Genomic DNA, 55,969 nt, shown 5'->3' on the forward strand with positions numbered 1-55,969 from the left:
GCCCCGGCGTCTGCCGCGCCAGCCACGCGGCGACCGGATAGACCTTCATCACCGCCGTGATGCGGCCCGCCGCCAGATCGACCATAGCGTCGGCGATGCGGTCGAAGGGATAGACCTTGATCGAGCCGATCTGTCCCCTCGCCTGCATGACCTTCGCGATGTCGTAGTCGGTCGTCGCAGCCTGCACGCCGACGCTGGCATTGCGAAAATCGCCGATGCCACGAATGCCCGGCGAGCGCCGGCCATCGACGACAAGGCTCAGGGTCGTGGTCATGTAGGGTGTCGACCAGGCCAGCGTTTTCTCGCGCGCCGGCGTGATGGTGATGCCGCCCACGATGCAGTCGTAGTCGCCGCGCTGCATCTCGCCGAGGATCGTCTCCCACTGCGTGTTCACGAACTCTGGCCTGAGTGAAAGACGCCGCGCGATCTCGTTCATCAGGTCGACCTCGAAGCCGACGCGTTCGCCCTTATCGATGTACTCGAAGGGTGGATTGACGAAATAGGTGCCGATGCGCAGGACGCCGGGCGCCTTCGTCAGGCTGCTCTCGGACACCTGCGCGCACGAGGCCAGGAACGGCATGAGCGGCGCGAGTGCGGACGCGGCGACGATCGCCCGCCGGGTCGGCTTCTTTTCAGGAGAAGCCACGATAGACCACCGTCGTGAACATGCCCGCCGCCATGTGATAGAGGTTGTGGCAGTGGAAGGGCCAAAGGCCCGGATTGTCGGCGTCGAAGACCACCTTCACCGTCGCCATCGGCGTCACCAGCACGCAGTCGCGCACCGCGCCCGCGATCTTCTCGCCGTCGATCTCCGTGACCTGGAAGTTGTGGCCATGGAGATGCATGGGATGAGACATCATCGTTGTGTTGCGCATCACCAGCTCGACTCTCTCGCCGCGATCGACCGTGACCGGTGCGCCGCCCATGCCATGGACCTGCAGGCCCCAGGTATAGGCCGCCATGTCGCCGATCAGGTCGACCGGCACGGAACGATCGACGCGACGTGACGACAAGGGCACCGCTGCGCGCAATGCCTTCTCGTCGGCAAGCGTCAAAGCGGGCGCCGCGGCCTCGGCCGTCTCGCTGACTTTCACCACCGCAGCGCCACGCGGCCGCAGCAGGAATCCGGTGCGCAGGGCCCGGCCCTCGCAGACCGCGAGGATTGGCAGCGCCGCCGCCGCGTCGGGCGGGATGCGTACGATGAAGTCGGCACGCTGGGCGATGGCGAGCGGAAAGCGGCGTACCGGACGCGGCGTCACCGGATTGCCATCGACAGTGACCAGCGTGCCGTCGAGCGCGCCGAGGTCGACGACGAAATTCGACGATGCCGAGCCGTTGATCAGCCGCAGCCGGACCTGCGCGCCGCGCTCGACATCGAACACCGCCGGATCGGCGAGCGTGCGATCGTTGGCGAGGAAGGCATCGAAGGTGACGTCGTTGAGGTCGGGTTTCCCCATACTCATTCCGCCACCACCCGCTCCTCTCCCCATCGGCATGACCATGGGCTTCGGCCGGCGCAGGCCCGCGAGGATTTCCTGAGGCGGCGTCCATGAGAAATCCTCGAACATGACCACGACTTCCTGCACGCCGCTGGCGATCGCCGCGGTCTCACGGATGATCAGCGGCGCGGCCAGCAGGTCCTGTTCCTGCAATCCGAAATGCGAGTGCATCCAGCGTGTGCCCGCAGGCTTCGCCGGGAAACGATAGTCGGCAGAGCCGCGCGCCGGGATCGGCGGGGCGGAAATCCACGGAACGCCGTCCTGCCGCCACGGCGGCGTGAGGCCATGCCAGTGAATGCCCGACGGAACGGAAAGCCCGTTCTCGAGCCGGACGTTGAACTCGTCGCCTTCGTCGAGGGTGAGCCCGTAGGCGCCGGAGGATTGAGCGATGCCGTAGCGCGTGGCGGCCTTGCCGTTGACGTCAATCTGCCGCGTCTGCAGGCGAAGGACGTGGCGCGCGGCCTGCGCGCCAAGCGGCAAAGGAAGAAGAGACGCAACGGCGCCCGCAACAAAGGTGCGACGGTGACTGAGCAAGATCCCCTCCCCAGGCCGCTTCTTTTACGTTTCTTGGTCGATCTGAAGGGTTGCAGCAGGCGCACAACTTGGCAAGTTGCCTGCCCCCGAGGAGTCCACCTGATCATGAGCCTGCCCCGCCAGCCCGTCGCCGTCGTCTTCGACATGGACGGCCTGCTGTTCGATACCGAGACGCTCTACCAGGAAGCCGGCGTGCTGGCGGCGCGCGACATGGCGCTTGAAATGACGCCCGAACTCTTCCGCAGCATGGTCGGCCTTCCCTGGCTCGCGACCGGTGCGATGCTGACGAAACACTTCGGTCCCTCGTTCGACGTCGACGCCTTCGCCGAGACCTGGCGCGGGCATTTCAGCGTCATTGTCGAGACGCGCCTCGCGCTGAAGCCGGGGGTGCTGGAACTCCTCGACAAGCTCGACGAGCACAAGCTGCCGCGCGCCATCGCCACTTCCTCCTCGCACAAGACGGCGCAGCATCACCTCGCGTTCCACAATCTCGCGGGACGCTTTCACCATGTCGTGGCGAGCGGCGACTATGCCGCCGGCAAGCCCGCGCCCGATCCCTATCTCATGGCGGCCGAACGGCTGGGCGTCGCGCCCGGTCTTTGCCTGGCACTGGAGGATTCCTACAACGGCGTCCGCTCCGCCTCGGCCGCCGGCATGATGACCATCATGGTGCCCGACCTGCTCGATCCCACCGACGAGATCAGGAGCCTCTGCACCCTGATCGCCCGTGACCTCCACGCGGTTCGTGACTTGCTGCCGTAGCGCTGCCGGCGCGCGTCCTTTCACCTCGGCGGTGTCGGCGTCGGCCCACGTCTCGAAGGATGGACGACGGGCACGGGTTCGTTGCCCCGGCCCGTGTCCACCCTTCGAGCGGCCCTGGACGCCCCCCAACCAAAACGCGGGCTGATGCAGAGCAGCAGGATTACGATCGCGACGCCGAAGCCGGCTTCGCGATGGTGCGCGAACCAGTCGGCAAGCAGCGGCTCGCGCACGATCATCGAATAAGCGGTCCAGCCCAGCACGGCGGCGCCCAGCAACACGACTGACGGAAAGCGGTCGACCAGCCAGATCACGAGCTGGCTGCCCCACACCACGATGGGCACGCTGATCGCCAGCCCCACGACGACCAGCACGACGCTGCCATGGGCAACGCCCGCGATCGCCAGCGCATTGTCGACGCCCATGACGGCATCGGCCACGATGATGGTGCGCAGCGCCCCGGCGAACGTCGTCGCCGACACCTCGACGGCGGGATTCTCCGGCGAGGCCGGCGCAGGCTTCACCAGCTTGCGCGCGATCCAGACGAGCGCGAGGCCGCCCGCCAGCATGAAGCCCGGCACGCCCAGGATATAGACCACCAGCACCGCCATGGCGGCACGCACCACGATGGCGCCCAAGGTGCCACACAGGATCGCCTTGCGCTGGTTCTCCTTCGGCAGGCGGCGCGCCACCAGGCCGATGATCAGCGCATTGTCGCCGGCCAGCACGAGGTCCATCAGCACGATCGCCATGAGCGACGACAGCGACTGCATCGAGAACAGGTCGTGTTCCATCAGTCGTGTCCGCTGCGGCTGCTGTAGAAGACCAGCGCCATCAGCCCGACGCCGAGCGCCAGGGTGGCGACGATGCCGATGGTCATGGCGGTGTAACCGGCGGACGTCATCGAATTCTCGGGATGATCGCCGCCCATGCCCCAGCCGACATAGAGGAAGGCCATCGAGAAGACGAGGATCACCATCAGGACGGAAATCACCATCCACATTCCGGCGCGGCTCGATTTGTAGGGCTGCTCTGCCATGGCGGCCTCCTCTCGACTTCGACAGCCAATCGGTAGCACCCGGAGAGAAGCGCGCTTTGCGTACGCGCAAAGTCGCGTGCGGCGTTATGACGGTGCCTGCATGGTGAACAGGCCGTGTTCCGTCAGTCGCGTCCGCTGCGATGACTGTAGAAAAGCAGGGCCATCAGGCCGACGCCCAGCACCACTGTGGCGATGATCCCCATGGTCATGGCGGTATAGCCCGATGCCGTTACCGCGTTGTCGGGATGGTCGCCGCCCATTCCCCAGCCGACATAGAGCATGGCCAGCGAGAACACGAGGATCACCAGCAGGGACAAAATCACGGCCCACGTCCCGATGCGGTTCGGCTTAGGCGGTTTGTCTGTCATGGCGACTCCTCTCGGTTTCGATAGCCGATCGGTAGCACCCCCGGCCAGCCACGCATTGCGCTAGCTCAAAGTGCGGGTACAGGTGTGGTCACGACGACGCAAGATAGGCCGGCCTGAACTCGCCGAGCCTCTGCAGGCCCGCCCGGTCAAGGACGGTGATCTCGTGGCCGTCGACGGCGATCAGGCCGCCGCCTTTCAGCTCGGCCAGCATGCGGTTGACGTGCGGGCCGCTCAGTCCGACCACGTCGCCAATCCCCTCCTGCGACAAGGGCATTGCGAAGGAGGTTTCCGTGGCGAGGCCGACCGCCTGCAGGCGCGTCAGCATTTCGAGGAGGAAATGTGCCAGCCGCGGCAGGGGCTCTCGCCGGCCGGCGCCGATGATGTGCTCGGCATAGATGGACGCCTCGCGCGCGGCGAACCAGACCAGCGCCGTCGCGATGTTGGCCCGCTGCAGGCAGAGCGCGGTGAAGGCGTCGAGAGGCACATGGCTGAGGCTCATCCGGTCCACCGCCGAGACCGAGAAGACGGCGTGCTCGTAGAAGCAGGCGGGAAAGCCGATGATGTCGCCGGGTAGCACCACGTTCACGATCTGCCGCTTGCCGCTGTCGAGCAGCTTGTAGCGGATGGCGATGCCCTCCTCGACGACATGCAGCGCCTTGTACTCGTAGCCCTCGACGATGATGTCCTTCGCCTTCTTGGCGACGGTGCGGTGGCCCAGCAGATGCTCGAGCGCCGCCAGGTCCTCACCATCGAGCCGGATCGACCGATCGAGCCGCGCGACGAAGGGATGGAGGCGGATGGGGTTCATGATGGCGCGGACTATAGCACCGTGCCTGGGGTCCATCCTTCGAGACGCACCGCTACGCGGCGCTCCTCAGGATGAGGGCTAAGTGTCCAACCTCATCCTGAGGAGGCGCGAAGCGCCGTCTCGAAGGATGGGCCTCAGGAAAGCCCGTCGAGCACTTCCTTAAAATTGGTACGGCAGGTGAACCCAAGGACCTTCGCCGCCTTCGACGAATCGTAGACGCGGTCGACAGTGTCGAACATCGTCCAACCACGGCTTGCGTAGCGCTTGCGATAGTCGGGGAAGTAGCGCGCGACGACCGACGGCGCGTCGGCGATCAGGGCGCGGCAGTCCTCGCGGCGGAACGGCGTCAACGCCGAGACGATGAAGGTGTCGAAGCCGATGTCCTTTGCCCTGGCCAGCGCCACGACGTGCGCTTCGGCGGCATCCTCGACCGAGAGGCGGCGGAACAGGAATTCGTTGGCCTTGGTGTTCTCGCCGGACTGCGCGATGGCGTGCGCCATGTCGTCTTCCTCGGGGAAGAAGCGCGAGGTACGCAGCACCAGCACCGGCAGCCTGTGCAGGTGGTTGAACAGCCGGCACAGTTCCTCGGCTGCGAGCTTGGTGACGCCGTAGATATTGCGGGGCTTCAGCGGCGTCATGCTCTCGTCGATCCACACCGCCTCCTTCGCCCCGCCTGCTTTGCCGTCTCGGATCTCCTGCGAGATCATGAGCGAAGTGGTCGAGGTGAAGACGAAGCGGTCCACCCTGGAACCTGGCGCCACCGCCTCCTCCAGGAGGTTTAACGTGCCCTGCACGTTCACCGCCACGAACTCCGAATTGTCGTGGGTCTCGATATGCGGCTTGTGGCGCGCCGCGGCATGGACGATCGCCTCGATGCCCTCACCCTGGATGAGGCGATGGACCAGCGTGCGATCGACGACGGAGCCCACGACCGACGTCGTCGGCCCCGCTTCGGGATCGAGCCCGATCACTCTGTGTCCGTCCGCCGCAAGCCGGGGCACCAGGGTCTGGCCGAGCCAGCCCGAGGAGCCCGTCACAAGGATGTTCACGGCAGTCCCGCTTCCTTCAGCGCCACGTCCTGACGCTCGGTCAGCGCTTCTACATCGAAGCCCTCGATCATGCCCTCGAAAAGCTGATGCCAGTTGATCGAGGCGCGGAGGTGGATGAACACCGAGCCGAGGCCGATGGCGGCGCGGTCCATGAACACGAACTCGCGCGGCGGCCGCACGCCGCCCATCTTGCGCAGCTCGCCGAACACGTTCTGCGCCATCTCGCGGCCGTAGCCCTCGGCCATGCCTTCGGTGAGGCGGCGCGGCCGGTCGTCCATCAGCGGCCCGTAGAGGAAGGCCGCCCAACGGTTCAGCACCTGGATCATCTCGCGGCTGAGGCCGGTGAAGCCCCAGTCTTCATAGGCCGCGACGGCGCGCGCCTCGTCGTCAGTCATCAGCGCGCGATAGAGCTCGATCGAGCCGCGCACGAATCGCGGCGGGAAGATGCGCACGCAGCCGAAATCCATCAGGTTCACCGACCCGTCGGGCCGCACCGAATAGTTGCCGAGATGCGGATCACCGTGGATGACGCCGTAGCAATAGAACGGCACGTACCAGGCGCGGAACATGGCGATGGCCAGCGCATCCCGCTCCTCCTGCGAACGGGTCTTCCAGTTGAGCAGCGGCTCGCCGTCGAGCCAGCCCATGGTCAGCAGCCGGTCGGTCGAATGCGAGGCGACGACATCGGGCACATGGACCCGAGATTCGTCGCGCAGCATGTAGCGGTAGAGCGCGACGTGCCGGGCCTCGCGGCGATAGTCCAGCTCCTCGCGCAGCCGCGACGTGATCTCGGCATGGATCTCGTCGGTGCGGATCGCCGGATCGAAGCGCTGGCCGACGGCAAAGACCAGCTTGAGCTGGTTGAGGTCGGCTTCGAGCGCCGAGGCCATGTCGGGATATTGAAGCTTGGCGGCGACCGGCGTGCCGTCCTTCAGGGTGGCGCGATGCACCTGGCCGAGCGAGGCGGCGAACGACGCTTCCTTGGCGAAGCTGCCGAACTTCGCCTGCCAGTCGGGACCGAGTTCGCTCGCCATGCGCCGGCGCACGAAGGCCCAGCCCATGGCCGGCGCATTGGCCTGGAGCTGCGACAGCTCGCGGGCATATTCCGGCGGCAGCGCATCGGGGATGGTGGCGAGCAGTTGCGCCGCCTTCATCAGCGGCCCCTTGAGGCCGCCCAGTGCGGCCTTCAGTTCGCCCGCATGCTTGTCGCGGTCGAGGCCGAAGCCGAGATAGCGCTGTCCCGCCAGCTTGACCGCCAGCCCGCCCACCGACGTGCCGACCTTGGCGTATCGGCCGAGCCGCCCGCCGAGGGAGTCGTTTTCGTTACTCATGCTGGGCGCGCGCCAGTCCACTGGCGCGATCCATGACCGCGCGACTGGAGTCGCGCGCCCCCGGCGTCACAACTTTTCCAGTTCATCGACGAAGCCGGAGATGACGCCCAGGCCCTTGTCCCAGAAGGCCGGGTCCGAGGCGTCGAGGCCGAAGGGCGCCAGCAGTTCCTTGTGCCGCTTCACGCCGCCTGCCTTCAGCATGTCGAGATACTTCGCCTGAAAGCCCTCGGGCTTGGCCTGGTAGGCGGCATAGAGCGAGTTCACCAGGCAGTCGCCGAAGGCGTAGGCGTAGACATAGAACGGCGAATGGATGAAGTGGCCGATGTAGGACCAGTAGTATTTGTACTCCTCGTCGTAGGTGAAGGCGGGGCCCAGGCTCTCCTTCTGCACCGCCATCCAGATCTCGCCGATCGCATCGGGCGTCAGCTCGCCCTCGCGGCGCGCCATGTGCAGGCGCGATTCGAAATCGTAGAAGGCGATCTGGCGCACCACAGTGTTCAGCATGTCCTCGACCTTGCCGGCCAGCATCGCCTTGCGCGTGGCCTTGTCGGGCGCGGTCTTGAGCAGCGACTGGAAGGTCAGCATCTCGCCGAACACCGACGCCGTCTCAGCGAGCGTCAGTGGCGTGTCGGCCATCAGCGGACCCTGCCCCGCCGCCAGCACCTGATGCACGCCATGGCCCAACTCGTGGGCCAAGGTCATCACGTCCCGCACCTTGCCCTGGTAGTTCAGCAGCAGATAGGGATGCGCCGAGGGCACGGTCGGATGGGCAAAAGCGCCCGGCGACTTGCCCGGCCGCGCCGGTGCGTCGATCCAGCCCGTGCCGAAGAACTTCTGCCCCACGTCGGCCAGTTCGGGCGAGAAGGCGCGATAGGCGTCGAGCACGATCTTCTCGGCCTCGGGCCACGGGATCGTGCGGTCGTCATGCTCGGGCAGCGGCGCGTTGCGGTCCCAATAGGGCATGGTCTCGACGCCGAACCACTTGGCCTTGAGCTTGTAGTAGCGGTGCGCGAGCTTCGGGTGGGCGGCCTTCACCGACTTGGCGAGCGCGTCCACCACCTCGTCCTCGACGACGTTGGCGAGGTTCATCGCCGACTGCGGCCGCGCATACTTGCGCCAGCGGTCGTCGATCTCCTTGTCCTTGGCGAGCGTGTTCGTCACCAGCGAGAAGATCGCGATATTGTCGCCCTGCACCTTGCCGAACGACTTGGCGGCGTCCTTGCGGATCTCGGGGTCTTTGTTCGAGAGCTTGTCGAGGATCTGCGGCTCGCTCAGCACCTCGTTGCGAAAGGGATAGCGCAGCCGCGCAATGGTCTCGTCGAACAGGCGCGACCAGGCGGCGCGGCCGACGACGTACTTTTCGTGCAGCGCCTTTTCGAGTTCGTCGGAGAGCTGGTGCGGGCGATAGACGCGCAGGTCGCGCAGCCACGGCGCATACTTGGCAAGCTCCGGCGCCTTCATCTTGGCCGCGAGGTCGGCGTCTTCGAGCTTGTTGATCTCCAGCCGGAAGAAGACGAGCTGCGAGCCGATGTCGGTCAGCTTCTCCGAAATGTTCTGCGAGAAGCGGCCGCGCTCGGGGTCGGCCATGTTCTGGGCATAATAGAGCGAGGCGTAGGAGCCGATCCGGCCCATCAGGTCGGACAGGCGCTCGAAGCGCGCAATCGCCCCACCCAGCGCCTTGCCGTCGAGTGCCGCAATCTTGCCTTCATAATCCTTGGCGAAGGCCACTGCCTCGTCCGCCGCCCGCTTCAGATCGGCGTCGAGATCGGTGCCGGTCGGGCTCGAATAGAGATCGGCGAGGTTCCAGGTCGGCAGATCGCCCAGCACAGCGTTCATTTCAGACTCCTTGATCCCCTCCGATATCGGGGTGCAATGCGGCAACGTCAAGGAACTGAGGCGTTTGACCCCTCCGTCCGCTGCGCGGACACCTCCCCATCTGAATGGGGAGGAAAAGAGCATTCGCCTCCCCATTCAGATGGGGAGGTGTCGTCGTCATACGACGACGGAGGGGTCACGCCTGAAGTCGATTGTAGCTCTTGAACCAGTCGACGAAGAGCGGGATGCCCTCTTCTACGGTCACCTTGGGGGACCAGCCGAGGTCGCGGGTGGTGGCGGTGATGTCGGCCGCCGTTTCCTGCATGTCACCCGCTTCGCCGGGCTTGAGTTCGATATTTGCCGACTTGCCCAGCGCCGCCTCGAACAGGGAGATGACGTGGCGGATGTCCACGCTGCGCGTGGCGCCGAGATTGTAGAGACGATGCCCGGCGTCTGCGGGCGGATGATCCAATGCAGCAATCGTGCCGGTCGCGATCTCGTCGATATAGGTGAAGTCGCGCTTGATCTTGCCCATGTGATAGAGCGGGATCGTCTTCCCCTCGTGGATCGCGCGGGCAAAGATGTACGGCGACATGTCGGGCCGGCCCCACGGCCCGTAGACCGTGAAGTAGCGCAGGCCGGTCGCGCGCATCCCGTATTGATGCACATAGGTCTCGACCATCAGCTCGTCCGCGCGCTTGGTGGCGGCGTAGAGCGATTCGGGATGGTTCACCGGATCCCCAGCCGAAAACGGCAGCTTGGAATTGCCGCCATAGACCGACGAGGACGAAGCATAGACGAAGTGCTTCAGCCGCTCGCCCAACCCGCGCGCCAGCTCCAGCATCACGAGCTGGCCCATCACGTTGGTCTGCACGTAGATATAGGGATCGACCTTGGAATGCCGCACGCCGGGCTGGGCCGCGAGATGCACGATGCGGTCGACCTCCGGATGCGCGCCGGCCAGCGCCTCCATGGCGTCGCGATCGGCCACGTCGGCGTCGAGGAAGGTGAAGCCCGCCGTCTCGCGCAGCGGCTTCAGCCGCGCGAACTTGAGGACCGGATCGTAGTACGGGCTGAAATTGTCGACGCCCACCACGGCCTCGCCACGCGCCAGCAAACGCTGCGCAACCTGCGAGCCGATGAAACCCGCGACACCTGTGACGAGAACGGACATGCGGGGGGACGCTTACAACATTTCGCCTAAACCTAACACCGTGAAACGGCTCGCCGCGAAAGGCGGGAGCGGCCAGCGGAAAACGTCTTTTTGACGGCTGCCTGCGATCCGGCTTGGCGGGACCAAGAAAGTTTCGTTACCGTTCGCCGACAAGAAGTCTGAGACCAAGAATTCAGGGAGGTTACCTTGCCCCAAGCGGTGACCCTGGACGACAAGTACGTTCTGGAAAGCGGTCGCGTCTATCTCACCGGCACGCAGGCACTGGTGCGCCTGCCGATGATGCAGCGACAGCGCGACCTCGCCGCCGGGCTCAACACCGCAGGTTACATCTCCGGCTATCGCGGCTCGCCGCTCGGCGCCTTCGACCAGGCGCTGTGGCAAGCCAAGAAGTTCATCAAGAAGCACCACATCGAGTTCCAGCCCGGCACCAACGAGGACCTGGCCGCGACGGCGCTGTGGGGCACGCAGCAGATCCATCTCTATCCCGGCGCGCGCTACGATGGCGTGTTCGGCATCTGGTACGGCAAGGGCCCCGGCGTCGATCGTTCGGGCGATGCGCTGAAGCACGCCAACTATGCCGGCACCTCCAAGCATGGCGGCGTCATTGCGCTGGCGGGCGACGACCATATCGCCAAGTCCTCGACGACGGCGCACCAGAGCGAGCCGGCGCTGATCGCGGCCGGCATGCCGGTGCTGCACGCGGCGTCGGTGCAGGAGTATCTCGACTTCGGCCTGCATGCCTTCGCCATGTCGCGCTACTCGGGGCTCTGGATTGGCTTCAAGGTGCTGAACGAGACGGTCGATTCCTCCGCCTCGGTCCATATCGATCCGCACCGCATCGTGACGCAGATCCCGAGCGATTTCGTGCTGCCGCCCGACGGGCTGCACATCCGCTGGCCCGACGACTGGGCTGGCCAGGAACGCCGCGTCGTCAACATCCGCCAGCCGGCGGCACTCGCCTACTGGCGCGCCAACAAACTCGACCGGCTGATGATGGGCCGGTCCGACGCGCGCTTCGGCATCATGACCGTCGGCAAATCCTATCTCGACGTGCGTCAGGCGCTCGACGAGCTGGGTATCGACGAAGCCGAAGCCGAACGCATCGGGCTCGCTGTCTACAAGGTCGGCATGGTCTGGCCGCTCGAGACCGAAGGCGCGATGGCCTTCGCCGCGGGCAAGCGCGAGATCCTGGTGATCGAGGAGAAGCAGCCGATCATCGAGCAGCAGCTCAAGAACGCGCTGTTCAATGCCCCCGCCGACCGCCGCCCCGTAGTCGTGGGCAAGGTCGACGAGCTCGGCCAAAAGCTCCTGAAGCTCGAAGGTGAACTGACGCCGTCCGAGATCGCCGCGGTCATCGTGGCACGCTTCGGCTTCGATGCCTTCAGCGGCGCCACGAAGGAACGCTTCGAGCAGTTGAAGCGCCGCGCCACCCGGCAGGTGCGCAACGAGGCGGGCCTCGCGCGCGTCCCCTACTTCTGCTCCGGCTGCCCGCACAACAGCTCGACCAAGCTGCCCGACGGCTCGATGGGCATGGCCGGCATTGGTTGCCATACGCTGGCCATCGGCATGGAGCGCAACACCAAGACCTTCACGCACATGGGCGCCGAGGGTGCGTCGTGGGTCGGTGCCAGCCACTTCACCGACATGCCGCACGTTTTCCAGAACCTGGGCGACGGCACCTATTTCCATTCCGGCTATCTCGCGCTGCGCCACGCCATCGCGACCAACACCAACATCACCTACAAGATCCTCTACAACGACGCCGTCGCAATGACCGGCGGCCAGCCGCACGACGGCGACGTGCATCCCTGGACGATCAGCCAGCAGGTCCATGCCGAGGGCGTGCGCCGCATCGCGCTGGTGAGCGACGATCCCGACAAGTATCCGCTGGGCACGAACTGGGCGCCGGGCGTGAGCTTCCATCACCGCGACCAGCTCGACGAAGTGCAGCGTGACCTGCGCGAGTGGAAGGGCGTCTCGGTCCTGATCTACGACCAGACCTGTGCCGCCGAGAAGCGCCGCCGCCGCAAGCGCGGCACCTTCCCCGATCCCAACCGCCGCGCCTTCATCAACGAAGCCGTGTGCGAGGGCTGCGGCGACTGCTCGACGCAATCGAACTGTCTTTCGGTCGTGCCGCAGGAAACCGAGTTCGGCCGCAAGCGCGCCATCGACCAGTCGTCCTGTAATAAGGACTTCTCCTGCCAAAAAGGCTTCTGCCCGTCGTTCGTCACGGTCGAAGGCGGCAGCCTGCGCAAGGGCAAGGTGGCGGCCAAGAAGACCGCGGAGCCGGCAGCGGAACCGGCATTGCCGCCCGCTCCGGCGCTCCCCTCGATCGAGGCGAAGCCCTATGGCGTGCTGATCACCGGCATCGGCGGCACGGGCGTCGTCACCATCGGCGCCATCATGGGCATGGCCGCGCATATCGAGGGCAAGGGCGCGACCGTGCTCGACCAGCTCGGCATGGCGCAGAAAGGCGGTGCGGTGATCAGCCATGTCCGCATCGGCGCCACGCCCGAAGTGCTGCATGCGATGCGGTTGGGCGCAGGCGGCGCCAACCTGCTGCTGGGCTGCGACCTCGTCGTGAGTGCCAGCGCCGATGCGCTGGCGCGGCTGGAGCCCGGCCTGTCGAAGGCCGTGGTCAACACGCACGAGACCATCACCGGCGAATTCACGCGCCGTCCCGACCTCGCCTTCCCGGCCAACACGCTGAAGCTCTCGGTCGAAGCCGCGGCCGGCGCCGATGCCGTGGACTTCCTTGACGCCACCGGCATCGCCACGGGCCTGATGGGCGATTCGATCGCCACCAACATGTTCGTGCTGGGCTATGCCTATCAGAAGGGCCTGGTGCCGCTCGGCCACGAAGCGATCGAACAGGCGATCGAGCTGAATGGTGCGGCGGTGGCGATGAACCTCGCCGCCTTCCGCTGGGGCCGCCGCGCCGCCGCCGACCGCGCCGCGGTCGAACTGCTGATCGCGCCGAAAGACAGCAACAACGTCGTCCGCCTCGCGCCGCGCCTCTCCACGACGCTCGAAGAGATCGTGGCGGCGCGGACGAAGCATCTCACCGGCTACCAGAACGCAGCCCTTGCCCAGCGCTACGCCGCCCTTGTCGAGAAGGTCCGCGTCGCCGAGCAGCTCAAGGGCGGCGGCAAGACCGGCCTCGCCGAAGCCGTGGCGCGCTACTACGCCAAGCTGCTCTCCTACAAGGACGAGTACGAAGTCGCGCGGCTCTACAGCGAGGCGGCGTTCCAGGCCCGGCTCGGCCAGCAGTTCGAGGGCGACTACAAGCTGAAGTTCCACCTCGCGCCGCCGCTGTTTGCGCAACGCGATCCGCAGACCGGCCACCTGATCAAGCAGGAGTTCGGAAGCTGGATGCTGCCGGCGTTCCGCCTGCTGGCGAAGCTCAAGGGCCTGCGCGGCACCGCCTTCGATCCGTTCGGCCGCACCGAAGAGCGCAAGACCGAGCGCCGCCTGATCGCCGACTACGAGAAGCTGATCGACGAGCTACTGGCCGGCCTCACGCCGCAGAACCACGCGCTCGCGATCAGGCTGGCCGCGATCCCCGACGACATCCGCGGCTACGGCCACATCAAGGACGCCAACCTCGTAAAGGCCAAACGCAAGGAGGCCGAGCTGCTGGCCCAGTGGCGCAATCCCGAGGCGATGAAGGCGGCAGCGGAGTAAGCGCTACGTTCTAACCGTCATTCGTATTAGCGTCTTCGCCAAGCAACCGCTCTATCTCAGCCAACAGCACGTCGAGCCCTTGAGAAAAATTTACCTGTGTTGCGTTGGGCAGGGCGTCACTACGACGAGCGACCCCGTGCAATAGCTGATCTGCGATCTTTCGAGACATACCGTTAAGGTGTGTCATGGCTTCCTTGAAGCTGCGCTCGCCCGCATAGTTAGCTGTCACTTCTTGAAATCCCTTGTAGCCAAACAGCGGTGGAACGTGATCGAGAATTGCCCTCAACAGGATCGCGGTACTAAGGTAGTTTTGAGCGTTGTAGTTTGAATTTAGCTCCTCACATAATCGAATGAGCTTTTTGAGATCAAACTTGTCACCCGATAGACGCCTCAGCGCTTCCAGTCTCTCCTTGTTGACATACTCAAAATTAGGGAGAGGCGTCGCAGATATACCTATTCCACTCCGCCACGCCCGAAGCTGTTGAACATCAACTCGCAAATCGATCCAATTTGATACGTGCACGGATACTAGGGCGCGTTCTTCGTCGGTAGCATGATCGGAGATACCGAAATTATTCTTGGCTAATTGAATAGTCAGCGGAAGTCGAAAGCACTCCTTCGGAAGAGCCTCCCATTCAAGAATACTACCGTCTCTTCTTCCCAAGCATTGCAATTGTCCCCGCTGAAATGCCTGAAGGAGCTTCAGCTCCCATTGATCAGCAAGACGATTAATGAATCCCGCGTCGCTCGTGGGGATATCATGCGCCTGCCTGAAGTCTTCACATGTTTGAACAATCAGCTGACGCCACGACGCTTGTTTCGCGAACGCCGCGAGAGCCCGCTGCATTGCATTCCGCCTCTCAACTGCATCTTGCGCGGCGTAGCCCCGCAAACTAGTCAGCTCAGATGAACGAAACCTAGCTTCAGTAGCTCTTACTCTGCGATCGGCTTCTCTGAAGCCATAGAGTGAATCGGCATAGGAGTTTCTTGCTATCGCGTAATCTTCATCGGATCGCTTGATAGTTTCGCCGACCATCCACCCAACTGTTGGAATGGCTTTACCAAAGGCACACCAAGTGACTGCTTCGACAAGAGTGACTTCGACGGCATCGAGCAGCCCATCCTCGTCGAGGCGCAACTGCATCGGCGGTTCGTGTTGGACTTTGCGCTGCCGTCGCTCTGCCCAGACTGCATCGCCTACTCTGTCTGGCCGCCAATCCTGAGCATAGACATTGGCTGACCGACGACGCCGGGGCAGCGCCCAGTGGCGAACGACAGCATCAGCCAGCAGGAGAAGGTTGTCCCACCATTGGGACGTGAGACTACGATCTTCAGACGACGCCGCGACAACTCCCCTTGAGGCGTCGTCACGAATCTCCAAATTAACCCAGTCATCGCCTGGCACGATGACAATTGGCGCTACGCCACGCCGACGCCCATAGACAACGATAGCAGCAGCCTGACAGGCTTCCAGAAGAGCAACGCAAGCATCGGCAACCGGCGTTGGCGTCTTCTTGTCACCTACTTCCGTCTCATCAAGTGGCGGCAATGTTCGCGCAGCGACGAAGTCCTCGGCATTAGCAAGCAAGTCCCTTGCGTCTACCGCATTGACTAGACGCTCATCCCTGGTCGCAATCCACACGCAGGCTTGCGCGATCGTCCATTGAGAACTCATCAGGGAAAATGAAGCTTGGTGGACACGTAGGTTGCAAACACCAATGCTATCATTTGCGGCTTACCATCCTCTCCTTACAAGCTAGAATACTATGTACGGTAGCATGCTGCATTCCAATGCACGCAGCTGGGGATAGTAGGCCAAGATTGACGTGTCGCCTGAGCGCTATTTCCTCCTGGTATTTCTCATAACGACTTTCCATGAGGCATGCTCATGCGCCAAGTGTCCCAGCGGTAACGGCGCGCCGGACTTCAACGTCTGGATCGCAATGCTGCCGCGGACCTCACGGACCAGCGGCAGGTTCAGGAGCTTGCCGACCAGGAAGCGGTGTCAGTGGTGGAGGTTGGGCACGATGACTTCCAGCAGATAGTCGGCCTCGCCGGAGATCATCTGACAGGCGATGACCTCGGGAAACGCGACGACCTCGTCCTCGAAGGCCGTCGCGCGATCGTTGGCGTGGCCGTTGATCTTCACGCCGACCAAGACGCTAAGGCGTAGCTCGATCCGCTCGCGTCCGAACAGGGCATAGTAGCTTTCGATACAACCCTCGCACTCCAGCCGGTTGACGTGGCCGGCGGTCTGGACGCTCGGGTGATGTCGATCGATCCCGGACCGGCGGGGCACCGCTGCACCGAATTGTTCCTCCTGGCCAGCGCAAGGAAGCCAAGCTGCTGGCCCAGTGGCGCAATCCCGAGGCGATGAAGGCGGCAGCGGAGTAATTGCCGGAGGCGCGCCCAGCACCTCAAACGTGAGGAATTGGGCGTAACTCCCTAGATTTCATGACATAGCTATCGTCTTGCCTCGAAACCGCCGCGCGGATTTGGTGTGGATTGATGGGCCTACTTGCTGTAGGCCCTTTCCGGCTTTGGCTTTTCGCCAGAAGGACTTTTGATGGCAACCGTTCGGTACTCTGTTTTGGCGGCGGGTCTGCTGGGCTTCGGCCTGTCGGCCTGCGCCGGCTACGATCTTGCGCCCTTCGGCGCCGAGAGCCTGACCAACCAGGCCATCAACAAGGCCTACAAGGACAGAGATGCTTGCCTGGAGGCCCAGGTGAACATTAACGGCGCCGACGCACCGACCGCCGCCGCGGGCTGCCGGACGCAGACGAAGAAGCTCGACAGCGTTACCAACCCCCATCGCGATGCCATGGTCTCGGCGGCCATCCAGCAGGATTCCGAGTTCAGGGCGGTGCGTTATGCGAGCCGCGGGCGCACCAGCCCGACGACCGTGCAGGCCGCGCCTGTCATGCAGGCTGCGCCCCCGGCACCGTTGGCCCCCGCGCAGGCGGCCCCCCTGCAATCGATTGCAGAACAGCCGTAGCCGGCGCCCGGCGGCGGGTGGCATGCTGTCCGCCGCATGGGTTCTCTGAAATCACGCCGCAAGAGCTTCACCTTCAACGAGCGCACCCTCGAGATACGGGTCGTGTTCGACGACGATGCGGAGTGGACCACCTGGGTCTACGAGGACGGCCATCGCCTTGCTGCGGTGGCGTCGATCGAACACGAAACCGTCGTCGAAGGCCTCACACAGGGCAACGACGTGATCGGCGATCTGATCGAGGCCTCAGTGTCGGATGTTCTGGCCGGCGACGTGGAGCTCCCACCGCGCAAAGTTTCCTAGATTTTTGGTTCCGGCGCGTTCTGCGCCGGCATCAGCGCCTCCTGGACGCTCTGCTTGCCGAGCCCGCCTTCAGCCGCCGGGGCAGGTGGAACCAGCCGACGATGAGGACGCCGACAGCGGTCAACAGGCCGCCGATCGCCAAACCCGCGGGAACGTTGCCCTTCGTGCCCGAGAGGTGCAGCGACAAGCCGACTGTCGCCACGATCAGGGAGGCCGCGAGGAGGCCCCAGAATATCCGCCACACGAGCACCGGCGAATGCCGCGCCAGATCGCCGAGGTCTTCAACACCGGCAATGGCGCGTTGGTAATGGCGCAGCACCCGGTCGCCTGCCTCCATGGCCGAGGCGGGAACCGGCAACAGCAGGCGCGAACGTTTGGTACTGTAGCTGCCGGTGCTCGCCACCCGGCTGACGACGCCGATGGTGATGACGATGCAGGCCGGACTCGTTCTCGCCCCCCACTCGGCATTCAGCATGCCAGTCCTTTTCCCCGGATCGAGGCGAAAGTAGCAATCATCGATCAGCACGCTTCGCTTGCCGGCGATGATCTCGACGCCTGCAGCGTGGTCTCGGCGACGGCGCGGTGTGAAACGGGACCATGTCCGGGTGCCCGCGCAGTAACGTTCCCAGTCGGCTGCGCCCACGGGCCAGCGGGCGACGACATCCGTGCCCGCCAGCAAGCGCGCCCGGCCCCGCGCCGCCAGCAGCGACACCGGAACGAAGTACGCGGACGCCAGAAGCAGGGTAAAGCCGATCACACCGGCGCCCATCGTAGGCGCGGACTCTTCCGGCCCCAGCCGCTCGGAGATCGCCAGCCAGAACAGCAATCCACCTGTGCAGAGAGCGATCAGCGCATAGCCAAGCTTACGTGCCGGATTACGCATCAGATTATTTTCTCGTGCGATGGTTCGCGCGGCGTTGGCTCTCTTTTCCTTCCTTCCACCGCAGCAGGAACGTCATGCCGCCGACCAGGGCGGAGGGAATCGCGACGAAGGTGCCGCCCAGCGTCAGGAAGCCCGCGATCATGCCGGCATATTCCCCTTGGCTCCGAGCGATCGCTATCATGACCGCGCCCGCGACGGCGGCGACAAGACCGACCCCGAAAAGAGCTGCCGTGATTTGATAGGTGCGGCGCGGGTTGCGCAGCGCGATGGCGCCCTTGGCGCGCCGCTTTTCGAGCGCCGGCGCGAAGTGGCGATAGGCCGACAAACCCTGTGCCCGCGCAGCCTCCGGTACCGGCACGCGCAGACAGGTATAGCGGACGCCGCCGTAGCGGCCCGCCGGATAGGCGAGCAGGAATTCGAGGCAGTCCGGAGGGCGGCCGGGCCGGGGTGCATTGTCGAGCCAGCCGATGCTGCGCAGCTCGGGGATGCCGTTCATGCGCAGCGGGTGATAGGAGCCATCGACGATCAATGCCTTCTTGCCAACGGTGATCTCCACACCCTCGGGTGGCGTCTGCCTGCGTATCCAGAGATCGTTGGCGAGGAACATCGGGTCCGTCCCTGCCCGCTCGGCATCGAGCGCGCGGAACTTGTCCCAGTCGGCAGCGCTCACCTGCCATTGCGTGATCCTGCCGACTCCGGCCTGAAGGCGCGCCCTGCCGAGTGCTGTGGGCAGGACTCTCAACAACAGGTACAGAGTGGAACAGACAAGGGTGGCAAACCCGACCGCTGACATGACGTCCGATATGTCGTCGCGTCCCGCGGTGTTTTCCCGCTGCACGCCGAACCAGAGCAGCGCGGCGCCCGACAGGGCCAGAGTGGCGAAGATGATGGCTTTACGACGTGGGTTGCGCATGACTTCTACGGTCGGCCTTCGGTGAATCGAGCCACGCTGTCGCTACCGCATTATCGCTTTGCGGCGACGCAGGATTTCTCGACAAGCTCGATTGTCTTCGCGGCAGCAGCCCTGTCTGCGGGTGTCGGCACCGCAACCGTCCATGTCTTGTAGCAGGTCGATTGAAACGCCGGCTTGGCCGTCTCGAGATGGACGACGTCGCGGCACAGCCAGGGCGTTTCTGCATCAATCGCAACGGTGCGCACTTCGGGATCGTCCATAGGCCGGGATGATGCAGAGGCACGATCGTCCGTGGCCGACAGCCAACGCACCTGCTTGATCTTCGTGAAATCGAACGAAAGGGTGGTGGATTCCGCCCAGTCTTTCGGCAATTGCCTGAGACCCTGGAAACGGATGATGCACAGACCAGGCCCGGGAGCGAATACGCCGACGAACGATAGTTTGTCCGACCGATTTTCGATCAGCAGGCTGCCGTTGACGATAGTGCCGGGTAGCGGCTGAGAGGGTGGAGCCACCGAAATCAATGAAGCCATGGCCCGAAGAACTTTCTCGTCTGCCTTGGCCTGACCAACCACTCCGACAACCAGAACCGCAGCAAGAACACCAAGCGCAGAACGCACGATCATTCCACTCTCCCTCAGACCCACGCAGCCTGGGATCAAATGGAATGTTTGTCCACGCACCATGCATGGCGGCCGCCTGTGGGCCGCGGACCGCACCGCCGAAGTGGTGAGTATGCGCGCTAGTCGACGCGAACGTTGCCTGCGGCGTCGACCGTCACGCCGACTTCGGTCTGTCCACGCCGCGCACGGCCGCGCCACGAACCATCGGCGGCCTTGCTGACCACCTTCACGTTCTTGTAGCCGTCGCGCTCGATCGCCGACTTGGCGAAGCGTGCGCCTTCCTGGTCTTCGGTGGGCGGCGCGCTCGCCGTATCGACGGCCTTGTCGCCAGTCTTCTCGCTCGATTTATCGCCAGCCTTGTCCGCGACCGTGGTGGCGGACTTGTCTTCCTTGACCGGCACCGGCGGTCGCGGCGCATGCCGCAACGGCACCGGCGGTCGCTGCATCTCCGGTTGCGTGGAGGTGGAGATCTTGGTCACGGCGACAGGCGCCGCCGTCGACGTCACCGTCGGTGGCGGCTGCCGCTGCGGTTGTGGCTGCAGTGTCGTGACACGCTTCGGTGTTTCGGGGCCGGACGAAAAGACGCTCGCGCTCGCTACGCCGGCCACCACCAGCACCGCACCCATCGCTGCAATCATTGCCCGTTTCATGGCACCCTCGCCGTCAAAGACTGCTGAGGTCCGCGATCGCTCCCGCAATCATGCGCGTGCCGATCGCCATCAGCAGAATGTCGTTGGCTACACGTACATATTCGTAACCCGAGGGGGCGGGCGTCAGTTGCGTCAGCAACACGCCGGGCAGCGGATAGTAGACGATGCCGGCTGGCAGCGGCTGACCCATTGCCCACATTTTCTTCGCCTGACCCGGTGGCAGGCAACCATTGTTTTTCTTGGCCAGCCCCGGCGGGCAGCCCGCCGAGGCGTACTCGGTACGATAGTAGGAGTAGACCGCATTACGGTCGCGCTCCTGGACGACGACATTGACCTGCGCCGGCCCACCGCCGCCCGACCGCGCGTTGCCCTGGCCCTTGCCTGGCCCCTGGTCTTTGGCCGGACCTTGGCCTTGGCCCTGATCCTTGCCCTGGCCTTTACCTTGGCCCTGGCTTTGGCCCTGACCGCGGCCGTTGTCCTTGTCTTTATCCTTGTCGGCAAAGGCGGGCGCCGCGAACAGCGCACACACCGAAACCGCCAGAGCAATCGCCACCATCTTCATGATCAACTCCACTTCACCCCACTCAACGCAGGAAATGGGGCAAGAGGCAGGATTCTTACCGCTCGCGTGCGAAGAAATTCCTCCTGTGGCCGGCTGGTCACAGTTAGGTCACAGCTCCAATGGGAACCGCACGGCTTGTCGGTTGCGAATGAAAATCGCTGCCCTGTCGGGCTCTATTGATTGCGATCGTTCTGCATATTGTTCGACCGCAACGCGAACCCGGGTAACCGCAGCGCGCCTGCTGGCTGTTTGCCTTGCTGGCCCAGGCGAAAGATGGAGAAGTGATCGCCGGGGAGGATGAATGTCGCGCAGCCTGAACGCACCACTTAGTCCAAACGAGGAGATCACCTTGCGCCGTGTCGCGCTCGGGATTTCATGCGCCAGGGATCTGTCGCAGCGCGATCTGGTGCGGCTGAAGACTCTGTCGCTGGTCGAGATGGAAGGTGATCGCCTGCAGCTCACCCCTGACGGCCGCCTGCGCTACAAAACCCTGCCACGCGCCACTTCCCTGACGGACGCGCCGACCTACGAAGAACTCGTGAGCGCGCTGGCCGAACGCATGCGCAAGGAACAGAACCAGAGTCAGAACGAAAGCTAGCAGCGGCTCGCGCTAAGGCGAGACCTTGGCGCAGCCGGCGCCCTGCCAGCGATAGCCCTTCGCCGAACCGCCAACCATCGTCCATTCGACGATGCAGCCCTGGCGGACCAGGGTCGGTGGGAAACCACCCATCGGCATCCACATCCCACCGCCCCAGCCGTATCCCCAACCGCCGAAACGGCCGTAGTAGAGCGGCGGCATGCCGGGATCGATGTAGGACGTGTCCCAGCGCCATTGCAGCACCTTGCTGCCATCCTCGAGCTGGTAGCTGTTGTCGGGGATGCGGCCCATGCTGGTCAGCAATCCGGCTTCCTGCGCGCCCGACATCTCGCGCAGGCGATTGTCGAACACGGCTTCGCGCTCCTCCTTGGTGGCGCAACCTCCCGGCAAGAAGGCGAGCGGCAGTAGGAGAAGAATGATCGTCGTCGAAATCCTGCGAGGCATGTCGACCTCCTGAAACATCACGGCCGAAACATCACGGCACAAAGTAGCCCGCCTTAGTGACCGACCCATCGAGGGCCAGGACGAGAACGCCGATGCTCTCCGTTCCCTGCAGATAGGTGAAGACCGGCCGCTTCGCCATGCGCAGGGCATTCCACGCAGCGCGCTCCACGCCGGTCTCGGCGTACCAGACGGTGTCGCCGCGACGCAGCGCGCCCTCCTCACCCTGCTTCCACTCGGGCAACTGCTCGCTGCCGGTGATGCTGCGCAAGCCTTCGACCAGCATCTGCGCCAGCGCCTTCTCCATCGCGGCACCGTCACGCGGCGCGTCGTCGGGGAAGCGCCATTCCGCCAGCACGACGTCGCTCCACACCGGCGCGCCATCGGGACGACGCACGACATGGACGATCACCGCCTTCTGGCAGGTCGGCCCATCGGCCACGGCTTCGACGAGATAGCCCGCACCTGCCCGCGCCCACGCCATCGACGCTCGCGCACGGCAGGGTTCATCGGCGAGGGCTGGCGTTGCGACGGCTAACGCTGTGGCAAGAAGCCCGACTCTGTACATGGCGGGGAGTCTAAGCGCTGCAAGCGCACCGCTCCAGAGGCGTCCCTTCACAAATGCGCCACTCCGACGTCCGCACCCCTACTCGGGCAATCCGGCGGCTCTCAACGCTTCGACATAGGCTCTCGCCATCGATTCGAGGGGTACCGGAATCCTGCTGAAGAACCGCGAAATCGTCAGCTCGGGCTCAATCACCAGCAGTTCGCGAACGATATCGGCGGCGAGATCGTGCTTGCCGATCTTCACAAGGGCCACCGCCAGGACGCGAAGCGCGACGGCGAAGCGCCGGTTCTGCACGAGAGCCTTTTCCGCCCAGGCAATGGCTTCGACATAGTCCTCGTCGACGATGGCCGTGATGGCCATGGCACCCGACATGAACCAGCCACGCGGATCGAGCGGGTTCAGCCGTCGTGCACGCTCGATCATTCCGCGGCCCGCATCGAGGTTGCCGCGCATCGTTTCGATCCACCCGCCCAGGGTCAGGGCCATGGCCGAGTTGGGATTGATCGCGAGGGAACGGTTGAACAGCTCCCGCGGGGCCTCGCTTATTTCTGGCGCCAGGTTCCAGACGGCAAAGGCCGCCATCCACAGGACCTGCGCATCGTTTGGCGCCAGCTCGACCGCGCGCCAGGCGAGCTTCATGCCTTTCAGGCGATGCGTCTCATCCAGCGGGACCCATCCCTGGAAGTGACACTGCGCGTGGCAATAGGCGGCAGCAGCCATCGCCGGCGCATAAGTTGGTTCGATCGCCAGCGCTTGGTCGAGGCACTCCAGCGCCGCCGTCATGCTCTCGGCGGTGAACTCGTTCTCCAGCCCATAGGCCCGCAGCAGAAGATCGTAGGCGTTGAGCTTGTCCGGCCGGCTGCGCTTGCGCCGTTCGATCTCGGCAAGCAGCAAGGCGGGCTCGATCGCTGCCACGACACTTTCGGTGATACGATCCTGAAGCTCGAAGACGTCCTCGAGGTCACCGTCGAAACGATCCGCCCAGAGATGGGCGCCTGAGGATGCGTCGATGAGCTGTCCAGTGATCCGCAGCCGTTCGCCGCCCCGACGAACGCTGCCTTCCAGCACATAGCCGACGTCAAGCTCCTGTCCGACACTACGGATGTCGACGGCCTTGCCCTTGTAGGTAAACGTCGAATTGCGCGCGATGACGAACAGGCCACTGCAGCGCGACAAGGCCGTGATGATCTCCTCGGCCATCCCATCGGCGAAATAGTCCTGCTCCGGATCACCACTCATGTTCGTGAAGGGAAGGACGGCAATCGACGGCCCTTCGAAGTCTGCCTTTGCCGGGGTCGTCGGGAGTTCCAGCCCGGCAGGAACGTCGGCCGCCTCCCGCACAGTGCCGACGAAGCGGAATCCCTTGCGCGGAAAAGTCCGGATCAGGCGCTGCTCCTCGCCGCTGTCGCCAATGGCAGTGCGCGCCGCGTTCACACGGCTGCTGAGCGTCGCTTCGGAGACGATGCGGCCTTGCCAGACGGCCGCGAGGAGATCGTCGCGGCTGACCACCCGCTCCCGCGCGCGGACGAGAAATTCCAGCAGGTCGAATACCTGTGGCTCCACCGCAACAAGACTGTCTCCCCGGCGCAATTCTCTCCGTTGCGGATCAAGGACAAGATCGTCGAACCGGTAGATCAACCGGGGGCCCCACTGGTCAAAATTGCGGCAGAGACGCGAACCTATCACGGCCCCTCTGCCGGAAAAATCACGACCATCTGAAGAGAAAATCCACGCTCTCTCAAAGCGCGAGCGAGTCCTTCGTGCTTTATCTCGCCTCGACAAGACCCGCTCGGGTCGGCCTACGCGTCAGGAGATTTACGCATGAACACCGCCGATACATCGACCGCCGTCGACTATTCCCGCCGTCGCCTGTTGGGCGCCGCAGCGTTGGGCGTCTTCGCATCTCAACTCGGCAGGATCGGAACGGCGAGCGCACAGGTCGGAGACCGGGTGGCGGCCTCGTTCGGACCGTTGAAGCAGATCGATGCCGGCGTCCTGAAGGTCGGATATGCAGAAGCCGGCCCCGCCAATGGGCCCGTGGTCGTCCTCCTCCACGGCTGGCCCTACGACATTCACACCTACGTCGATGTCGCGCCGTTGCTGGCATCGGCGGGCTACCGGGTGCTCGTGCCGTTTCTCCGCGGTTACGGCACGACGACGTTCCTGTCCGACAAGACTCCCCGCAACGGTCAGCAGGCCGCGATCGCCACGGATATCGTCGCCTTCATGGATGCGCTGAAGATCGAACGTGCCACGATCGGCGGCTGCGATTGGGGCGCCCGCACGGCCAACATCATCGCGGCACTGTGGCCCGAACGATGCAAGGCCATGGTTTCCGTGAGCGGCTATCTGATCGGCAGCCAGGCCGCCAACAAGATGCCGCTCCCGCCCAAGGCCGAGCTCGAATGGTGGTACCAGTTCTACTTCGCCACCGAACGAGGCCGCGCCGGCTACGACAAGTATCGCCGCGAATTCTCCAAGCTGATCTGGCAGCTCGCATCGCCGAAGTGGCGCTTCGACGACGCCACGTTCGACCGCACGGCGGCAGCCTTCGACAATCCCGATCACGTCTCCATCGTGATCAACAACTATCGCTGGCGGCTCGACCTGGCCGAGGGCGAGCAGAAGTTCGACGAACTGGAGAAGCGACTCGCGGCGGGTCCCGTGATCTCCGTGCCGACCATCACGCTCGAGGGCGACGCCAATGGCGCGCCGCATCCCGATCCCAGTGCCTATGCGAAGAAGTTCACCGGCAAGTACGCCCACCGGACCATCACCGGAGGCGTCGGGCATAACCTTCCGCAGGAGGCGCCTAGTGCCTTCGCACAGGCTGTCATCGACGCCGACCGCCTATAAACGTCACGACGCTTGATCGTCGCGAAAGGAAACAGCCGATGACCTCGACCCGTCTTGCCCTGGCCTCTGCGGCCTTGGCCCTTGCGACGACCGCCGGACTGCTCGTTGTGGAAGCCACGGCGAAGACAGATCGCGCCTCGCCGATCTACGGCGTCACGATCCCGGACGGCTATCGCCAATGGGAGCTGATCGCACCGGCCCAGGAAGGCGAGCCTTTGAACGAGTTGCGGGCCGTCCTCGGCAATACAACGGCGATCAAGGCTTATCGTGACGGAAAGTTGCCTTTCCCTGACGGCACCGTGCTCGTGAAACTCGCCTGGAAGCATGTTCAATCGCCCGAGTTCGAACCCGCCTCCGTTCCCGGCGCTGCAACGACAGTCCAGGTCATGGTCAAGGACTCGAAGAAATACGCGAGCACCGGAGGCTGGGGTTTCGGTCGTTTCATCGCCGGCCAGCCGGTCGACATGGCGCAGCACGAGACGTGCTTCGCCTGTCACGAAGCCCGGGTGAAGGGACATGATTTCGTCTTTACCCGCTACGCGCCGTGACGACGGCGCCAACGCCCTCCAGCCCGCTCAGCGCGGCAGGGAGTCGAAGTAGTCCTTGCAGGCCTGCGTGATCTGGTTGGTGCGCTGCATCTCGCAGGGACGCTGGCGTTCGAGCAGGACCATGCCGGCGTAGAAGACCATCACGCCCAGGATCCAGCCGGTCATCGACCAGGAGAGCGCCTTGTCGAGCCGGTCGGCCCAGGACGGGCCGGCGATGGCGCGGATCACGATGAGGGTCAGCGGAATGGTCGCCGCGCCGCACGCGACGAACAGCAGGACATAGTCCAGCGGACCTAGCCCTTGTCCCTGCCCTAGTCCCGGCACGGTCTTACCAGCTCAGCTTGGGCATCTGGATCGGACCGGTCTTCTTCGGCGTCCAGCCGCGCGCTTCCATGCAGCGCGCCACCATCCGGTCGACGTTGTTCTGGTAGCCCTGCTGATCCATCGTCCGGTAGAGGTCCTGCTGGCCGAAGCGATCGCGCTCGCCGGAGAAGACGGCGCGACGCTGGTCCTCGATATTGCGCTCGTTGCCCGCAACATTCTTCGCCTGCGCGCGGCACTGTCCTTCGTCGCGCGCATACTGCTCGGCCATGGTGGCGTCCTGCTTGCCGTCCTTTGTGAAGGACGTCGGCGCGCAGCCCGCCGCCAGCAGGCCCGCCGCAAAAACGACGAGCGCGCGCTTCACTTGACCCCCGCCAGCGCGGCCTCGATCGCTTTCAGCGCCTCGGGTGCCTTCGCCGCGTCGGGGCCGCCGCCCTGCGCCATGTCGGGACGGCCGCCGCCGCCCTTGCCGCCCAGCGCCGCGACGCCGGCCTTCACCAGCTCGACCGCGCTGTAGTTCTTCGACAGATCGTCGGTCACGCCGACCACGGCCGAAGCCTTGCCGTCCTCGACGCCGATCAGCGCCACGACGCCCGAGCCCAGCTTCTTCTTGAACTCGTCGGCCATGCCCTTGAGGTCCTTGCCCGGCACGCCGTTCAGCACGCGGCCGATCAGCTTCACGCCGCCGACATCGCGCACCTCGTCGGCCGCATTGCCACCGCCCGAACCGCCAGCACCGGCGAGCGCCAGCGCCTTGCGCGCCTCCGCCAGCTCACGCTCGATCTTGCGTTGGCCATCGACCAGCGCCGCGAGACGCGCCGGCAAATCCTCGGCCCGCACCTTCAGGGTTGCCGCCGCCTCGGCCAGAAGCTCGGCCTGATGGCGGACATGCGCCTCGGCCGCATGACCGGCCAGAGCTTCGATGCGCCGGACGCCGGCAGAGACCGCACCCTCGCCCACGATCTTGAACAGGCCGATATCGCCGGTGCGCCGCGCATGGGTGCCGCCGCACAGTTCGACCGAGTACTTGTCGCCGCCCTCGTCGCTGCCCATCGAGAGCACGCGCACTTCCTCGCCGTACTTCTCGCCGAACAGCGCCATGGCGCCGGCCGCGATCGCCTCTTCCGGCGTCATCAGCCGCGTCATCACCGCCGAATTGTGGCGGATGCGGTCGTTGACCTCGTCCTCGATGCGCTTCAGCTCCTCGGCCGAAATCGCCTTGGTGTGGCTGATGTCGAAGCGCAGCCGGTCGGGCGCGACCAGCGAGCCCTTCTGCGTCACATGCTCGCCGAGATGACGGCGCAGCGCCTCGTGCAGCAGATGCGTCGCCGAATGGTGCGCGCGCAACTGCGCACGGCGGACCGGATCGACGGTCATCACGAGATCGTCGCCGACCTTCAGCTCGCCCTTCGCGACCTTGGTGTGATGGGCATGGAGATCGCCCACCATCTTCTGGACGTCGAGCACGTCGCCCTGGTTGGCGCCGCTCACGAGCTGGCCCTGATCGCCCTGCTGGCCGCCGGACTCGGCGTAGAACGGCGTCTGGTTGGTAATGATCCAGCCCGTCTGGTTGGCCTTGAGCGAGGAGACTTCCTTGCCGTCGAGCAGGATCGCTTTGATCTGGCCCTCGGCGCGCTCGGTGTCGTAGCCCAGGAACTCGGTGGCGCCCGCCTTCTGGCGCACGTCGAACCAGATCGCCTGGTCCGCGGTCTCGCCCGAACCCGCCCACGCCGCGCGCGCCTTGGCGCGCTGCTCGTCCATCGACTTCTCGAAGCCATCCGTGTCGACGGCGATGTTGCGCGCGCGCAGCACGTCCTGCGTGAGATCGAGCGGGAAGCCGAACGTGTCGTAGAGCTTGAAGGCGACTTCGCCCTTCAAGGTGCCGCCGGCGCTCAGGCCCTTGGTCTCGTCCTCGAGCAGCTTGAGGCCGGTGCCGAGCGTCTTTTTGAAGCGCGTCTCTTCGAGCTTCAGCGTCTCGGTGATCAGCGGCTGCGCGCGGCCGAGCTCGGGATAGGCATCGCCCATCTCGTGCACCAGGGTCGGCACCAGCTTGTAGACCACGGGATCCTGCGCGCCGAGGATGTGCGCATGGCGCATCGCGCGGCGCATGATCCGGCGCAGCACGTAGCCGCGGCCTTCGTTGGACGGCAGCACGCCGTCGGCAATCAGGAACGAGGTGGCGCGCAGATGGTCGGCGATCACCTTGTGTGACGCCGACTGCGGGCCGTCGGGATCGACGCCGGTCTCGTGCGCCACCGCTTCGATCAGCGCGCGGAAGAGGTCGATGTCGTAGTTGTTGTGCTTGTGCTGAAGGACCGTCGCCAGCCGCTCCAGGCCCATGCCGGTGTCGATCGAGGGCTTGGGCAGCGCGACGCGCTCTTCCTTGGTCACCTGCTCGAACTGCATGAAGACCAGGTTCCAGATCTCGATGAACCGATCACCGTCCTGGTCGGGGCTACCCGGCGGGCCGCCGGGGATACCCTCGCCGTGATCGAAGAAGATCTCCGAGCAGGGGCCGCAGGGGCCGGTGTCGCCCATCGCCCAGAAATTGTCCGAGGTCGGGATGCGGATGATGCGGTCGTCGGACAGGCCCGCGATTTTCTTCCAGTAAGCCGCCGCCTCGTCGTCGGTGTGGAACACCGTGACCAGCAGACGGTCCTTGGGCAGGCCGTAATCCTTGGTCAGCAGGTTCCAGGCCAGCTCGATCGCGTTTTCCTTGAAATAGTCGCCGAACGAGAAGTTGCCCAGCATCTCGAAGAACGTGTGGTGGCGGGCGGTGTAGCCGACGTTTTCAAGGTCGTTGTGCTTGCCGCCGGCGCGAACGCACTTCTGCGAGGTCACGGCGCGGCTGTAGTTCCGCGTCTCCAGTCCGGTGAAGACGTTCTTGAACTGCACCATGCCGGCGTTGGTGAACATCAGCGTCGGGTCGTTGCGCGGGACGAGCGGGCTCGAGTCCACGACCTCGTGGCCGTTTTTGCGGAAGTACTCTAGGAAAGTACGGCGGATTTCGCTGACGCTTTGCATGCGGGCCTTGTAGCGTGCGCCTGCCAGCCAAGTCCAGAAAACCAACAGACCGGGGAACCCGTCGAAAATGGCCGCCGAGGCCCATTCTACCGCCACTCTCAGGCTCTCCGTGGGCGATCTCAAGGTGGTCCATCCGATCACCGTGCCGAGCGGGTCCGTGCGGGCTGCCGCCGTGGTGCCTGCCCTGCAGGGGCTGGTGAACGCTGTGGTTACCGCTGCCGAAACAAAGCTCGGGGAAGCCGGGACGGAAATCTCCTGCCGCAAGGGTTGCGGTGCCTGCTGCCGTCAGCTCCTGCCAGTTTCGCGCACGGAGGCTGAACGCTTGTTGGGCGTGATCGAGGCGATGCCGGCGAAACGGCTCCGGGCGCTCAAGGAGCGGTTCGCGACGGCCTCGGCGGCGATCAAGGCGGCGGGCCTCGCCGAGAAGGCGGGCCGCGCCGACCGCGAGCTGTCGGTCGGCTATTTCGCGCTCGGCATCCCCTGCCCCTTCCTCGAAGAGGAAAGCTGCTCCATCCATCCCGAGCGGCCGCTGGTCTGCCGTGAGTACCTGGTGACCTCGCCGGCCGAACTCTGCGCCGGCCCGCAGCAGGACGGCGTGACACCCGTGCCGGTACCCAAGGTCTCGATGGCCGCGCGCGGCCTGCAGGACGAACGTGAGAGCTGGTTCCCACTGGCCTTGCTGCTCGACTGGGCCAAGACCCGCCCTCGTGATGGCGTGAAGCGCACAGGGCCGGAGTGGGTTCAGCGGTTCTTGAAGAGGATCAGCTCGCGACCGGGGTGAGCCTCTCCTGTCATCCTGAGCGAAGCGAAGGATCTCATGCCGGTCGCCCCACTGATGGCAGGTGGCGATGAGATCCTTCGCTTCGCTCAGGATGACATGAAGGTGTGTAGCACCGGCGGTATTTGTTCTGCGCTGAGCGAGCTCTCGCGCCTATGAAGGCGCTGCCGCTCGCCCGCCCTTTTCTTTTGCGCTTTGCGCAAAAGAAAAGGGCGGCGCCGCGCGTGGGGTGCGGCACCGCCCGGTAAGGAACCCGGAGACAGGGGATACGGGCTCCTCTATTGGCCGCCTCTATTCATCGTCGTCCTCGTCTTCCTTGCCGCCATCCATCAGGGCGTTGGCGACGATGCCGGCATTGGCGCGCACCTTGTTCTCGATCGTCTGCGCGACCTCGGGATGCTCCTTGAGGAAATTCTTGGCGTTCTCGCGGCCCTGGCCGATGCGCTGGCCATCGTAGGAGTACCAGGAGCCCGACTTCTCCACGACGCCGGCCTTCTCGCCGAGGTCGATCAGCTCGCCGACCTTGGAGACGCCCTCGCCGTACATGATGTCGAACTCGACGACCTTGAACGGTGGCGCCACCTTGTTCTTCACCACCTTCACGCGCGTGGCGTTGCCGACGACCTCGTCCTTGTCCTTGAGCGCGCCGATGCGGCGGATGTCGAGGCGGACCGAGGCGTAGAACTTCAGTGCATTGCCGCCCGTCGTCGTCTCGGGGCTGCCGAACATGACGCCGATCTTCATGCGGATCTGGTTGATGAAGATCACCAGCGTGTTCGACTTGGAGATCGAAGCGGTGAGCTTGCGCAGCGCCTGGCTCATCAGGCGGGCCTGCAGGCCGGGCAGCGAATCGCCCATCTCGCCTTCGAGCTCGGCGCGCGGCACGAGGGCAGCCACCGAGTCGATCACCAGCACGTCGATGGCGCCGGACCGCACCAGCGTGTCGGCGATCTCGAGCGCCTGCTCGCCGGCATCGGGCTGGGAGATCAGGAGGTTGTTGATGTCGACCCCGAGCTTCTTGGCGTAGCCCGGGTCGAGCGCATGTTCGGCGTCGACGAAGGCGCAGGCGCCGCCCTTCTTCTGGGCCTCGGCCACGACATGCAGCGCGAGCGTCGTCTTGCCCGAGCTTTCCGGTCCATAAATTTCGACGATGCGGCCCTTGGGCAGGCCGCCGATGCCGAGCGCGATATCGAGGCCGAGCGAGCCGGTCGAGATCGCCTCGATCTCCAGCGCCTCGCGCTGGCCCAGCTTCATGATGGAGCCCTTGCCGAAGGCGCGCTCGATCTGCGCGAGAGCGGCATCCAGCGCCTTGTTCTTGCTTTCCATGCCTTCTTTCTCGACTACTTTCAGCACCGCCGACATTGGCTTTCTCCTTCTTCCCACGCCCCTGTCAGGAGCAGCAATGCGGATAAGTCCGCCGCCCCGCTGCGCTTCGGACGGCGCCTCGGAGGACGCCAATGTACGCCTTTTGTTCCAGTCAGCAATGGAACAATTAACCCGCTGAAAGAACTAATGTTCTTGACACAAGTTCTAGTTCCGTTCCCCGCGGATTATCCCACCAAGGGGATGAACTGAGCTAGGGGCTAAGCACCTGCCAGCTCCTGCTCCTTCATGCCGATACGCTGGCGCGTGCCTCGTCGCATTCCGCGCAGCCCGCCTCGGCGCCGTGCAGGAACAGCAGCGGCTCGTCGCGCAGCGCATCGACGGCGAGGCGCACGATGTCCCGCGACCGTGCGAGGCGTGCGATGCCGTGACCGACCGGGCCTTCGGCCTGCAGCCCCCTCGCCCGCAGCCAATCGTCGGCGAGGGCGAATCGCTGGCAGCAATGATCGTTCTCGCGATAGTCGATGCGCACTGGCCGGCCGTCTTCCCCACGTCCGGTGAAGTGCTTGGGCACGCCATAAGGAACAGGCGTCAGCAGCTCCGCGACATGCAGCGACGTATCGGCATCGTGGCCGACGCCCAGCAGCAGCACCTGGCCGTCGTGATCGCGCACACGGCCGACGGGGCTGTCGGGCGTGTGCGGCGGCAGCGGCAGTGCCGTCTTCACGATCGCCTCGGCCTTCGGGCCCGCGGCGGCGCAGGCGAAGGCATGATCGGAACGCAACGTGCCGGGCTGGCGCCAGAACAGATCGGCGGTGACGCCGAGATCGGGCGAGGCGGGCGTCGTCGCGGGATCGAAGGGCGTTGCATCATCGCCGGTCCACGACGGCATCACGAGCGTGCCCTCCGGTCCCAAGGCCGTGCGCAACGCCGCGATCAACCCCAACGGGCCACCTTTGATCGGGCGCAGGGCGCGAAACGACGTATGCACGAGCAGCACGCCGCCCGCCTCGACGCCAAGCGCCCGAAGTTGATCCACGACTTCGCTCTCTCGAAATTCATGCTGCAACATCCGCCGGCCACTCCTGCTGAGTGCCATACATAGGCGCAATTACCTCGCAGGCAATTGCCAGTACTTTCCGGCATTCCCAGCTTGCATCGACTAACGACGAGGTGACGCGTGACGACACTGCGATTGCACCACAGCATCTTCTCCGCCTCCTCGCAGAAGGTGCGGCTGGCGCTGGTCGAGAAGGGCCTCGCCCATGAGAGCGTCACGGTCGATCTGCAGGCCGGCGAGCAGCACACGCCCGCCTATCGCGCCCTCAATCCGCGCGGCGTCGTGCCGACCTTGATCCACGATGGCGCAGTGCTGATCGAAAGTGCGGCTATCCTCGAATATCTCGACGACGTCTTTCCCGAACCGGCGCTGCGGCCGCGCGATCCGGTGGCGCGCCAGCGCATGCGGGCCTGGGTGCGTCGCCTTGACGACGTGCATCATCCCGCCAACGGCATGATGCACTACGCCATCCTTGGCCGACCTGCGTTGCAGGCGCTGCCGCCGGAACGGCTGGAGGCGATGCTGCAGGCCATGCCCAACCGGCGCGACCGGGCACTGCGCGCGGCGGCGGCACGACAGGGCGTCGAGGCGCCGGAGTTCGCCGACGCGGTGAGGACGCAGGAGGAAATGCTCGACGCGCTCGACGCGAGTCTAGCAGCGGGCCAGCCGTTCCTGATCGGCGATGAGGTCAGCCACGCCGATCTGGTGGCGCTCCCCTACGTTGCGCGCCTGGAGCAAATGGCGTTGCTGGCGTTGATCGACGATGCCGACCGCGCCTCTCTCGTTGGCTGGTACCAGCGCATGAAGGCCCGGCCCTCATGGCGGGAGACTATCGGCGCCCTTCGCCCACAGGTGATCCAGCACTGGCAGTCGCTCGGCCGGCAGGCGTGGCCGCAGATCGCGCAGCAACTGCGGCGACAACCGGCCGAGTGCAATTGATTGCACAGCCGAGAGTTAGGCCGGTCCCAGCATCCCTGCCGTCTTGAGCTTGCCGATACCGGCCGCGTCGTAGCCCAGCGCTGCCAGCACCTCGTCATTGTGTTGGCCGATCTCCGGCGGATCGCTGACAAGCGGCGGACGCCAGCCCATCATCTGGAACGGCAGCAGCGGCAGGCGGGTCTGCACGCCGCCCGGCAGGGTCGTCGGCGCCAGCGAGCCGTTGGCCAGCAGGTGCGGATGGTCGAACAGCTCCTGCGGCCGAGCCACGGGCGCGAAGGAGATGTCGGCGTCGAGGCAGAGCTGTTCGAGCGCCGCCCGATCGTGGCGCTTGAAGACCTCGGCCACCGCTGGGACAAGCCAGGGCCGGGCCTCGATGCGCTGGTTGTTGGTAGCGAGCCGGAGATCGGCCGCCAGCTCCTGCTGGCCGAAGATCTCGCAGAAGCGCTTCCACTGGCTGTCGCTGGTGATGCCGATGAAGACCTGCTGGCCGTCGGCGGTGTTGAAGATCTCGTAGACCGCCCACGAGCTTACGCGCTCGGGCATCGGCGGAGGTGCGGCGCCGCCGTTCATCGCCGTGATGGCGAGATGCTGGCCCATCAGGAACACCACCGATTCGAACAGCGCGCTTTCGACCAGCCCGCCCTTGCCCGTGCGCTCGCGCTGCTTCAGCGCCAGCACCGTGCCGAAGGCGCCGAAGATGCCGCCCATGATGTCGACCACCGAGGTGCCGGCACGCAGCGGCCGGCCGCTGGGCCCGGTCATGTAGGCGAGCCCGCCCATCATCTGCACGACTTCGTCGAGCGCCGGCCGCTTCTCGTAGGGTCCGGGCAGAAAGCCCTTCAGCGAACAGTAGACGAGACGCGGGTTTATCTTCTCGAGATGTGCCGGCCCCAGCTTGCGCTTGGCCATCGAGCCCGGCGCGAAGTTCTCGATCAGCACGTCGGCCGATTCCAGCAGCTTGGTGAGGACCGCCCTGCCTTCGGCTGCATCCGAGTCGAGCGCGAGGCTCTTCTTGTTGCGGTTGAAGTAGCCGAAGAAGCCGGCGCCGAAACCGCACAGCTTGCGTGTGCGATCGCCGTCCACCGGTTCGACCTTGATCACCTCGGCGCCGAGATCGGCCAGGATCATGCCGCAGGACGGCCCGAGAATGGTGTGCGTGAGTTCGACGACGCGAACGCCCTTGAGAGGCGGAGTCATGGTGGAGGTCATGTCCCTCTTTACCTCACGGTGGGCAGGCTTGCAGCCTTACTGTCGTCTTGGCAGAACTGTATATTATGGTAATATACGCTCGTGATTGATTTCGACGGGATCGAAGGCTTCAACTGGGATGAGGGCAACGCCCGGAAAAGCGTCGAGAAGCACGGCGTCAGCCAAGCGGAGGCTGAGCAGATCTTCTTCAACGATCCGCTGCTCGTCGTCGCGGACGTTGGCCACAGCACCCACGAGACGAGGCTACATGCCTTAGGCCGTACGGATGCGGACCGACTGCTTCATGTCACGTTCACGCTGTGTGGCGACGGCCGGTTCATCCGGGTGATCTCGGCAAGGACAATGCATCGCAAGGAGCGGAGTCGCTATGAGCAGGAAACCTAGGAACGTTCCGAAGTTCCGTAACGAAGCCGAGGAGCGGCGCTTCTGGGAAACCCACGACTCCACGGGGCTCGTCGACTGGAGCAAGGCGGAGCGCGTTCGCCTGCCCAACCTCAAGCCGTCGACGACGTCGATTTCCCTCCGGCTGCCGGTGACGCTGCTCGAGCGCATCAAGATCGCCGCCAACAAGCGAGACGTGCCCTACCAATCCTTGATCAAGACCTGGTTGGCCGAGAGGACAGAGAAAGCAGATCGATAACGCCGCCCCTGTCGGGTGTGCACAACGCCGGTTAGGCGAACCAGCTCTCTATGTCTTTGGTGAGGGGCAGGCCGGCGGTTTCGGCGAGCACGCGGTGGGACATGCCGGCGCCGACCATGAACGCCTCCTGGTGCGGCAGCGCGTTGGCCTTGAGCATCGTCCGGATCGCGGGACCGTCATGGCCCCAGCCGATCGCTTCGACCTTGCCGTCGAAGGCGCGGTTGAGGGTCGCCAGGAAGTCGGCGCGCTCCGTTTCGCTGAGCGCGGGAACGGCGTCGATGTCACCCAGGATGAAAAGACGGCCGCGGAACTTCGCGACGAGGTCGGCCACCGAGTTGCGCGGCTCGATGATGATCTCGCGATTGGGTCCGCGGCGGACGCGCGCGGCCAGCGACAGCGGCATCACGGCGGCGCTCATGTGGGCGCCCGAATCCATGATGACCGAGGCCAGTTCCTTGTAGGTGATGCCCAGCCGCTCCGCCCGCTTCAGCCGCATCATCGCGACCTCGGGCTTGGGGGTTTTCCACACCTTGGCCGAGGCCCGGCGCCACACCCAGGCTTCCCAGGACATGTCGAAGGTCGGGCCATTGTTGTGGCCGATGCCCGGACGGCGCAGCAAAGCCTCGACATTGGCATGTCGGACACTTAGACGGTCGAAACGATCACCCATGGCCCTATTTTAGCGCTATTTTGGCGTTCCCGGGTTCGTGAGATGCAAAAGGAGTGCCAAGTGGACGATTTCCAGGTCGATGTGTTGGTGGTCGGTGCTGGCAATGCGGCGGCCTGTGCGGCCCTGGCGGCGCGCGAGACGGGCGCGTCCGTGGCGATGCTCGAAGCAGCCCCCGAGGAAGAGCGTGGCGGCAACAGCACCTATACGGCCGGCGCCATGCGCGTGGTCTTCCACGGCGTCGACGACCTGGTCCAGCTCTACGACCTCACCGAAGATGAGAAGCGCGATGTCGATTTCGGCAGCTACAGCGCCGACGAGTATCTCGACGACATGGGCCGCGTGACCAACTACCGCTGCGACCCGGAACTGACCGATATCCTGATCAACCGCTCCTTCGAGACCATGAAGTGGATGCGCTCGAAGGGCGTGCGCTTCCAGCCGAGCTACGGCCGTCAGGCCTTCAAGGTGAACGGCAAGTACAAGTTCTGGGGCGGGCTGGCGGTCGAAGCCTGGGGCGGCGGTCCGGGTCTGGTCGATCTCGAGCACAAGGCTGCCGTCAAAGCAGGCATCCCCATCCACTACGAGACGGCGGCGGTGTCGCTGATCGAAGAGGACGGCGTGGTGCGCGGCGTGATCGCTCGCCACAAGGGACGTCGCGTGAAGATCGGCGCCAAGGCCGTCGTGCTGGCGTGCGGCGGCTTCGAGAGCAATGCCGAGATGCGCACGCGCTATCTCGGCCCGACCTGGGATCTCGCCAAGGTCCGCGGCACGCGCTTCAACACCGGCGCCGGCATCAACATGGCGCTGGCGATCGGCGCCAAGCCGCACGGCAACTGGTCGGGCGGCCATGCCGTCGGCTGGGACATGAACGCGCCGGAGTTCGGCGACCTCGATGTCGGCGACAACTTCCAGAAGCACTCCTACCCGCTCGGCATCATGGTCAACGCCAATGGCGTGCGCTTCGTCGACGAAGGCGCGGACTTCCGCAACTACACCTACGCCAAGTACGGCGCGGTGATCCTGTCGCAACCGCAGCAGTTTGCCTGGCAGATCTTCGACGCCAAGGTGCTCGACAAGCTGCGCGACGAATACCGCATCAAGCGCGTGACCAAGGTGCGCGCCGACACGATCGAGGAACTGGCGACCAAGCTCGAAGGCGTCGACCCGCAGGCGTTCCTGAAGACCATCAAGGAATGGAACGCCGCCGTGATGACCGAGGTGCCGTTCAACCCGGCGATCAAGGACGGCCGCAGCACCCGAGGGCTCGCCGTGCCGAAGAGCCACTGGGCCAACACGATCGACCAGGCGCCGTTCGAGGCCTATGCCGTGACCTGCGGCCTCACCTTCACCTTCGGCGGGCTCAAGATCACCACCGAGGGCGAGGTCGAGAGCACCGATGGCCATACCATCCCCGGCCTGTTCGCCGCGGGTGAGCTGGTGGGCGGGCTTTTCTACCACAACTATCCCGGCGGCACGGGCCTGGTGTCGGGCGCCGTCCTCGGCAAGCTGGCGGGCGATGGCGCGGGGCGCTACGTTTCCGGCAAGAACTGAGAAAAGTGGAGGAAACGATGACCACCCTGTCCCGGCGTTCCGCCCTGGCTCTCGGCAGCGGTGCGCTCTTCGTACCCTCTGCTCTTCGCGCGCAAGCGACATGGCCGACGCAGCCGCTCTCCTTCGTCGTGGGCTATGCAGCCGGAGGTGGTGCCGACATCGTGGCCCGCGAGCTGGCGCATCTCATGACGCCGTTGCTTGGCCAGCAGGTGATCGTCGAGAACAAGGGTGGCGCGGCGGGCGCCATCGGCGCGCGCTTCGTGTCCAACGCCAAGCCCGACGGCTACACGATCTTCTACGCCGTCGGCACCAACGTCGTGACCAATCCGCATGTGCTCAAGAGCTCGATCGACACGCTGAAGGGGCTGGTGCCGATCATCCAGACCACCGACTACCAGTACGTGCTGGCGGTCAATCCCAACGTGCCAGCCAACAACGTCAAGGAGCTGATCGCGCTCGCCAAGAAGGAGCCGGGCAAGCTCACCTACTCGTCGTCGGGCGTCGGCGGCAACAACCACCTGGCGGGCGCGCTGTTCGCCGAAGCGGCCGGCATCCAAATCACACACGCGCCCTACAAGGGCACCGGCCCGGCGCTGATGGACGTGATCTCGGGTGTCATCACCATGAACTTCTCCTCGCTGCCGCCAGCGGTCGGCCAGATCAAGTCCGGACGCCTCAAGGCGCTGGCCGTGACTGGCGAGAAGCGTGTCAGTTCCCTTCCCGACGTGCCGACGCTCAAGGAGCAAGGCGTCGATGTCGCGGTCACCGGCTGGCATGGCCTGTTCGCCCCGCCCAAGACGCCCGACGCCATTCTCGATCGCCTTCACAAGGAAACGACCGTGGCAATGAAAGAGGCGAAGTACACCGAGGCGCTGGCCAAGGATGGTCTGGAGCTGCCGCCGGCGCGCAGCCGCGCCGATTTCACCAAGTACGTCCACGACGAACACGCCTTCTGGGGTAAGAAGCTGAAGGCGCTGAACGTCCAGGCGGAGTAGCCGCAGCCGCTTGCGGCCGGCGTCATGGGCCTCAGAGGCGCATGACGATGCGGCCGTCGATCTTCGCCTGCTCCATGCGGTGGAAGATGTCGTTGATGGCGTCGAGCGGCTCCCATGAGAAGTGCGGCTTGACCTTGCCCTCACCGGCAAATTCCAGGCATTCGACCAGGTCCTGCCGGGTGCCGACGATCGAGCCGCGCACCGTGATGCGGTTGAGCACGGTGTCGAAGATCGGCAGGGGGAAGTCGCCGGGAGGCAGCCCGACCAGCACCATCGTGCCGCGCCGGCGTAACATCGCCTGTGCCTGGGCGAAGGCCTTGGGCGACACGGCCGTCACCAGCACGCCATGCACGCCGCCCATCGCCTTGTGCAGCGCCGGACCGGGATCTTCCTCGCGGGCGTTGATCACCATGTCGGCGCCAAGCTTCGTGGCGAGTTCGAGTTTCTCGGGATGCACGTCGATCGCCGCACAGTGCAGGCCCATCGCCTTGGCGTACTGCACTGCCATGTGCCCGAGCCCGCCGATACCGGAAACCGCCACCCACTCGCCGGGCCGCGCTTCCGTCTCCTTGAGTCCTTTGTAGACGGTGACGCCGGCGCACAGGACCGGTGCAGCCGGCCCGAACCCGAGGCTTGCCGGGAGCTTTCCCACGTAGTCGGGGTCGGCGACCACGTAATCGGCGAAGCCGCCATTGACCGAATAGCCGGTGTTCTGCTGCTCGTGGCAGAGCGTCTCCCAGCCGGTGCGGCAGTGCGGGCAATGCCCGCAAGCGGTGTAGAGCCAAGGCACGCCGATGCGGTCGCCTTCCTTGACGCCTTTCACGTCGCGTCCGACGGCAGCGACGAAGCCCACGCCCTCGTGCCCCGGAATAAAGGGCGGCGACGGCTTGACCGGCCAGTCGCCGTGCGCGGCGTGGAGGTCGGTGTGGCAGACGCCCGACGCTTCCACCTTCATGAGGATCTGGTTAGCGCCGACTTCGGGAACAGGAACTTCGCGGATGACGAGCGGTGCCTTGAACGCTGTCACTACGGCGGCCTTCATCGTCTTTGCCATGGGGCCCTCCTCGGATCGACCGTCTGGATCGACGACGAATAGTACCCGCAATGCCACGGCTTGGCGAAGTCCTGCGGTCCCACCGATGTTCCGGTGGGACCGCCGTCAGTTCCCGTTCTTCAGCCCTTGTTCCGTTGCGGCACCATGCAGAAGCCCTGCGCTTCGACGCCCAGCGTCGGATTGAACTTCGATCGGAAGTTCTCCATCGCAATCGCGGCGGTCAGCTCCACCACCTGCGCTTCGGTGAAGTGCTTGCGCAGTTCGGCGAAGAACGCGTCATCGACCTGCTGGTCGGTGTAGGTGATGCGCTCGGCATACTCCAGTGCCAGCCGTTCACTCGGACTGAACAGCTTGCTGTCGCGCCAGTTCAGCACCTCTGCGACCTTCTCCAATCCGCCTTCGCTTTCCGTCACACGGACGGAATTGATGTCTATTCAAAAGGGACAGCCGTTGATCGACGCCACGCGCAGGTAGATCAGTGGCGGCAGGTCCTTCGGCAACTGACCCGACTGCTCGATCGAGGCGCCCAGCATCTTGGCGGCACGCAAGATCGGCGGGCAATGCGCCAATACCTTCGTTGGATTCAAGAGATCACCGAAGATCTCGCGCTCCTTGTCGAACACGGCCTTCAAGGTCGGATCATCACCATCTTCCTCGATCTCACTGACGCGGGGCATCGGACGCTCCTCAAGTTGTCGGGGACGGCGACCCTACGCCGGCTTCTCTGATTCATCCAGTTGGAGGCCCCGCTGTGGCCATTCGGTGACTCGGACGGCGCGCGATGGCATTTGCCGGTCCGCGGTTCAAGATAGGCGCCAACACTCAACGCAAACGTTGACCACGTCCGAAGAGAGGAACGCGCCATGGCAATCTACGGCGACACGTCGGGTATCCTTCGTCATCGCGCACAGGGTGGCGATCAGAATATCGTGCTCGAGGGCAGCGTCGGTGGAACCGCCTATGGCGATGCCGGTCAGATGCTCAACAAGAGCCGGGGTGGCGACGACACGCTGACCGGCGGCGCCTTTGCCACCAACATCCTCTTCGGCGATGCCAATACGATGCACGATCGCTCCCAGGGCGGGAACGACACGCTGATCGGGAGCAGCCGCAACGACATCCTCTATGGCGACGCCTACGGCCTCTACAATCACGCAAGCGGCGGCGACGACATGCTGGTGATGGGCGGGCCGCAGGCACATCTGTTCGGCGATGCCTACGACATGTTCGGCCATTCTTCCGGTGGCGACGACACGCTGATCGGCAGACCCGACCAGATCGAGATCGGCATCGGGCCGCCCGGCTTTCTCCTCGGTGATGCGTTCAACATGTATGGCCAGACTCAGGGCGGCAACGACACGCTGAGCGACACCGCCGTCGCAAGCGGCGACGCCAACAGCATGTTCGATCGCGCCCGGGGCGGCGACGATACGCTGACCGGCGGCAACGGCCGCGCCAACAATCTGATCGGCGATGCCAACCACATGTCCGACCGCACTGTCGGCGGCGACGACACGATCACCGGCGGCAACGCTGCTGTGGAGACCCTCTCGGGCGATGCCGAGGACATGTCCGGCCGGGCGCGCGGTGGCAACGATCACCTGACGAGTGAGGCCTCGATCGGCGGGACCCTCTACGGCGATGCCCGGATCATGAGCGATCGCACGGTCGGTGGCGACGATGTGCTGACGGCGAGCGGCTCCAACAACCGCCTTTACGGTGACGCCCAGACGCTCGACGGCAAGAGCCGCGGTGGCGACGACACGCTGATCAGCGGACGTGGAAGCGACCACATGTGGGGTGATGCCGCCGTCGTGGAGGCCGGGGCGCACACCGGCGCCGATGCGTTCGTCTTCGCGCCGGGCGGCGGCCACGACGACATCAACGATTTCCGTCAATGCGACGGCGACCGTATCGATGTCAGTGCCTACGGCTTTGCGGGCCTTGAAGACATGACGATCACGACCGACGGCAGCGACACCACCATCGCGTTCGACGCGACCTCCAGCGTCGTCCTGGTCGGCTTCGCCGATTCCGAGTCGTTGCACGCGTCGGACTTCATCCTTTTCGCCTGAGCTTCAGCCGACCGGCACCAGCGCCGTCAACACCAGGCGCACGAGATCGACCTGCGAGGCGGTGTCGGTCTTGGCGCGCGCACTCGCCAGTTGCGTACGCGCCGTCTCGAAGCTCACCCCCAGCCGTTTGGCGATCGCCGGCAGCGACAGTCCTGTCGTCAGCAGGCCGACGAGGCGTGCTTCGGCCGGTGTAAAACCGAACAGGGCGGACAGTGTTCGCGGTTCGACCGTGCGTGCCGTCTCGGGATCAGTGATGATCAGCATGACAGCCGCGTGCTGTGGCGTGAGCATGCCGCGGTCGAAGCCGCGATCCAGGCCAAGAGGCGTCGCGACAACCGTATAGGCCCGCCGGCCCGACGGCCGCGCGATGCGCAGATAGCCGCCTGCCCCACCCCCGACCTCGCCGGCGGTGGTTTGCGCAGCCTGCGCAATCGCGAGTTGCAACTTCGCATCGTCGCCCGCCAGCACCGCATGCACGCCGGCGGCGGTGAGCAGAAGGCCGTCGCCCCCGCCCAGCATTGCGAGCGCCGCACGATTGGCGGTGACCAGCCGGCCGGCCACAGAGAGCTGCACGACGCCGAACGACAGGTGATCCAGCGCCGCGGCCGCGACGACTTCCGCCCGATGAGCGGCGCCGAGACGCGCCCTCACCTGCAGCGCGCGGCCGACATGCGGCAGCAAGCGTTGCAGCACCTCGGTCGCCTCGCGCGCAAAGGGCGCGGCACGGCGCGGCCGATGGATGCCGAACGCATAGACGCCGCCACCGGGCAAGGTGCAGCTGGCCATGACGCCGTGAAAGACATCGGTATGAGGACGGATCAGCTCGCTGTAGATGCGGCTGTTCTGCCATTCGAGGTTGCTGACGAGATCGGTGCCCAGCACCGCGCGATCGAAGACGCGGTGCTTGAGCGCGGCCAAACGCCAGGGATCTTCCTCGTAGTAGTGAGCGCCGTAGAGCTCGACGACCTTCGGTATCATCCCCTGCATGTCGACGATGTCGACAGGGCTGTCGGGGGAACTCTGCATCGTCAGAGTGAACGTCGAACCATCAAACAAAGACGTCAGGCAACGCCCGACATCGCTCCAGGCGACATGACCGAGCGTCGCGTCATATAGCAGACCGATGGCTTCGGTTTCCCGATCGCTCCCCACGACCTCCGCTCCCCGGTGGCATTCTTTTCGTTACACCGAGGATAGCGGGAGCAGAAAGATCCTCCACTCAATTCGACGCGAGCGGGATCGAGGCCTCTTTAGAAGCCCAGCACCTTCGCCTGGACAACGCCTTCGACCGCACTGATGCTGCCGATCAGGTCCTTCGAGATCGGCTGGTCGACCTGGACCAGCGCGATGGCCGATCCGCCCGGCTTGTCGCGGCCGAGATGGAAGGTCGCGATGTTGACGTTGTTTTCGCCCAGGATCGTGCCCAACCGACCGATGAAGCCCGGCTTGTCGTCGTTGGTGATGTAGAGCATGTGCGGGGCGAACTCGGCCTCGATCTCCATGCCCTTGATCTCGACGATGCGCGGATGCTTGCCGCCGAACAGCGTACCCGTCACCGAGCGCGTGTACTTCTCGGTGGTAACCGAGAGGCGGATCAGCGAGTTGTAGTCGCTGTCGCGCTCGTGCTTGACCTCGGCCACTTCGATCCCGCGTTCGCGGGCGATCACCGGCGCGTTGACCATGTTCACCGTGTCGAGCTGCGGGCGCAGCACCCCCATCAGCGCCACCTGGGAGAGCGGCTTGATGTTGAGCGCCGCCACCTGGCCTTCGTACTCGATCGACACGGCCTTGATGTCGGTGTCGGTGAGCTGGCCCGCGAACGAGCCCAGCTTCTCGGCGAGGTCGAGGAACGGCGCCAGCTTGGGCGCATCCTCGGCCGAGACGTTCGGCATGTTGAGCGAGTTGGTGATGGCGCCGGTCAGCAGATAGTCGGCCATCTGCTCGGCGACCTGCAGCGCCACGTTCTCCTGCGCTTCCACCGTCGAGGCGCCGAGATGCGGCGTGCAGACGAGGTTGGGCGTGCCGAACAGCACGTTCTGCTTGGCCGGCTCCTCGACGAAGACGTCGAAGCCCGCACCGGCGATGTGGCCGGAAACCAGCAGGTCGCGCACCGCCAGCTCGTCGACCAGTCCGCCGCGCGCGCAGTTCACGATGCGCACGCCCTTCTTGGTCTTCATCAGGTTGGCGCGGCTCAGGATGTTCTTGGTCTGCTCGGTGAGCGGCGTGTGCACGGTGATGAAGTCCGCACGCGCCAGCACCTGGTCGAGCGTCGCTTTCTCGACGCCGAGCTCCGTGGCGCGCTGGTCGCTCAGGAACGGGTCGTAGGCCACGACGCGCATCTTGAGGCCAATCGCGCGCTCGGCCACGATCGAGCCGATGTTGCCGCACCCGATCAGGCCCAGCGTCTTGAAGCTGAGCTCGGTGCCCATGAAGCGGTTCTTCTCCCACTTGCCGGCCTGGGTCGAGGTGTTGGCATCGGGCACCTGACGGGCGACCGCGAACATCAGCGCGATGGCGTGCTCGGCCGTGGTGATGGCATTACCGAACGGCGTGTTCATCACCACGACGCCGTTGGCGGTGGCGGCCTTGATGTCGACATTGTCGACGCCGATGCCGGCGCGGCCCACGACCTTGAGCTGCTTGGCTTCCGCCAGCACCTCGGCCGTGACCTTGGTCGCGGACCGGATGGCGAGGCCGTGATAGTTGCCGATGATGGCGCGCAGTTCGGCCGGCTTCAGGCCCGGCTTGAAATCGACGTCGCAGCCGCGCTCGGAGAAGATCTGGACAGCGCGCTGGGACAGCTCGTCGGAAATGAGAACTTTAGGCTTGGCCATTTTCTAGGACTCCTAAGAAGGGAACCTCACCCTGAGGAGCGTCGCGCGGCGACGCGTCTCGAAGGGTGAGGTGATTTTTCTAGGCCGCAGCCTTGCCGAACTCGCGCTCGATCTCGCCATAGGCCCAGTCGAGCCACGGCAGCAGGGCTTCGAGGTCGCTCTTCTCGACCGTGGCGCCGCACCAGATGCGCAGGCCCGGCGGGGCGTCGCGGTAGGAGCCGACGTCGTAACCCGCCTTCTCGGTTTCGAGCAGGTCGGCCATCTTCTTGGCCGCCGCCGCCTGCTTGTCGGCCGGCAGCGCGGTGAACCACGGCGCGGTGATGACGAGGCAGACCGAGGTGTTGGAACGCACGGCCTTGTCGGCCGCGAGGAAGGCGATCCACTTGCGATCGGCCACGAACTTCTCGAGCACGCCGAGGTTCGCCTCGGAGCGCGCCATCAGGCCCTTCAACCCACCGGCGCTCTCGCCCCAGCGCAGGCCGTCAATCGCGTCCTCGACGCAGAGCATCGACGGCGTGTTGATCGTCTCGCCCTTGAAGATGCCTTCGGAAAACTTGCCGCCCGAGGTCAGGCGGAAGATCTTCGGCAGCGGCCAAGCCGGCGTGTAGCTCTCCAGGCGCTGGATCGCGCGCGGACTCAGCACGAGCATGCCGTGCGCGCCCTCGCCGCCCATCACCTTCTGCCAGGACCAGGTCACGACATCGAGCTTCTGCCACGGCAGGTCCATGGCGAAGACGGCCGAGGTCGCGTCGCAGATCGCGAGACCTTCGCGGTCGTCGGCGATCCAGTCGCCGTTCGGCACCTTCACACCGGAGGTCGTACCGTTCCAGGTGAAGACGACATCGTGCGTCCAGTCGACCGCCTTGAGATCGGCGATCTGGCCGTAGGGCGCCTTCAAGGTGCGGGTGTCCTTGAGCTTGAGCTGCTTCACCACGTCGGTGACCCAACCCTCGCCGAAGCTTTCCCAGGTCAGCATGTCGACGGGCCGCGCGCCGAGCAGCGACCACAGCGCCATCTCGACCGCGCCGGTATCCGACGCCGGCACGATGCCGATGCGATAGTCCGCCGGAATGCCCAGTACGCTGCGCGTGCGATCGACCGCTTCGACAATCTTCTTCTTGCCGAGCTTGGATCGGTGGGACCGCCCCGTGGCGGCATCTTTGAGAGCTTCGGGCGTCCAGCCAGGACGCTTGGCGCAGGGTCCGGATGAAAAATCGGGACGCGCCGGACGCATGTTCGGCTTAGTCATCATAACCTCTCCCTTACAGAAGAGCTGCACTCCGGTGGGGGAGCGTGGCCCGGCGCCGATATACGGGGAGAGGCGCGTGACGTCAATGTGGGGAGATTGTCGCAAGCTGGATTACCTCATCCTGAGGAGCACCGTGTAGCGGTGCGTCTCGAAGGATGGGCCTCAGGCATGGTGCTCGCGCCCACCGAGACGCTCGCTGCGCTCGCTCCTCAGGGTGAGGCGGTGTTGCTACCTCAATTGCGCCTCGTTGGCGGCCCACCCGACTTCAAAAAATAAGCGATGTGTGTAGCTTGGAGCAGTGCGCGTGCTCGGGATCGGCTCAGCTCGGCGCGACAAAGTGCAAGGCAATCGAAAGGAGCCAACCTTTTGAAGCACGATGGATTAATCGCTGGCCTATCGGTGAGCGAGGGTCGCGCCTTGCTGCGCCACTTCGCGAAGCACCATCAGGTGAACCAAGAGATCGTGCGCGATTATCTGAGCACTGAACGCTGGTACGCCGGGATCGAGGCCGCCCTGAAAGCCGGTCGCATCACGCGCGACCTGCGCAATATCCTTCGCCGCCATTGCAACGATACCGATTGCGTTGAGATATCAGCGCGCTGGGAGTTGGGCTACAAGCCCGCCACCCTCCGTGAGGCACAAGCCATCTGGAAGCGCCTGATCTCGGAGGGCTTGGTCGCCGCCGCGACCGCCGGTGAGCGCTCCGCCTTCTCCAAGAAGATGAGTAGCAAGTGGAAGCTGACGGAAAAGGGCGAACGTCTGCGCACCGTTCGCCTTACCCGGCGTTTCGACCGGAAGAAAGCGGCCCAGGCCATCTCTGCCGCGCTCGAACGCGCGCGTGAAATCAACGCCTGCGATCAGTCGCCACTCTACATCAAGCGTATCGTCCAATACGGCAGCACACTCGACCCCGATGCAGTTGACTTCGGCGACGTCGACATATGGATCGATTTCAGCTCTCGCATCGGCGCCCTCAGCGATGATGCCTTCTCCGAGCGAGTGGAGGCAGTCGCAGAGGCCGCCGGACAGCGATACACTGGGAACTTCATCAACGACATCCCGCGCTTCTTCCTTGAGCGCCAGTTGCGAAAGCACCTGCGCGCCATGTCTATCATCGGCATGGACACTAGCGGCCTCGGGCCGGTGAAGAGCGGCTGGCCGCACAAGGTGATCTTCAAGGGTGTCAAACCGAAACCGTTGGCAGATGAACTCGGGCCGCTGCCCGAGTGGCTAGTCTTCAAGTCCCGGCGGCAACGTGATCAGGATGGGATAGACGACGAAGCCTGAGTGTGTCGAGGCACCAGCGGCCCTTGTCCTGCGCGAAGCGAAGGACCTCGACGCCGTTTGCAACCGGCATGAGATCCTTCGCTTCGCTCAGGATGACAGTGAGTCCCGTGAAGGAAGGCCCGACGCTGCTACTGCGCAGCGATGGCGGCGGGTGGTATGAAGATTTGTTCCGGTTCGTTGTCGAGTTCCGCGATCTGGCGATCGAGATCGCGTTGCACGTATTGCGCGAACGGGCCGAGATGGAGATAGAGCACCATCTGGATCAGGCAGGCTTCCAGCGCCGCCGGATTCTTCTTCGCCACCTCGACGACGGTGCGCCAGAACGGGCGGCGGAGCTGCGGCCGCAGGATGTTCATCTGCACCATGATCTTCATCAGCGCGACGGCCTCGCGCCAGCCGATCTTCTTCGGTGCACCATCGCCCAATGTCGGACGACGCAGCGCCAGCGCAACCGTGCGTACGCGATCGAAGTACGCGTCGGGTGCATAGACCGACGCCAGGATCTCGCGATAGTCCGCGAGGATATCGCGGCGCGGCCGCTTCGGGATGAAGTTGATGCCGGCGGTGCATTGATCGCCGCTGAAGTCACTCTGGAACGGCAGCAAGCGCTGTTCCTTGTCGAGGCGGCGGAAGAGCTGCGTGTTGGGCAGCGCCGTCAGCAGGCCGACCATGCACGCGGGAATGCTGGTCGCCTCGATGCAGTCGATCATGCCCTCGGCGACGCCGGCCTTCTCCGTGTCGAAGCCGACGATGAAGCCGGCGATGACGAAGATGCCGGCGGCGTAGATCTTGTGCACGCTCTCGGCCAGGCTGCGGCGCGTATTCTGCTTCTTGCGCGTGGAGATCAGCGTGTCGGTGTCGGGGCTTTCGATACCGACGAAGATCGCGAAGAAGTTGGCGCGCGCCAGCATCTGGAGAAGCTGCGCATCGTCGGAGAGATTGATCGACGCCTCGGTCGAGAACATGAAGGGAAAGCCGCGCTCGGCCTGCCACTGTTCCAGCACCGGCAGGAAGCGCTTCAGCGCCTTCTTGTTGCCGATCAGATTATCGTCGACGAAATCGACATGGCCGCGATGGCCGGTATCGTAGAGCGCTTGCAGCTCGGCAAGCATCTGTTCGTTGGTCTTCGAGCGCGGCACGCGGCCGTAGAGCTCGATGATGTCGCAGAACTCGCAGTTGAACGGACAGCCGCGCGAGAACTGCACGCCGACATAGAGATAGTTGCCCGTCGTGATCAGATCGAAGCGCGGCACCGGGCTCGTCGTGACGTCCGCGGTGAACTTCTCCGCCCGCAGCTTGCCCTTGCGCTCGCCGCGGTTCCACGCGGCCACGAACTCGCCGATGATGCCCTCGGCCTCGCCCAACACCAGCATGTCGGCGCTCTCGTAGATCTCCTCGCAGGAGGTCGGATCGGGGCCACCCACGACCACCGTCTTGCCCGCTTCGTGGCAAAGCCTGATCACTTCGAGTGTGTCGACGCGCTGGGGCAGCATGCCTCCGGTCATCACGACGTCGGCCCAGGCGAGATCGGCCGGTTTCAATGTCTGCGCGTTGCGGTCGACCAGCCGCATGTTCCATTCCTGCGGCAGCAGTGCAGCTAGCGTAATGAGCCCAAGCGGAGGTGCCGGACATTGAGCGCCGTAGATCTTGCAGGCCGCCCTCAGGCTCCAGAACGAATTCTCGTTGAAGCGAGGGAAGACCATGAGCACTTTTAGGCTCATTCGTCCTCCAGATGACGTAGGTCGCGGGCTTCGAGGAAGGACCTTACAGGCCTTGCGCGCCTGCCTCAAGCCGCTCCCCTTGGCGACGGCAATCGGCTATCAAGCGGCATCATGCCTTCCAATGACAATGACCATCGTGGCCTTTTGCCGGCCGGACTTGCCGATCTTCTGCCTCCCGATGCGACGCGCGAAGCTCGCGCCATCGACATCGCCATCGAACGTTTCGCGGCCTTCGGCTACGAGCGCGTGAAGCCGCCGCTGGTCGAGTTCGAGGAATCTCTCCTGGGCGGTCCCGGCGCCGCGCTCGCATCGCAGACCTTCCGGCTGATGGATCCCGTCTCGCAACGCATGATGGGCGTGCGTCCGGACATGACGGTGCAGGTAGCGCGCATCGCTGTCACACGACTGAAGCACGAGCCGCGGCCGTTGCGCCTCTCTTATGGCGGCAACGTGATCCGCGTGCGCGGCAGTGCGTTGAAGCCCGAACGCCAGTTCGCTCAGGTCGGCACCGAGCTGATCGGCGTCGACAGCGCCGAAGCCGACGCCGAGGCAATCCTGCTCACGATCGACGCGCTGCGCGCCATCGGCGTCGGCGAACTCACGGTCGATCTCAACCTGCCCACCCTGGTGGCTGCCGTCGCCGCCGGCCTGAAGCAGCCGGCCGAGGCGCTGCGCAAGCTGCGCCGTGCGCTCGACCGCAAGGACGAAGGCGCCCTCGCCAAGGCCGCGACCGACAAGAAGGCGGCGGACATGTTCGCAGGCCTCCTGCGCGCCGCCGGCCCGGCCGATCGCGGCATTGCCCAGCTCGGCAAGCTGAAACTGCCGGCGGATGCCGCCGCCGAAGCCGCGCGGCTGGCCGAGGTGGTGACGCTCATCCAGGCCGCCGAGCCCGACCTGCCGCTCACCATCGATCCCGTCGAATATCGCGGCCTCGAATATCAGACCGGTGTTTCCTTCTCGGTGTTCGCGCTGAAGGGCCGCGAGGAGCTGGCACGCGGCGGCCGCTATTCGGCCGGCTATCCCGAGGATGGCGTCAGCGAACCCGCCACCGGCTTCACGCTCTATATGGATGCCGTCCTGGCCGCGTCCGAGCCGCCGCTCGACCGGCCGCGGCTCTATGTCGAGATGGGCACGCCCTGGCGCGACGCCGCCCCGTGGCAGGCCAAGGGCTATGCCGTCGTGCGCGCTGTCGTCGCAGCCCCGGAGCCCCGCGCCGAAGCCAAGCGTTTACGCTGCAGCCATGCCCTGATCGATGGGGAGGCAGTCCCCCTCTGAGGATGCATTTGACCTCGCCCCCGGCGAGGGGAAGTGCTATCCGACCTCACGCCTCTCCGGCACCGGCCCCGGGGAGGCGTTTTCATGTCTGAAGGGATAGTGGAATGGCCAACGTGGCAGTGATCGGCGCCCAGTGGGGCGACGAAGGCAAAGGCAAGATCGTGGATTGGCTCAGCGAGCGCGCCGAGGTGGTGGTGCGTTTCCAGGGTGGCCACAATGCCGGCCATACACTCGTCATCGGCAACCAGACCTACAAGCTGGCGCTCCTGCCGTCGGGCGTGGTGCGCAAGGGCAAGCTCTCGATCATCGGCAACGGCGTCGTGGTCGATCCCTGGCACTTCCTCGAAGAGGTGAAGAAGGTCACGAGCCAGGGCGTCTCCGTGACGCCCGAGACGCTGAAGATCGCCAACCATGCCGTTCTGATCCTGCCGCTGCATCGCGACCTCGACGGCTGGCGCGAGGACGTGCCGGGCACCATCAAGATCGGCACGACGCGCCGCGGCATCGGCCCGGCCTACGAAGACAAGGTCGGCCGCCGTGCCATCCGCGTCGGCGATCTCGGCGAACCCGACATGCTGGAGAAGAAGGTCAACACCCTGCTGGCGCACCACAATGCGCTGCGCCAGGGGCTGGGCCGGCCGACGGTCGACGCCGGACAGCTCCTCGCCGACCTGCTCAAGCTGGCGCCCAAGATCCTGCCCTTCGCCGAAGACGTGTGGGAGCGGCTCGACGCGCTGCGCGCCGACGGCAAGCGCATCCTGTTCGAGGGCGCGCAGGCCACGATGCTCGACATCGACCACGGCACCTACCCGTTCGTGACCTCGTCGAACACGGTGGCAGCGCAGGCGATGATCGGCAGCGGCATGGGCAACGGCGCGGTGGGTTACGTGCTCGGCATCGCCAAGGCCTACACGACGCGCGTCGGCGATGGCCCCTTCCCTACCGAACTCACCGACGAGATCGGCCAAGGCTTGGGTGATCGCGGCAACGAGTTCGGCACCAACACAGGTCGCCGCCGCCGCTGCGGCTGGTTCGATGCGGTGATGGTGCGCCAGGCCGTGAAGCTGAACGGCATCGACGGCATCGCGCTCACCAAGCTCGACGTGCTGGACGGCATGGAGGAGATCAAGGTCTGCGTCGGCTACGAAGTCGACGGCAAGCGGATCGAACGCTTCCCCTTCACCATGGGGGCGCAGGCCCGCCTGAAGCCGATCTGGGAAACCTTCGAAGGCTGGAGCGAGAGCACCCGCGGCGCCCGCTCCTTCGGCGAGTTGCCGGCCACTTGCATCAAATACGTGCGCCGCGTCGAGGAGCTGGTGGGTTGCCCGGTGGCGCTGCTCAGCACCAGCCCGGAGCGCGAAGACACGATCCTGATGACCGATCCGTTCCGCGACTGACACTCCGGTGGACTATCTCAAGGAACTGCTGAACCGGGCAGGTCTCGGTTCCTGGGAAACGTGGAGCACGCAATATCGTGTGCTCGCCGTCGTCGTCGGCCTGCTGGTCGCCTACTGGGGCCTGCGGGTCGTCGTGCCCACGGTGCTGCGCATCCTGCGGCCCGCCCTGTTCCTGGTCATCGTACTCGCCGCCGTCTGGGTGCTCTTCCCCAACGAAATCTGCTCCATCGAGATCTTCTCGAAAGTGCCGCTGATCTGCGCGAAGTAGCTGTCGGGGCGCGACTGCGCCACCGCGCGCGGGAAGACAGGCACTCAATGCGGCATCAGGTCCTCGAAGCGCTTCAGATACTCGCGGGCATGCGCCTTGTAGTCGGCGCCGGGTACGTGGAGATGGGCGTCCGACACCATCGCCCACATCGCCTCACGCAGAGCGCTGGCGGCCTTCATGGCATCGAACGACCGACGAATGGCCTTCGTCACCTCGCCCTCGAAATAGGCATCTAGCAGGGCCGCGTCGTCGGCCTCGGTGAAGCCGCCGTTGGACGACAGGTTGGCGAGATCGAACAGCGGCGTGCCGAAGCCGCCATATTCCCAGTCGATCAGCCAGAGCCGCTTGCCGTCGTCCATAACGTTGCCGGGCAGCAGGTCGTGATGGCCAAAGACGATCGGCATCGGTGCCTGCTGGTGCTCCAGCTTCCCGGCTGCGTCGAGGTAGCGTGGCAGGTCGGACGTGAACAGGCTCTCCGCCGCCGCGATGGAACGCGCATAGTCGCGGATCACGCGGAAGACGGAGAAGAAGTTTGGCGGGCCGGCGAGATGCTGGCCAACGTCGCGATGGCAGCGCTTTAGGAGCGACGCCAGGCGGCCGATATTGGCGCGGAGATCGGCCTCGGTGAAGGTCCGCGCCTCGAGGTGGCGCATCACCATGAGGCCGGGTTCGAGATGAACGATCTCCGGCGACAAGCCGGCCGCGTGTGCCGCTTCGGAGGCGGCGCGCTCGCGGTCGCGGAAAACGTGATGGACGGGAATGTCCTCGCCGCAGCGCACGACGAACTTCTCGCCGCCGTCTTCGACGACATAGGAGATGTTGGTGAGCCCGCCCATCAGCGGCGACATCGCCACCGGCCCGCGCCAGCAGCGCAGGCGTTCGATCCTCTCCTCCAGATCGGTCTCCGGCTTTCGCATCGCGGCGTCGCCTTTCATTGGCCCCCCACAGGATCATTCCACGGCCTGCACCGCCGCGCTACGTTCGCCCCGGATTTTGAAGAGGGAGCGAACCATGCCCGACGCGCGCGTCACCAACACCATCACCGGTCGCGATGCCTTTCTGCGCGTGCTGAAGGACGAAGGCGTTTCGCGGATGTTCGGCAATCCCGGCACGACCGAACTGCCGATCATGCATGCCCTCTCCTCGGCGCCGGAGATGGGCTATGTGCTGGGCCTGCAGGAAGCGATCGTGATTGCCATGGCCGACGGCTATGCCCGTGCCTCGGGTAAGCTGGTGTCGTGCAACGTCCATGTGGCGCCGGGCCTCGGCAATGCCATTGGCTCGATCTACACCTCGTTCATGTCGGGCACGCCGATGATCGTGACCGCGGGCCAGCAGGAGCAGGGCCACGGCCTAACCGAGCCCCTGCTCTACGCCCCGCTAGTGCCGATCGCGCAGCCGGTCGTGAAGTGGGCGACCGAGGTCAACCGCATCGAGGACCTGCCGCGCATCCTGCGCCGCGCCGCCAAGGTCGCCACGACCGAACCGACCGGCCCGGTGTTCATCTCGCTGCCGGGCGACATCCTGAACAACGAAGCCGCCATCGACATGGGCGAAGCGACGCGAGTCGACACCGCGGTGCGCCCGAGTGATGCCGCGCTCGACCAGCTCGCCCGCCGCCTGCTCGCGGCCAAGAAGCCGGTGATCCTCGCCGGTCACGAGATCGCGACCTCCGATGCCTTCGCGGAAGCGACGGCACTCGCCGAAGCGCTGGGCGCGCCGGTGCTGCAGCAGACCGTGGCCTGGGGCGCACACTTCCCGTCGGAGCATCCCGCCTATCTCGGCGCGCTGAACCGGGACCAGAAGTACGTGCGCCGTGTGCTCTCCGACTACGACTTCATGCTCTGCGTCGGCGCCGATCTCCTGAAGATGTCGGTGTGGAGCGAGACCGACCCGCTGCCCGAGACCACCAAGGTGGCGATGATCGGCCAGCGCGACTGGGAGATGGGCAAGAACTTCCCGGCCGAGATCGCGCTGCGCGCCGACGTGAAGGAGACGCTGAAAGCCCTTGTGCCGCTCCTGAAGAAGCTGGGCGGCGCAGCTCTCGCCGACCGCGCCAAGGCTGCGATGGCGGAGATCGCGCCGCGCAACTGGAGCGCCCAGCGCGCGCAGCGCAAGGCCAAGCTCGCCACGCCCGCCACCACCGACAAGCCGCTGCCGGCCGAGTGGGTGATGATGCGCATGAGCGAGAAGTTGCCCAAGGACGCCATCGTGGTCGAGGAAGGCCTCACCAGCACGACGACCCTGCCGAGCTACTTCCCCTTCCGTGACCGCAACAGCTTCTTCGGCAATGTCAGCGGCGGCATCGGCTGGGGCATCGCGGCGGCGGTCGGCGTGCAGATCGCCGAGCCGAAGCGCCGCGTCGTCGCCGTGATCGGCGATGGCAGCGCCATGTACTCCATCACCGCGCTGTGGAGTGCGGCCAACCAGAAGCTGCCGGTGATCTTCCTGATCACCAACAACGAGGGCTACCAGATCCTCAAGAACCGCCTAAAACTGTTCCACGGCAATGACACGCCGATCGGCATGGACTTCAACGATCCGCCGATGAACATCACCGCCATCGCCCAGGGCTTCGGCGTCGCGGCAGAACGGGTGGACACGACGGCCGGCTTCGACGCCGCCCTCGACAAGGCCCTCGCCCGCACCGACGGCCCCACCCTCCTCGAGGTGATGGTGAAGAAGGCATGATGCGCCGGGGGTGCGCCACTCCAGTGGCGCGATTCATGACCGCGCCACTGGAGTGGCGCGCCCCCGGCTAATCTGCCGCCTTCTCCTGCTTCTTGATCGCGGGCATCAGGCCGGTCGGGTCGATCAGCTTGCCGTGGACCAGCATGTTGTGGGTGTGCGCGAGGTGATGGAGCGCAAATGATGTCTGCATGGCGCTCACCCGGCCCTGCGCATCCTGGGCCGCGTTCACGGCCTGCTTGACGAGCTTCAGCGCGAACAGCGGCTTCAGCGCGATGCGCTCGGCCATCGCGAGGCCGAACGACTGCAGGTCCTGGCGTGGCACGACGTGGTTCACCATGCCGACGCGATGGGCTTCCTGAGCCGTGAGCCAGTCGGCGGTGAACAGGAATTCCTTGGCCTTGCGCACGCCCATCTCCCAGGGATGCGCGAAGAACTCCGCGCCGCCGACGCCCATCGCCACGGTGTGGTCGAGGAACTCCGCGTCCTCGGCGGCGACGATGAGATCGCAGGGCCACATCAGCATCAGGCCGCCGGCGATCACCTTGCCGTGCACCAAAGCCATGGTGGGCTTGGGGAGGTTGCGCCAGCGTTCGCAGAAGCCGACGTAGATTTCCTGCTCGCGCGCGTACTGCGCCTCCGCGCCCGGCTTGCCGAAGCCGCCCCAGGTGCCGACAGTCTCGTGCTTGGCCATGTTGCCGTGGCCGTCGACCTCGCGCAGGTCGTGGCCCGAAGAGAAGTGCGGGCCGTTGGCCGAGAGCACGATCACCTTCACGCTGTCGTCGAGCGCGGCGCGGTCGAAGGCCTCGTTCAATGCATAGAGGAAGGCCGTGTCCTGGGCATTGCGCGTGTCGGCGCGGTTGAGGACGATGTGGGCCACGCCGGGCTTCGGCACGTCGTACAGAATGGCATCGGTCATCTCTTCCTCCCGCGAACCAGGGTTGTTTTCGTTATGCCCACAGTAAAGCACACCTTCGTCGAGACACGCGGTTTCACCACTCACCTTGCGGAAGCCGGCAGCGGCGCGCCGCTCTTCCTCCTGCACGGCTGGCCCGAGTTCTGGGCGACCTGGGAGCCGATGTTCGAGCGCCTCGCCGATCGCTGGCGCCTGATCGCGCCCGACTTCCGCGGCTTCGGCGACAGCGAGAATCCGGTGTCGGGGCCGTCGGATCAGGCGGGGCCGGACGTGCTGGCCGACGACATCGCCGCGCTGATGGACAGGCTCGGCATCGCCAAGGCGGGCTTCGTCGGCCATGACGTCGGCGCCTATGTCATGCAGCGCCTGGCGCTTCGCCATCCCGATCGCGTCGCCGGGCTGTTCTTCTTCAACTGCGGCACGCATGGCGTCGGCGCGCGCTGGCGCGACCCCGCCCAGATCAACGAGATCTGGTACCAGACCTTCCATCAGATGCCTTTCGCGCCCGCGATCGTCGGCGCCTCACGCGACAGTTGCCGCGCCTACTTCCGGCATTTCCTGACGCACTGGTGCCATCGCAAGGATACCTTCGACGCCGTGCTGGAACGCTGGGTCGACAACTTCATGCGCCCCGGCAACCTGCAGGGCGGCTTCAACTGGTACATCTCGCAGAATGCCGGCCGGCTCGCGGTGATGTC

Annotated in this window: 56 protein-coding genes (2 of these 56 cut by a window edge); 20 read left to right on the forward strand and 36 right to left on the reverse strand. The window is 65.1% G+C overall.

Going from position 1 to position 55,969, the window contains the following annotated elements; all coding sequences use genetic code 11:
* Together EPO50_RS18675 and EPO50_RS18680 are read right to left on the reverse strand one after the other, a co-directional pair.
* A protein-coding gene (locus EPO50_RS18675) for an ABC transporter substrate-binding protein (protein WP_296346514.1) crosses the window boundary here: on the reverse strand, positions 1-646 show its 5' portion. It extends 158 nt beyond the left edge of the window; only the first 646 of its 804 coding nucleotides appear in the window; it begins with the start codon at positions 644-646; the stop codon falls past the left edge of the window.
* A complete protein-coding gene (locus tag EPO50_RS18680) occupies positions 633-2,033 on the reverse strand; it encodes a multicopper oxidase family protein (protein WP_296346515.1) in 1,401 nt (466 codons plus the stop codon). The genes EPO50_RS18675 and EPO50_RS18680 overlap by 14 nt, the downstream gene beginning before the upstream one ends.
* 105 nt (positions 2,034-2,138) lie before the next feature.
* Here EPO50_RS18680 and EPO50_RS18685 point away from each other — a divergent pair, with 105 nt between their 5' ends.
* Complete coding sequence (locus EPO50_RS18685) at positions 2,139-2,795, forward strand: HAD family phosphatase (protein ID WP_296346516.1); 657 nt, start codon at positions 2,139-2,141, stop codon at positions 2,793-2,795.
* 20 nt (positions 2,796-2,815) lie between these two features.
* Here EPO50_RS18685 and EPO50_RS18690 read toward each other — a convergent pair whose 3' ends face one another.
* From EPO50_RS18690 to EPO50_RS18725, 8 genes are all read right to left on the reverse strand, one after another.
* Entirely contained in the window at positions 2,816-3,586 is a 771-nt protein-coding gene (locus tag EPO50_RS18690) for a TerC family protein (RefSeq protein ID WP_296346517.1), read from the reverse strand.
* Entirely contained in the window at positions 3,586-3,831 is a 246-nt protein-coding gene (locus EPO50_RS18695) for a hypothetical protein (RefSeq protein WP_296346518.1), read from the reverse strand. The genes EPO50_RS18690 and EPO50_RS18695 overlap by 1 nt, the downstream gene beginning before the upstream one ends.
* A gap of 122 nt (positions 3,832-3,953) precedes the next feature.
* A complete protein-coding gene (locus tag EPO50_RS18700; RefSeq protein ID WP_296346519.1) occupies positions 3,954-4,199 on the reverse strand; it encodes a hypothetical protein in 246 nt (81 codons plus the stop codon).
* Positions 4,200-4,287: 88 nt separating this feature from the next.
* Complete coding sequence (locus EPO50_RS18705) at positions 4,288-5,007, reverse strand: Crp/Fnr family transcriptional regulator (RefSeq protein ID WP_296346520.1); 720 nt, start codon at positions 5,005-5,007, stop codon at positions 4,288-4,290.
* 134 nt (positions 5,008-5,141) lie between these two features.
* Positions 5,142-6,056, reverse strand: coding sequence for an NAD(P)-dependent oxidoreductase (locus tag EPO50_RS18710; RefSeq protein WP_296346521.1), 915 nt, complete (start codon positions 6,054-6,056; stop codon positions 5,142-5,144).
* Positions 6,053-7,387 (reverse strand): AarF/ABC1/UbiB kinase family protein, encoded by a 1,335-nt coding sequence (locus EPO50_RS18715; RefSeq protein WP_296346522.1) that lies wholly within the window; start codon positions 7,385-7,387, stop codon positions 6,053-6,055. Before EPO50_RS18715 ends, EPO50_RS18710 begins: the two co-directional genes overlap by 4 nt.
* A gap of 66 nt (positions 7,388-7,453) precedes the next feature.
* The gene (locus EPO50_RS18720) at positions 7,454-9,223 is read right to left on the reverse strand and encodes a M3 family oligoendopeptidase (RefSeq protein WP_296346523.1); all 1,770 of its coding nucleotides are present in this window, start codon (positions 9,221-9,223) and stop codon (positions 7,454-7,456) included.
* Positions 9,224-9,398: 175 nt separating this feature from the next.
* Positions 9,399-10,376: an NAD-dependent epimerase/dehydratase family protein gene (locus EPO50_RS18725; RefSeq protein WP_296346524.1), complete on the reverse strand. Its 978-nt coding sequence runs from the start codon at positions 10,374-10,376 to the stop codon at positions 9,399-9,401.
* 186 nt (positions 10,377-10,562) lie between these two features.
* Between EPO50_RS18725 and EPO50_RS18730 the strand changes: the two genes are divergently transcribed.
* A complete protein-coding gene (locus EPO50_RS18730) occupies positions 10,563-14,060 on the forward strand; it encodes an indolepyruvate ferredoxin oxidoreductase family protein (protein ID WP_296346525.1) in 3,498 nt (1,165 codons plus the stop codon).
* Positions 14,061-14,070: 10 nt separating this feature from the next.
* On the opposite strand, the gene EPO50_RS18735 is transcribed toward EPO50_RS18730, so the two are convergent.
* Positions 14,071-15,735 (reverse strand): hypothetical protein, encoded by a 1,665-nt coding sequence (locus EPO50_RS18735; protein WP_296346526.1) that lies wholly within the window; start codon positions 15,733-15,735, stop codon positions 14,071-14,073.
* A 330-nt stretch (positions 15,736-16,065) separates the two neighbouring features.
* Positions 16,066-16,359 (reverse strand): Lrp/AsnC ligand binding domain-containing protein, encoded by a 294-nt coding sequence (locus tag EPO50_RS18740; RefSeq protein WP_296346527.1) that lies wholly within the window; start codon positions 16,357-16,359, stop codon positions 16,066-16,068.
* A 267-nt stretch (positions 16,360-16,626) separates the two neighbouring features.
* On the opposite strand from EPO50_RS18740, the gene EPO50_RS18745 reads away from it, so the two are divergent.
* Complete coding sequence (locus tag EPO50_RS18745; RefSeq protein ID WP_296346528.1) at positions 16,627-17,055, forward strand: hypothetical protein; 429 nt, start codon at positions 16,627-16,629, stop codon at positions 17,053-17,055.
* Positions 17,056-17,091: 36 nt separating this feature from the next.
* Positions 17,092-17,355, forward strand: coding sequence for a hypothetical protein (locus EPO50_RS18750; RefSeq protein ID WP_296346529.1), 264 nt, complete (start codon positions 17,092-17,094; stop codon positions 17,353-17,355).
* A 31-nt stretch (positions 17,356-17,386) separates the two neighbouring features.
* Here the strand turns inward: EPO50_RS18750 and EPO50_RS18755 are convergent, their stop codons facing one another.
* From EPO50_RS18755 to EPO50_RS18775, 5 genes are all read right to left on the reverse strand, one after another.
* Positions 17,387-18,238, reverse strand: a complete 852-nt coding sequence (locus tag EPO50_RS18755) for a hypothetical protein (protein ID WP_296346530.1) — start codon at positions 18,236-18,238, stop codon at positions 17,387-17,389.
* A 4-nt stretch (positions 18,239-18,242) separates the two neighbouring features.
* Entirely contained in the window at positions 18,243-19,151 is a 909-nt protein-coding gene (locus EPO50_RS18760) for a hypothetical protein (protein WP_296346531.1), read from the reverse strand.
* 50 nt (positions 19,152-19,201) lie between these two features.
* Positions 19,202-19,777, reverse strand: coding sequence for a hypothetical protein (locus tag EPO50_RS18765; RefSeq protein WP_296346532.1), 576 nt, complete (start codon positions 19,775-19,777; stop codon positions 19,202-19,204).
* A gap of 116 nt (positions 19,778-19,893) precedes the next feature.
* Entirely contained in the window at positions 19,894-20,424 is a 531-nt protein-coding gene (locus EPO50_RS18770; RefSeq protein ID WP_296346533.1) for a hypothetical protein, read from the reverse strand.
* Between the two features lie 13 nt (positions 20,425-20,437).
* Positions 20,438-20,986, reverse strand: a complete 549-nt coding sequence (locus EPO50_RS18775) for a hypothetical protein (RefSeq protein WP_296346534.1) — start codon at positions 20,984-20,986, stop codon at positions 20,438-20,440.
* 301 nt (positions 20,987-21,287) lie between these two features.
* Between EPO50_RS18775 and EPO50_RS18780 the strand changes: the two genes are divergently transcribed.
* Complete coding sequence (locus EPO50_RS18780) at positions 21,288-21,584, forward strand: hypothetical protein (protein ID WP_296346535.1); 297 nt, start codon at positions 21,288-21,290, stop codon at positions 21,582-21,584.
* Between the two features lie 12 nt (positions 21,585-21,596).
* On the opposite strand, the gene EPO50_RS18785 is transcribed toward EPO50_RS18780, so the two are convergent.
* The 3 genes from EPO50_RS18785 to EPO50_RS18795 all read right to left on the reverse strand — a co-directional run bounded on the left by EPO50_RS18785 (position 21,597) and on the right by EPO50_RS18795 (position 24,231).
* The gene (locus EPO50_RS18785) at positions 21,597-22,028 is read right to left on the reverse strand and encodes a hypothetical protein (protein ID WP_296346536.1); all 432 of its coding nucleotides are present in this window, start codon (positions 22,026-22,028) and stop codon (positions 21,597-21,599) included.
* A gap of 31 nt (positions 22,029-22,059) precedes the next feature.
* Positions 22,060-22,593, reverse strand: coding sequence for a hypothetical protein (locus EPO50_RS18790; protein ID WP_296346537.1), 534 nt, complete (start codon positions 22,591-22,593; stop codon positions 22,060-22,062).
* Between the two features lie 78 nt (positions 22,594-22,671).
* A complete protein-coding gene (locus tag EPO50_RS18795) occupies positions 22,672-24,231 on the reverse strand; it encodes a winged helix-turn-helix domain-containing protein (protein ID WP_296346538.1) in 1,560 nt (519 codons plus the stop codon).
* 183 nt (positions 24,232-24,414) lie between these two features.
* Between EPO50_RS18795 and EPO50_RS18800 the strand changes: the two genes are divergently transcribed.
* Both EPO50_RS18800 and EPO50_RS18805 read left to right on the forward strand, forming a co-directional pair.
* A complete protein-coding gene (locus EPO50_RS18800) occupies positions 24,415-25,449 on the forward strand; it encodes an alpha/beta hydrolase (protein ID WP_296346539.1) in 1,035 nt (344 codons plus the stop codon).
* 38 nt (positions 25,450-25,487) lie between these two features.
* Positions 25,488-25,997 carry a cytochrome P460 family protein gene (locus EPO50_RS18805; protein WP_296346540.1) on the forward strand — a complete coding sequence of 170 codons (510 nt, stop codon included), beginning with the start codon at positions 25,488-25,490 and terminating at the stop codon, positions 25,995-25,997.
* Between the two features lie 27 nt (positions 25,998-26,024).
* On the opposite strand, the gene EPO50_RS18810 is transcribed toward EPO50_RS18805, so the two are convergent.
* The 3 genes from EPO50_RS18810 to alaS are packed head-to-tail and all read right to left on the reverse strand — an operon-like array spanning position 26,025 to position 29,342.
* The gene (locus EPO50_RS18810; RefSeq protein WP_296346541.1) at positions 26,025-26,321 is read right to left on the reverse strand and encodes a hypothetical protein; all 297 of its coding nucleotides are present in this window, start codon (positions 26,319-26,321) and stop codon (positions 26,025-26,027) included.
* Positions 26,322-26,325: 4 nt separating this feature from the next.
* Positions 26,326-26,682, reverse strand: coding sequence for a hypothetical protein (locus tag EPO50_RS18815; RefSeq protein ID WP_296346542.1), 357 nt, complete (start codon positions 26,680-26,682; stop codon positions 26,326-26,328).
* Positions 26,679-29,342 (reverse strand): alanine--tRNA ligase, encoded by a 2,664-nt coding sequence (alaS, locus tag EPO50_RS18820; RefSeq protein WP_296346650.1) that lies wholly within the window; start codon positions 29,340-29,342, stop codon positions 26,679-26,681. Before alaS ends, EPO50_RS18815 begins: the two co-directional genes overlap by 4 nt.
* A gap of 67 nt (positions 29,343-29,409) precedes the next feature.
* Between alaS and EPO50_RS18825 the strand changes: the two genes are divergently transcribed.
* Positions 29,410-30,123 carry a YkgJ family cysteine cluster protein gene (locus EPO50_RS18825; protein WP_296346543.1) on the forward strand — a complete coding sequence of 238 codons (714 nt, stop codon included), beginning with the start codon at positions 29,410-29,412 and terminating at the stop codon, positions 30,121-30,123.
* 288 nt (positions 30,124-30,411) lie between these two features.
* Here EPO50_RS18825 and recA read toward each other — a convergent pair whose 3' ends face one another.
* On the reverse strand, positions 30,412-31,482 hold the full coding sequence (gene recA / locus EPO50_RS18830; RefSeq protein ID WP_296346544.1) for a recombinase RecA: 1,071 nt from the start codon (positions 31,480-31,482) through the stop codon (positions 30,412-30,414).
* A gap of 247 nt (positions 31,483-31,729) precedes the next feature.
* Positions 31,730-32,515 carry an AAC(3)-IV family aminoglycoside N-acetyltransferase gene (gene aac(3)-IV, locus EPO50_RS18835; RefSeq protein ID WP_296346545.1) on the reverse strand — a complete coding sequence of 262 codons (786 nt, stop codon included), beginning with the start codon at positions 32,513-32,515 and terminating at the stop codon, positions 31,730-31,732.
* Between the two features lie 108 nt (positions 32,516-32,623).
* On the opposite strand from aac(3)-IV, the gene EPO50_RS18840 reads away from it, so the two are divergent.
* Complete coding sequence (locus EPO50_RS18840) at positions 32,624-33,442, forward strand: glutathione S-transferase family protein (RefSeq protein ID WP_296346546.1); 819 nt, start codon at positions 32,624-32,626, stop codon at positions 33,440-33,442.
* Between the two features lie 15 nt (positions 33,443-33,457).
* Here EPO50_RS18840 and EPO50_RS18845 read toward each other — a convergent pair whose 3' ends face one another.
* Positions 33,458-34,639 (reverse strand): CaiB/BaiF CoA-transferase family protein, encoded by a 1,182-nt coding sequence (locus EPO50_RS18845; protein WP_296346547.1) that lies wholly within the window; start codon positions 34,637-34,639, stop codon positions 33,458-33,460.
* A gap of 93 nt (positions 34,640-34,732) precedes the next feature.
* Between EPO50_RS18845 and EPO50_RS18850 the strand changes: the two genes are divergently transcribed.
* Together EPO50_RS18850 and EPO50_RS18855 are read left to right on the forward strand one after the other, a co-directional pair.
* The gene (locus EPO50_RS18850) at positions 34,733-35,035 is read left to right on the forward strand and encodes a BrnT family toxin (RefSeq protein ID WP_296346548.1); all 303 of its coding nucleotides are present in this window, start codon (positions 34,733-34,735) and stop codon (positions 35,033-35,035) included.
* The gene (locus EPO50_RS18855; RefSeq protein ID WP_296346549.1) at positions 35,019-35,291 is read left to right on the forward strand and encodes a BrnA antitoxin family protein; all 273 of its coding nucleotides are present in this window, start codon (positions 35,019-35,021) and stop codon (positions 35,289-35,291) included. The genes EPO50_RS18850 and EPO50_RS18855 overlap by 17 nt, the downstream gene beginning before the upstream one ends.
* A gap of 31 nt (positions 35,292-35,322) precedes the next feature.
* On the opposite strand, the gene EPO50_RS18860 is transcribed toward EPO50_RS18855, so the two are convergent.
* Complete coding sequence (locus tag EPO50_RS18860) at positions 35,323-35,961, reverse strand: hypothetical protein (protein WP_296346550.1); 639 nt, start codon at positions 35,959-35,961, stop codon at positions 35,323-35,325.
* Positions 35,962-36,021: 60 nt separating this feature from the next.
* Here EPO50_RS18860 and tcuA point away from each other — a divergent pair, with 60 nt between their 5' ends.
* Both tcuA and EPO50_RS18870 read left to right on the forward strand, forming a co-directional pair.
* Positions 36,022-37,512 carry an FAD-dependent tricarballylate dehydrogenase TcuA gene (tcuA, locus tag EPO50_RS18865; protein ID WP_296346551.1) on the forward strand — a complete coding sequence of 497 codons (1,491 nt, stop codon included), beginning with the start codon at positions 36,022-36,024 and terminating at the stop codon, positions 37,510-37,512.
* A gap of 17 nt (positions 37,513-37,529) precedes the next feature.
* Positions 37,530-38,507, forward strand: a complete 978-nt coding sequence (locus EPO50_RS18870) for a tripartite tricarboxylate transporter substrate binding protein (RefSeq protein ID WP_296346552.1) — start codon at positions 37,530-37,532, stop codon at positions 38,505-38,507.
* 31 nt (positions 38,508-38,538) lie between these two features.
* Here EPO50_RS18870 and adhP read toward each other — a convergent pair whose 3' ends face one another.
* The 3 genes from adhP to EPO50_RS18885 form a co-directional block, all read right to left on the reverse strand.
* Positions 38,539-39,561 (reverse strand): alcohol dehydrogenase AdhP, encoded by a 1,023-nt coding sequence (adhP, locus tag EPO50_RS18875; RefSeq protein WP_296346553.1) that lies wholly within the window; start codon positions 39,559-39,561, stop codon positions 38,539-38,541.
* Positions 39,562-39,680: 119 nt separating this feature from the next.
* Positions 39,681-39,974, reverse strand: a complete 294-nt coding sequence (locus EPO50_RS18880; RefSeq protein ID WP_296346554.1) for a hypothetical protein — start codon at positions 39,972-39,974, stop codon at positions 39,681-39,683.
* Between the two features lie 21 nt (positions 39,975-39,995).
* Complete coding sequence (locus EPO50_RS18885; RefSeq protein ID WP_296346555.1) at positions 39,996-40,238, reverse strand: hypothetical protein; 243 nt, start codon at positions 40,236-40,238, stop codon at positions 39,996-39,998.
* A 186-nt stretch (positions 40,239-40,424) separates the two neighbouring features.
* On the opposite strand from EPO50_RS18885, the gene EPO50_RS18890 reads away from it, so the two are divergent.
* Positions 40,425-41,636: a hypothetical protein gene (locus EPO50_RS18890; protein ID WP_296346556.1), complete on the forward strand. Its 1,212-nt coding sequence runs from the start codon at positions 40,425-40,427 to the stop codon at positions 41,634-41,636.
* A gap of 3 nt (positions 41,637-41,639) precedes the next feature.
* Here the strand turns inward: EPO50_RS18890 and EPO50_RS18895 are convergent, their stop codons facing one another.
* The 3 genes from EPO50_RS18895 to EPO50_RS18905 all read right to left on the reverse strand — a co-directional run bounded on the left by EPO50_RS18895 (position 41,640) and on the right by EPO50_RS18905 (position 45,719).
* Positions 41,640-42,788, reverse strand: a complete 1,149-nt coding sequence (locus EPO50_RS18895; RefSeq protein ID WP_296346557.1) for a hypothetical protein — start codon at positions 42,786-42,788, stop codon at positions 41,640-41,642.
* A gap of 98 nt (positions 42,789-42,886) precedes the next feature.
* On the reverse strand, positions 42,887-44,470 hold the full coding sequence (gene serA, locus EPO50_RS18900; RefSeq protein ID WP_296346558.1) for a phosphoglycerate dehydrogenase: 1,584 nt from the start codon (positions 44,468-44,470) through the stop codon (positions 42,887-42,889).
* A 79-nt stretch (positions 44,471-44,549) separates the two neighbouring features.
* Positions 44,550-45,719 carry a phosphoserine transaminase gene (locus EPO50_RS18905; protein ID WP_296346559.1) on the reverse strand — a complete coding sequence of 390 codons (1,170 nt, stop codon included), beginning with the start codon at positions 45,717-45,719 and terminating at the stop codon, positions 44,550-44,552.
* A 417-nt stretch (positions 45,720-46,136) separates the two neighbouring features.
* Between EPO50_RS18905 and EPO50_RS18910 the strand changes: the two genes are divergently transcribed.
* Positions 46,137-47,006 (forward strand): hypothetical protein, encoded by an 870-nt coding sequence (locus tag EPO50_RS18910; RefSeq protein WP_296346560.1) that lies wholly within the window; start codon positions 46,137-46,139, stop codon positions 47,004-47,006.
* Positions 47,007-47,134: 128 nt separating this feature from the next.
* Here EPO50_RS18910 and EPO50_RS18915 read toward each other — a convergent pair whose 3' ends face one another.
* A complete protein-coding gene (locus tag EPO50_RS18915) occupies positions 47,135-48,727 on the reverse strand; it encodes a B12-binding domain-containing radical SAM protein (protein WP_296346561.1) in 1,593 nt (530 codons plus the stop codon).
* A 111-nt stretch (positions 48,728-48,838) separates the two neighbouring features.
* Here EPO50_RS18915 and EPO50_RS18920 point away from each other — a divergent pair, with 111 nt between their 5' ends.
* The 3 genes from EPO50_RS18920 (at position 48,839) to EPO50_RS18930 (ending at position 51,667) form a co-directional block, all read left to right on the forward strand.
* Positions 48,839-50,002 (forward strand): ATP phosphoribosyltransferase regulatory subunit, encoded by a 1,164-nt coding sequence (locus EPO50_RS18920; protein ID WP_296346562.1) that lies wholly within the window; start codon positions 48,839-48,841, stop codon positions 50,000-50,002.
* A gap of 104 nt (positions 50,003-50,106) precedes the next feature.
* A complete protein-coding gene (locus EPO50_RS18925) occupies positions 50,107-51,399 on the forward strand; it encodes an adenylosuccinate synthase (RefSeq protein ID WP_296346563.1) in 1,293 nt (430 codons plus the stop codon).
* A 7-nt stretch (positions 51,400-51,406) separates the two neighbouring features.
* Complete coding sequence (locus tag EPO50_RS18930) at positions 51,407-51,667, forward strand: hypothetical protein (RefSeq protein WP_296346564.1); 261 nt, start codon at positions 51,407-51,409, stop codon at positions 51,665-51,667.
* 44 nt (positions 51,668-51,711) lie between these two features.
* On the opposite strand, the gene EPO50_RS18935 is transcribed toward EPO50_RS18930, so the two are convergent.
* Positions 51,712-52,602, reverse strand: a complete 891-nt coding sequence (locus tag EPO50_RS18935) for a choline kinase family protein (protein WP_296346565.1) — start codon at positions 52,600-52,602, stop codon at positions 51,712-51,714.
* Between the two features lie 76 nt (positions 52,603-52,678).
* Here EPO50_RS18935 and EPO50_RS18940 point away from each other — a divergent pair, with 76 nt between their 5' ends.
* Positions 52,679-54,358: a thiamine pyrophosphate-dependent enzyme gene (locus EPO50_RS18940; protein WP_296346566.1), complete on the forward strand. Its 1,680-nt coding sequence runs from the start codon at positions 52,679-52,681 to the stop codon at positions 54,356-54,358.
* A gap of 67 nt (positions 54,359-54,425) precedes the next feature.
* Here EPO50_RS18940 and EPO50_RS18945 read toward each other — a convergent pair whose 3' ends face one another.
* Positions 54,426-55,274, reverse strand: a complete 849-nt coding sequence (locus tag EPO50_RS18945; RefSeq protein ID WP_296346567.1) for an enoyl-CoA hydratase — start codon at positions 55,272-55,274, stop codon at positions 54,426-54,428.
* Between the two features lie 33 nt (positions 55,275-55,307).
* On the opposite strand from EPO50_RS18945, the gene EPO50_RS18950 reads away from it, so the two are divergent.
* A protein-coding gene (locus EPO50_RS18950; protein WP_296346568.1) for an alpha/beta hydrolase crosses the window boundary here: on the forward strand, positions 55,308-55,969 show its 5' portion. The gene runs 223 nt beyond the window's last position; 662 of the gene's 885 nt are visible here — the first part of the coding sequence; its start codon is at positions 55,308-55,310; its stop codon lies beyond the right edge, outside the window.

The organism is Reyranella sp. (assembly GCF_004297405.1).
In the GTDB taxonomy this organism is placed as follows: Bacteria; Pseudomonadota; Alphaproteobacteria; order Reyranellales; family Reyranellaceae; genus Reyranella.

Excerpts from the sequence above, each read along its gene's own strand:
- EPO50_RS18685 (WP_296346516.1), top strand. The coding sequence starts at position 2,139 with ATGAGCCTGCCCCGCCAGCCCGTCGCCGTCGTCTTCGACATGGACGGC.
- EPO50_RS18690 (WP_296346517.1), bottom strand. The coding sequence starts at position 3,586 with ATGGAACACGACCTGTTCTCGATGCAGTCGCTGTCGTCGCTCATGGCG.
- EPO50_RS18695 (WP_296346518.1), bottom strand. The coding sequence starts at position 3,831 with ATGGCAGAGCAGCCCTACAAATCGAGCCGCGCCGGAATGTGGATGGTG.
- EPO50_RS18700 (WP_296346519.1), bottom strand. The coding sequence starts at position 4,199 with ATGACAGACAAACCGCCTAAGCCGAACCGCATCGGGACGTGGGCCGTG.
- EPO50_RS18705 (WP_296346520.1), bottom strand. The coding sequence starts at position 5,007 with ATGAACCCCATCCGCCTCCATCCCTTCGTCGCGCGGCTCGATCGGTCG.
- EPO50_RS18715 (WP_296346522.1), bottom strand. The coding sequence starts at position 7,387 with ATGAGTAACGAAAACGACTCCCTCGGCGGGCGGCTCGGCCGATACGCC.
- EPO50_RS18720 (WP_296346523.1), bottom strand. The coding sequence starts at position 9,223 with ATGAACGCTGTGCTGGGCGATCTGCCGACCTGGAACCTCGCCGATCTC.
- EPO50_RS18725 (WP_296346524.1), bottom strand. The coding sequence starts at position 10,376 with ATGTCCGTTCTCGTCACAGGTGTCGCGGGTTTCATCGGCTCGCAGGTT.
- EPO50_RS18735 (WP_296346526.1), bottom strand. The coding sequence starts at position 15,735 with ATGAGTTCTCAATGGACGATCGCGCAAGCCTGCGTGTGGATTGCGACC.
- EPO50_RS18745 (WP_296346528.1), top strand. The coding sequence starts at position 16,627 with ATGGCAACCGTTCGGTACTCTGTTTTGGCGGCGGGTCTGCTGGGCTTC.
- EPO50_RS18750 (WP_296346529.1), top strand. The coding sequence starts at position 17,092 with ATGGGTTCTCTGAAATCACGCCGCAAGAGCTTCACCTTCAACGAGCGC.
- EPO50_RS18755 (WP_296346530.1), bottom strand. The coding sequence starts at position 18,238 with ATGCGTAATCCGGCACGTAAGCTTGGCTATGCGCTGATCGCTCTCTGC.
- EPO50_RS18760 (WP_296346531.1), bottom strand. The coding sequence starts at position 19,151 with ATGCGCAACCCACGTCGTAAAGCCATCATCTTCGCCACTCTGGCCCTG.
- EPO50_RS18765 (WP_296346532.1), bottom strand. The coding sequence starts at position 19,777 with ATGATCGTGCGTTCTGCGCTTGGTGTTCTTGCTGCGGTTCTGGTTGTC.
- EPO50_RS18770 (WP_296346533.1), bottom strand. The coding sequence starts at position 20,424 with ATGAAACGGGCAATGATTGCAGCGATGGGTGCGGTGCTGGTGGTGGCC.
- EPO50_RS18775 (WP_296346534.1), bottom strand. The coding sequence starts at position 20,986 with ATGAAGATGGTGGCGATTGCTCTGGCGGTTTCGGTGTGTGCGCTGTTC.
- EPO50_RS18780 (WP_296346535.1), top strand. The coding sequence starts at position 21,288 with ATGTCGCGCAGCCTGAACGCACCACTTAGTCCAAACGAGGAGATCACC.
- EPO50_RS18785 (WP_296346536.1), bottom strand. The coding sequence starts at position 22,028 with ATGCCTCGCAGGATTTCGACGACGATCATTCTTCTCCTACTGCCGCTC.
- EPO50_RS18790 (WP_296346537.1), bottom strand. The coding sequence starts at position 22,593 with ATGTACAGAGTCGGGCTTCTTGCCACAGCGTTAGCCGTCGCAACGCCA.
- EPO50_RS18800 (WP_296346539.1), top strand. The coding sequence starts at position 24,415 with ATGAACACCGCCGATACATCGACCGCCGTCGACTATTCCCGCCGTCGC.
- EPO50_RS18805 (WP_296346540.1), top strand. The coding sequence starts at position 25,488 with ATGACCTCGACCCGTCTTGCCCTGGCCTCTGCGGCCTTGGCCCTTGCG.
- alaS (WP_296346650.1), bottom strand. The coding sequence starts at position 29,342 with ATGCAAAGCGTCAGCGAAATCCGCCGTACTTTCCTAGAGTACTTCCGC.
- EPO50_RS18825 (WP_296346543.1), top strand. The coding sequence starts at position 29,410 with ATGGCCGCCGAGGCCCATTCTACCGCCACTCTCAGGCTCTCCGTGGGC.
- recA (WP_296346544.1), bottom strand. The coding sequence starts at position 31,482 with ATGTCGGCGGTGCTGAAAGTAGTCGAGAAAGAAGGCATGGAAAGCAAG.
- EPO50_RS18845 (WP_296346547.1), bottom strand. The coding sequence starts at position 34,639 with ATGACTCCGCCTCTCAAGGGCGTTCGCGTCGTCGAACTCACGCACACC.
- EPO50_RS18855 (WP_296346549.1), top strand. The coding sequence starts at position 35,019 with ATGAGCAGGAAACCTAGGAACGTTCCGAAGTTCCGTAACGAAGCCGAG.
- EPO50_RS18860 (WP_296346550.1), bottom strand. The coding sequence starts at position 35,961 with ATGGGTGATCGTTTCGACCGTCTAAGTGTCCGACATGCCAATGTCGAG.
- EPO50_RS18870 (WP_296346552.1), top strand. The coding sequence starts at position 37,530 with ATGACCACCCTGTCCCGGCGTTCCGCCCTGGCTCTCGGCAGCGGTGCG.
- adhP (WP_296346553.1), bottom strand. The coding sequence starts at position 39,561 with ATGGCAAAGACGATGAAGGCCGCCGTAGTGACAGCGTTCAAGGCACCG.
- EPO50_RS18885 (WP_296346555.1), bottom strand. The coding sequence starts at position 40,238 with ATGCCCCGCGTCAGTGAGATCGAGGAAGATGGTGATGATCCGACCTTG.
- EPO50_RS18890 (WP_296346556.1), top strand. The coding sequence starts at position 40,425 with ATGGCAATCTACGGCGACACGTCGGGTATCCTTCGTCATCGCGCACAG.
- serA (WP_296346558.1), bottom strand. The coding sequence starts at position 44,470 with ATGGCCAAGCCTAAAGTTCTCATTTCCGACGAGCTGTCCCAGCGCGCT.
- EPO50_RS18905 (WP_296346559.1), bottom strand. The coding sequence starts at position 45,719 with ATGACTAAGCCGAACATGCGTCCGGCGCGTCCCGATTTTTCATCCGGA.
- EPO50_RS18915 (WP_296346561.1), bottom strand. The coding sequence starts at position 48,727 with ATGAGCCTAAAAGTGCTCATGGTCTTCCCTCGCTTCAACGAGAATTCG.
- EPO50_RS18920 (WP_296346562.1), top strand. The coding sequence starts at position 48,839 with ATGCCTTCCAATGACAATGACCATCGTGGCCTTTTGCCGGCCGGACTT.
- EPO50_RS18925 (WP_296346563.1), top strand. The coding sequence starts at position 50,107 with ATGGCCAACGTGGCAGTGATCGGCGCCCAGTGGGGCGACGAAGGCAAA.
- EPO50_RS18935 (WP_296346565.1), bottom strand. The coding sequence starts at position 52,602 with ATGAAAGGCGACGCCGCGATGCGAAAGCCGGAGACCGATCTGGAGGAG.
- EPO50_RS18940 (WP_296346566.1), top strand. The coding sequence starts at position 52,679 with ATGCCCGACGCGCGCGTCACCAACACCATCACCGGTCGCGATGCCTTT.
- EPO50_RS18945 (WP_296346567.1), bottom strand. The coding sequence starts at position 55,274 with ATGACCGATGCCATTCTGTACGACGTGCCGAAGCCCGGCGTGGCCCAC.